A 57,671-nucleotide genomic window follows, 5' to 3' on the forward strand; every position below is an offset into this window, starting at 1 on the left:
CTGGCTTACCTTCGAAGAACCCCATCAGACCGGAGGTCGCCATGCCCCAACCGCGTTTCACTACCGAGCAACTCGAAGAGCTCAATATTCTCTGTCTCTACAACCTGGATACGACCCAGGAGGGGATCAAGGTTCACTCCAGCGCCGCGCCCGAGGCCATTGCCGCTGCAGGGCGCCTCTATGCCAAGGGCTTGGTGACACAGGCCGACGGCGGCTACATGACCCCACTGGGTCGGGAAGCGGCCCAGCATGCCCAGGACCTTCTAGGTCTGCTCGACCCCGCCGATCTTACTACCTGACAGCTCACAACTTCGCGGCTGCATCATTCTCTGACGCCCTGCACCCGGCCGGGAATAGCCCGGCCGGGTTCGACATGGTTACCAGGTCTGCACTTATTCGCCGACCGCTGCATGGTAAGATCACGCCGCATTATCTTTTCAAGACCCAGTCAGGCATGAGAATGACACCCATGAGTGCTTCCTTCGCTACCTGGCGCGACCGCTTCGAACAGCTGCGCGCCAACAAGATTTTTGAACTCACGGTGATCACCATCATCGTGCTCTCGGCACTGCTGATCGGCGCCCGAACCTACGAGGAAGTCTCCCGTTTCCAGCAGGCGCTGCGAGTGATGGACGTGGCCGTCACGGTATTTTTCCTGATGGAGATACTGATTCGCATGGCAGCCGAGAAGCGTCTGCGCGACTTCTTCAAAAGCGGCTGGAACGTCTTCGATTTTCTGATCGTCACCGCCAGTCTGATCCCCATGGATGACTCGGAAATGGTGCTGCTGGCCCGTCTGTTGCGCATCTTCCGGGTGATGCGCCTGGTCTCCATGATCCCCGAACTGCGCATGCTGATGGCGGCGCTGTTCAAGTCGATTCCGCGCATGGGATACGTGGTGCTGTTGATGTTCATCATCTTCTACATCTACGGGGCCATCGGCAGCTTCCTGTTTCATGACGTGGACGAGCGGCTCTGGGGTAATATCTCGCTGGCCATGCTGACCCTCTTCCAGGTAGCCACCTTCGAGAGCTGGGCAACGGCGGTGCTCTACCCGACCATGGAGCACTACCCCTATGCTTGGATATTCTTCCTTACCTTTATCTTTCTCAACGCCTTCATCTTTCTCAACATGATGATCGGCATCGTGCTGGACGTGATGCAGAAGGAGAGCGTGGCCATCGAGCTGGAGAGTGGAACGGGCGAGGCAGCCGAGTTGCACGGCCTGCGCAACGACGTGCGCCAGCTTCGCGATCAGCTGTCACGGATGGAGGCGATGCTGGAGCGCGGGGCCGAAATCGCGCCACTGCAGAAGAAGACGGACGGCCAGGCTTGACAAGCAGGCGCCAGACTGATTTTCTAGGGGTATGAAACTGTCATTTCGCCACCTCAGCCTGGACCTACGACTACTAACCGGCCTTTGAACGCGCCGGGCGATGCCGAGCATCGCGATTTCTTGTCCAGGTCAGTTGAGGTACCGAAATGTCATTCTTTCCCGTTTTTACCCTTAGCCGCCGTTGTTCCGACGCGATCGTATCCGGTCGCGCCCATCGACGCGCTAGTGATTCCAGCGCCCCGGTATGCCTAGTGCAGCCGGGGCGCTTCCGTTTCTGCGCATTATCGCGCAGCCGGACTCCCCGTACTCCTGACACAACCATGATGCCGAACCGTATCCTGAACACCAGAGCGCCTACCCAGGGAGAATACCGCCATGATGCTCGATAACCCCGCCGCCAAGTACCGCCCCTTCGTCGCCGTCGATCTGCCCGATCGCCAGTGGCCGAGCAAACGTATCGAGACACCGCCACTGTGGTGCAGTGTCGACCTGCGTGACGGCAACCAGGCGCTGATCGATCCCATGGATCATGAGCGTAAGCAGCGTTTCTTCGACCTGCTGGTCAAGATCGGCTTCAAGGAGATCGAGGTCGGCTTTCCTTCGGCATCCCAGACCGATTTCGACTTCGTCCGTGCCCTGGTGGAGCAGGACAAGGTGCCCGACGACGTGACCATCCAGGTGCTGACCCAGGCGCGGCCGCATCTGATCGACCGTACCTTCGAGTCCCTGAAGGGCGCCAAGAACGCCATCGTCCACGTCTACAACGCGACCGACCCGGTATTTCGCCGCGTCGTGTTCGATGTCAGCAAGGAGGAGTGCATCGGCATCGCCGTGGATGCCACCACGCAGATCCGCCAGCGCATGAGCGAAGCCCCCGAGACCAACTGGACCTTCCAGTACTCGCCGGAGCTGTTCACCACCACCGAGATGGACTTCGCCAAGGAGGTGGTCGAGGCGGTGATGAAGGCCTACGGCGCGTCTCCCGAGAAGCCGATGATCGTCAACTTGCCGGCCACCGTTGAGGCCGCCACGCCCAACAACTACGCCGACCAGGTGGAGTGGTTCTGTCGCAACGTGAAGGACCGCGACAGCTTGATTGTCAGCGTTCACCCGCATAACGACCGCGGTACCGGCGTGGCGGCTGCCGAGCTGACCGTGATGGCCGGTGCCGACCGCGTCGAGGGCACACTGTTCGGCAACGGCGAGCGTACCGGCAACGTCGACATCGTGACGCTGGCCATGAACCTCTACACCCAGGGTGTGAATCCTGGCCTCGACTTCTCCAACATCACGCCGATAATGCGTGAAGTGGAGTACTGCAATCAGCTGCCGGTGCATCCGCGCCACCCCTATGTGGGCGACCTGGTCTTCACCGCCTTCTCTGGCTCCCACCAGGATGCGATCAAGAAAGGGATGGCGGTGCGTCGTGCCGATCCCGATGCGGTCTGGGCAGTGCCCTATCTGCCCATCGATCCTCTCGACGTGGGGCGCAGCTACGAGGCGGTAATCCGTGTCAACAGTCAGTCGGGGAAGGGTGGCATCTCCTATTTGCTGGAGCAGGAGCATGGCATCGAACTGCCGCGCCGGCTCTCCATCGAATTCAGTCACGTGGTTCAGGAGGTCGCCGACCGTACGGCCAAGGAGATCACTTCCCAGATGATCTACCAGGCCTTCGCCGACGAGTACCTCGAGAAGCGTGAGCCCATGGTCCTGGTCAACCATCGGCTCTCCTCGGAACAGGACAGCCCAAGAGTTCATCTGGAAGCTCAGGTAGAGCGGCAGGGCGAGCGGCTGACCATACACGGCGAAGGCAATGGCCCGCTGGCGGCCTTCGTTCGTGCGCTGGCGGCGGAGGGCAATGACGTGGAGATCATCGATTACCACGAGCACTCCCGCGGCCAGGGCGCCGACGCGGAGGCGATCGCCTATGTGGAGGTGCGTATCGAGGGCGAGGCGGTGTTCGGTGTCGGTATCGACGAGAGCATCACGACCGCGTCCATGAAGGCGGTGATCAGCGCCATCAACCGGCACCTCTCGAGCCAGGCGCCGGCGCCCAATGTCACCGCGGCGTCGCTGGCCTGAGGCCTACCCCTGCTGGCGGGCCAGCCAGGCCCGCCAGCCACCGTACTCGGTCACATCCCTTGCCTCATCGGGTTCGTGAACAAACCCTGCCGCACAGATGAAACCGGTCTTCCATTCGCCGCTGGCCAGCTCCACCTGCCCGAGACCCAGCGGTGTGGGAATGCCTGCCAGGAAACTGCCGAGGCTGGTGATCGGCAACCGCCATACTTCGACCTCGATGGCTTCGCCACGCACCTCGTCGCGAACCAGGGCCGGGCGCGCCGGCGGTCCGCCGGAGAGGGTGTAGAGGCGATACCGGCGGGCACTACGGGTCGTTTCGATCAGGCGGCCATCGCGCTCGAGGAGCTGATGGTTGAGCGGCAGACCCACGAGGTGTGCCCCACACACCACCAGGTCCAGGGTGCCGTCGGCCATGGGCGGCAGCATCTCGAGCGTCGCTCGTTCGCGTCCGGTGGCCCCCAGCGGTAGCATCCACTGCTCTTCCAGGGCACGGCCCAGGGCGAGCAGCCGGAGATCCTCGAAGGCGGACCCGAACAGCGTCACCCCGACGGGCAACCCGGCATCGGTGAAGCCGGCGGGGACGGCGAGGGCGCTGTAGTCGAGCAGGTTCATGAAGTTGGTCCAGGTCCCGAGCCGAGAATTCACACCGATCGGATCGGCGGCGACCTCGGCCTTGGTCGGGTGGGTCACGGTGGTGGGGCAGAGCATGACATCCACCCTGGCCAGCAGGGCGTCGGCCTGGCGCTTGTACTCGGCGAGCTGGTAGCGGGCCTCGAAGGCGTCCACTGCCAGCGGGGTCGCGCCGCCCTCGGTAATCCGGCGAGTCACCGGGTGCACCGCGTCGGGATCTCGCTTCAGCAACTCGCGAATGGCGTGATAGCGCTCGGCGACCCAGGGGCCCTCGTAGAGCAGCCGGGCGGCGGCGAGAAGCGGGCTGCAGTCGAGCTCGACCTTCTCGCCACCCAGCGCCTCCAGCTGGGCGATTGCGGCGCGCATGCCGGCGCTGTAGGCCGCGTCGGTATGCCACTGTGACTGCGGCGGGACGCCGAAGCGGAAGCGGCTGGGCGCCTGACCATAGCGCTGGCCGTGAATCGCGAAGTCATGGCGACGCGACCAGGCGCACTCGGCATCGTAGGCGCAGGCCACCTGAAAGACGGCATGGGCATCGTCGGCGCCGAGGGCAAAGAGGCTGATGGTGTCGAGCGTGGCGCAGGCCGGCACCACGCCCCGGGTGCTTAGCAGCCCCAGGCTCGGCTTGAGCCCGAACAGATTGTTGAAGCAGGCCGGCACGCGGCCCGAGCCGGCGGTATCGGTGCCCAGGGCGAAGCTCACCTGACCGGTGGCGGTCACCACCGCCGAGCCGCTGCTCGAGCCGCCGGGAATGTAGTCGGCATCGAAGGCGTTGCCCGGGGCACCGTACACTTCCAGGGCACGCTCACCGACCAGTCCGGTGGCAAACTGATCGAGGTTGGTCTTGCCCAGGGGAATGGCGCCGGCATCGATGAGCCGCTGCACCACGAAGGCACTCTTGCTGGGCGTGTAGGCGAAGGAGGGACACCCCGCCGTGGTCGGCACACCGGCCAGGTCGATGTTGTCCTTGAGGGCGAAGGGCACCCCATAGAGCGGCAGGCTGTCCGGGGAGTGTCCCTCCAGGCGCTCCAGGTAGGGCGTGAGCTGCTCGCGGCCGAGGCGAGTGATCCACGCCGGGTCGCCTCCGTGCTCCGTCGCCTCGGCGAGCAGGCGGTCGATCAGGGCGGAGGGCGTCAACTCGCCACTCCGGTAGGCGGTATGCAGGGAGTCGATATCGAGTCGTGGTGTCGTCATGGCGTCGGGCCTCTATGGGCAGCAAAATGATCGGTGAAGGTAACGTCGGCAGTCGTGCGGCTCATCGGCTCTCCTCTTCATCGGCGAGAATCACCAGCGGCTGGCCCGACTGGACGGCGGCGCCTTCCTGGAGGGGAAGCCGCGTCACCCGGCCCGCGCGGAAGGCGGTGATCTCGACCTCCATCTTCATCGACTCCACCAGGGCCAGGGTCTGACCGGCTTCGACGCTGTCGCCTTCGCGAACCAGCAGCTTCCAGAGGCTACCGGTCACCGGGCTGTCGATGCCGATTTCGTCATCGCCGAGTTCCGTGGTGTCGATGGCCGCCGGGGCCTGGTCCTCGAAGGTGAACTGGCCGTTGTCGCGCCACTCGGCCATTTCCTTCTGGAAGGCGGCTTCGCGGCGCTCGCGGAACTCGGCGATCTGCTCCGCTCGTGCCGCGATGTCGGCCTGGTAGTCGGCGAGCTTGAAGCGCGTGGTCTCGATCTGAAGCGGATAGCGCCCATGGGGAAAGTCGCGGCGGATCCGTGCCAGTTCCTCGTGGCCGACCTCGAAGAAACGCAGCTGATCGAAGAATCGCAGCAGCCAGGGATTCTCGAAGTACTCGGTCTGGCGATAGCGGTTCCACATCTGCAGGGTGCGGCCGACGAACTGATAGCCCCCCGGGCCTTCCATGCCGTAGACACACAGATAGGCGCCGCCGATACCCACCGAGTTCTCGGCGGTCCAGGTGCGAGCGGGGTTGTACTTGGTGGTGACCAGGCGCTGGGTGGGGTCGAGGGGCGTGGCGACAGGCGCGCCGAGATAGACGTCCCCCAGCCCCATCACCAAGTAGCTGGCATTGAAGACGATATCGCGCACCTGCTCGGTGCTCTCGAGCCCATTGATGCGACGAATGAAGTCCAGATTGCTGGGGCACCAGGGGGCGTTCGGGCGCACGCTGCGCTGGTATTTTTCGATGGCCTCGTGGCAGGCGGGATCGTCCCATGAGAGCGGTAGATGCACGATCCGGGACTCCACTTCCAGTGTTTCGACGTCGCAGAGCTCGCGCTCGGCCCTCTCCAGATGGGTGAGCAGGGCGTCCAGCGATAGCTCGTCGGGTTCGTAGTGGAGCTGCAGCGAGCGGATGCCGGGCGTCAGCTCGCGCAGGCCGGGCAGACGATTGTCCCCGAGCCACAGCATCCAGGCATGGACCCGGAAGCGCAGGGCAATATCCAGCTCCATGGCGCCGAACTCGATGAGCAGGAAGTCGTCGCCGGCGCGGCGATAGACGATGCGTTCACCGGCAACGTCGGCAGGCACGTCGCGCAGCACCGGGCTGCCGCGGCGCTCCTCCACCTGGAGGGCGGAGCGGTCGCTCAGCGTCGCGAGCCGAGTCTGCTGGTGTCTCTCCAGTCGGCGTGCGGTATCGAGGTCCACCGGTACGAAGCGGATACGGTCACCGGCGGTGAGCTGGCCGAGCTTCCAGCGCTCGGCGCGCACCACCGTGGCGGGACACACGAAGCCGCCCAACGAGGGGCCGTCGGGACCCAGGATGACCGGCATGTCGCCGGTGAAGTCGATGGTCCCGAAGGCGTAGGCGTTGTCGTGGAGGTTAGACGGGTGCAGGCCCGCCTCGCCACCGTCGGCGCGTGCCCACTCCGGGCGCGGACCGATCAGGCGCACGCCGGTTCTGCTGGAGTTGTAGTGCACCTCCCATTCGTGGGCGAAGAAGGTGTCGATGTCCTGCTCGGTGAAGAAGTCCGGCGCGCCGTGGGGGCCATAGAGGACGGCGATCTCCCAGGTTCGGCCCGCGCTCGGGCTATCCGGGCGAGGGCGTCCGAACGCAGGCACCAGCGACGGGGGCAGTGTGCGCGGCGTGACGGAGTCGAGGTCGGGCAGCGCGAGCATGTCGCCGGTGCGCAGGGCGCGCCCGCCGTGGCCGCCGAACTGGCCGAGGGTGAAGGTGCTGCGCGAACCGAGGTACGCCGGGCAGTCGATGCCGCCGCGAACCAGCAGGTAGGCGCGTGCCCCGACGGTTGCCTTGCCCAGCGACAGCGTGGCCCCGGCGGGAATGTCCACGACCCGCCAGAACGCCACGCGATGCCCGTCGAGCTCGGCAGGCAGCTCGCTGCCGGCAAGCACGATCTGCGTCGCGCGGTGAAAGCGCAGGGTGGGGCCGGTCAGGGTGATCTCGAGGCCGGCGGCCTGCGGTGCATTGTCCAGCAGGCGATTGCCGAGGCGAAACGACCAGTCGTCGAACGGGCCGGAGGGGGGCACCCCGACGTCCCAGTGACCCTGGCGACCGGGGTAATCCTGCAGGGTGGTCAGGGTCCCGGCGCTGATCACCTCGATGGCCGGGGGTGACCAGGCGAGATCGTCCAGCCAGCGGGTGTGAAATTCTGCTCGGCCAAAGCGCGCATCGCGCAGCACATGGGAGAGCCAGGTGCGATTGGTCTCGAAGCCGTATACGCGGGAGCGCTCGAGGACCTCGGCGAGCCGCTCCATGGCGCTGTCCCGGTCGTCGGCATGCACGATCACCTTGGCCAGCATGGGGTCGAACAGCGCCGACACCTCCAGCCCCGCCTCGATGGCGTGATCGATACGTAGTCCTTTGCCCAAGTCAGAATCGACCTCGGGAAATGCCACCTCGCTGAGCAGCCCGGCGCTGGGGCGGAAGTCCTGGCTGGGGTCCTCGGCGTACAGGCGTGCCTGGATGGCATGGCCCCGGGGGGCGAGGTCGCGGACCAGTTCGGGCAGGGGAGGCAGTGTGCCGGCCCCCAGGCGCACCATCCACTCGACGATATCCACGCCCCACACCATTTCCGTCACGCCGTGCTCCACCTGCAGGCGGGTGTTGACCTCCAGGAAATAGAACGTCTCGCGCTCGGCGTCATAGATGAACTCGACGGTGCCGGCACTGCGGTAGGCCACCGATTCGCCCAGGCGCACGGCGGTGGCATGCAGGTCGCGCCTTACGTGTTCGGGCAGGGCGGGGGCGGGGCTTTCTTCCAGCACCTTCTGATGGCGGCGCTGGGTCGTGCAGTCTCGCTCGCCCAGGGCCACGACATTGCCCTGGCCATCGCCGAACAGCTGTACCTCGAGGTGGCGGGCGCGGCCGATGTAGGCCTCGACGAACACGCCGCCGTCACCGAAGTTGCGCTCGCCCAGGCCACTGACCGAATCGAAGGCGCGCCTGAGCGTGGCTTCGTCCGCACAGACCTGCATGCCGATCCCGCCGCCGCCGGCGGTGGACTTGAGCATGACCGGGTAGCCGATACGCTGAGCCCGTGCCGCGGCGTCCTCGACGTCATCGAGCAGGCCGGACCCAGGCACCAGCGGCACGCCGGCCCGCTCGGCCAGGTCGCGCGCCGTGTGCTTGAGGCCGAAGTCACGCACCTGGGCGGCGGTGGGCCCCAGGAAGACCAGCCCGGCGGCTTCACAGGCCTCGATGAAGCGGGTGTTCTCGGAGAGAAAGCCGTAGCCGGGGTGAATGGCCTCGGCGCCGCTTTTCCTGGCGATATCGATCAGGCGGTCGATGGCCAGGTAGGTGTCGGCGGCGCCTCCCTCTCCCAGGGAATAGGCTTCGTCGGCGTCGAAGGCATGGGGGGCATCCCGGTCGGCCTCGGCATAGACCACCACCGAGCCGATACCGAGTCGCTTGAGGGTGCGCAGGATGCGTGCGGCGATAGCGCCGCGGTTGGCGATCAGGACCTTGGTGAACATCGTCGTTGTCCGTTGACGGTGCGGGTCGTCCCGCGTCCGTGTCAGCCGCATCCGGGGTCGTCCCCGGTAGGCCTTCATTATTCCCAGATCAGAAGCTCGATGGGCGTCGGGTTGTAGCCGTTGCAGGGGTTGTTGAGCTGTGGGCAGTTGGAAACCAGCACCACGACATCCATGGCGGCGACCATCTCCACGTACTTGCCCGGGGCCGAGATGCCGTCCTCGAAGGTCAACCCGCCCTCCGCAGTGACCGGCACATTCATGAAGAAGTTGATGTTGTGGGTGATGTCGCGCTTGGTGATGCCGTATTCCGGGTAGTCGGCGATGGCCTGCATCCAGTTGTCTCGGCACGAGTGCATGTGGCGCTTCTCGAGGTCGTAGCGCACGGTGTTGCTCTCGCTGGCGCAGGCGCCGCCCAGGGTGTCGTGGCGTCCGCAGGTGTCGGCGGTGATGGTCAGCATCAGGTTGCCCTCGCTGGAGAGCAGCCGCGAGCCGGCAGTCAGGTAGAGCGCGCCCTGTTCGCGCACGGTATCCATGGCGCTGTAGCGTTCGGCGGTATCCCGGGCGGAGTAGAACAGGGTATCGGCGGCCTGGTTGCCCTCCAGGTCGAGGATGCGCAGGGTCTGGCCGGCTTTCAGGGTGCCGATGTAGTGATCGCCGGCGTCCACGGTGGTGCGGTTCACGGCGTTTTCGGGGCGCAGGGTGCTTTCGATGATCATGCGGTGCATCCTCCCTCAGAGGCCCAGGTGGTAGAGGCGATTATTCTCGAAGCCGCGCGCGTTTTCGGGTCGCGAGCGGAAGCAGGCGTCGTTCTCGTCCGGGGGCGGGGCGACCCCCAGGCGGACATCCACCCCGCGGCGGGGGTAGTCGGGGCTGGGGTCCATGGGATGCGGGCAGGTATGCAGTACCACCAGCGTATCCATCTCGAAGCGCAGGGTGACGCTGTCGCCAGGCTCGCCGTGGTCGGTTATATAGCGCAGGCGCCCGGTGTCGTCGCTCTCTACGCGAGAGAAGAGATTGAGGTTGGCGGCGAGATCCCGGCGGCCCAGCCCGTATTTGGCCAGCTCTACCAGAAAGGCGTCATGGCCGGTGAGGGTCCAGTCGTTATGGGCCTGCTGGTAGCTCATCGGCTGCCAGCCCTTGCCGACCAGGTGGTGACGCATCAGGTTGCCGCCGACGCTGTCGTGCCAGCCGAGGTCGTCCTGGGTGATCGAGGCGAAGATGCGTCCCATGTCGGAGTAGAGACAGTGGTTCCGGGTCAGTTTGAAGGTGTGCTGGCACTTCAGGGTGTCGGGCAGGTTCAGGCGCTCGAGCAGGTTTTCCGGGTTGTAGCAGAGCAGACCCGCGTTGGTGCCGGCCTGCTGGACGCTCAGCTTGAGCGTCGTGCCCCGGCGCAGGCGGAGCGACCAGTGGTGGCCGCCGGGCAAGTGGGTGGTATAGAGCGCTTCGCTGTGGTCAGCGGTGTTGGCGGGCGTGCTCATAGCAGCGTCTCCTGGGTCAGGGTCTTGAGGCCGCGCTCGGCCAGGCTTGCCTTCAAGTCCTGCGGCGGCTGGCGCTGGGCGATCGGCAGATCGTAGGTGATGGTGGCGCCATAGGCTTCAGGGGCCTGGGGGTCGTGGCGCAGCTTGTCGAAAACCCATAGCCGCGTGCCCAGCGCGAAGGCCTCCTTCAGGTCGTGGGTGATCATGAAGATGGTCAGCTGCTGGTCTTGCCACAGTCGCAGGATCAGCTCGTGCATGTCCTGACGGATGCCGGGGTCCAGGGCGCCGAAGGGCTCGTCGAGCAGCAGGATGCGCGGGCGCATCATCAGTGCCTGGGCGATGGCCAGGCGCTGCTGCATGCCGCCGGAAAGCTCGTGGGGATATTTCCCCAGGGCGTCCGAGAGGCCGACTTCCCGGATGCGCGCCATGGCCTTGTCACGAGCATGACGCCGTGCGGCGCCGAAGCTCTTGCCCAGCCAGCGTGACTGGCGGAGTTCCTCGGCGATCATCACGTTGCCGAGCACGGTCAGGTGGGGAAACACCGAATACTTCTGGAACACAACGCCGCGATCCGGCCCTGGCTCATCGGGAATCGGCCGCCCGTCGAGGGTGAGCGACCCGCGTGAGATGCGCTCAGTGCCCAGCAGCATCTTGAGGAAGGTGGTCTTGCCACAGCCCGAAGCCCCTACCAGGGTCACGAATTCGCCGGCGTCGACCCGGAAGTCGAGGCGCTCGAGCACGACATACTCCCCGTAGTGCTTCTCCAGGCGCTTGGCTTCCAGCAGGCTCATGGGTTGTCTCCCTCTTCCGCGTGATACCAGGGAAAGGCCCATCTTGAAACCCGGGCCAGTGCCTGATCGAGAAGGAAGGCGAGGAAGGTGATCCAGGCCACATAGGGCAGAATCACATCCATCGACAGGTAGCGCCGCACCAGGAAGATGCGGTAGCCAAGCCCTTCCTGGGCGGCAATGGCCTCGGCGGCGATCAGGAACAGCCAGGCGGTACCCAGCGCCAGCCGGGTGGCGTTGAGCAGCCTGGGGGTGAGCTGCGGCAACAGCACCCGGATCAGCACCTGCCAGGAGTTGCCGCCGAGGGTCTGTGCCTTGATCAGCTGTTCGTCCGGCAGACGCAGGGCGTGGCCCTGGAGGTCACGGATCAGGAAGGGCGTCACGCCGATGACGATGAGTGCGATCTTGGCGGCCTCACCGGTGCCGAAGGCGATGAACAGGATCGGCAGGATCGCCATCGGGGGAATCAGGGAGATCACCGTTACCAGCGGCGAGAACTTGGCGCGTACCAGCGGCAGCCCGCCGTTGGCGAGCCCTACGAACAGGCCGATCAGGGCACTGATCGCCACCCCCAGCAACAGGCGTTCCAGGCTGGCGAACGTGTCCGCCCAGAGGACGACCTGGCCGGTGCGCTGATTCTCTTCGGTGGCCATGGTGAAAAAGGTATTGGCCATGGTGGCCGGGGCCGGAAGCAGCCGATCATTGGGGTTCTCGGCGAGGCGGGCATTGGAGAGCGAGAGGTAGACCAGGGCGATGATCAGGAACGGCAGCAGGCCCAGCATCCAGCGCCCGCCCCGAGAGGGAGCGAGATTGATCAGACGTTTCATGGCGGCTCCACGTCAGGATTATGGGACAGGATCGCTCGCCGCCCAGGGGCGGCGAGCGATCTCCTGACGGCTGGCTTATTGGTGTGCGTCGATATAGGCCCGAGTGAAGCTCGGGTCGAAGCGCAGCCTGATGTTGCCCTCGTCGCCGAACACACCCTGTGAGGTCTCGATACCCACCACACCGGGGTTGGGCGCTATGTCGCCGAGCAGTCCGTGTTCGAAGCTGAATTCCGCAACCAGCTGCATGGTCTCGAGGAGCTCCTCGCTCTGGAACAGCTCGAGGGCCTCGGCCGGATCGGTATAGAGATAGGTGGCGTCGAGCTGGGCGCGATAGCCCTCCAGGTCCGTACCGGCGGCCTCGGCCATCTGCGAGAGTGCCTCTTCATCGCCATCGGCCATCAGCGCCATGGTCTCGTACCAGGCGCCAACCAGCGCATGGCCGAAATCGGGGTAGTCGGTCAGGGTCTGGGTGTTGACCACCATCAGGTCGAGGATCTCACCGGGAATCTCACTCGAATCGAAGGCCAGGAAACTGCCCTCGAGGCCCGTCACGGTAGAGAGCTGAGGATTCCAGGTGACCACGGCGTCGATGCTGTCGCGGCTGGCGAACAACCCGGCGATATCGGCGTCTCCGGTGTTGACGGTGGACACATCCCGCTCGCTCAGGCCGACGCTGTCGAGCGCACGGGCAAGCAGGTAGTGGGAGACGCTGAATTGCACCAGGTTGATATCGCGGCCGGCAATGTCTTCGAGACCGTCGGCGTTCTTCAGCACCACGCCGTCGTTGCCGTCCGAGTAGTCACCGACGATCAGGGCGGTGGAGTCGACACCGCTGGCGGCGGGGATGGTCAGGGCGTCCATGTTGGTCATGGCGCAGCCGTCGACGTTGCCAGAAGTGAACTGGTTGATCGACTCGACGTAGTCGTTGACCTGGATGACATCGATCTCGATTCCGTACTTCTCGGCCCAGCGGTCGACGATACCGGCCTCTTCGGCATAGCCCCAGGGCATCCAGCCGGCATAGATCGACCAGCAGACGCTGAACTGGTCGCGATCCTGGGCATTGACAGGAGCACCAACCAGCGCAGAGGCAATCAGGGTGGCGGTGAGCGAAGTGGGCAGAGCGAAACGCTTGGGGAAGGTAGGACGGGTCATGGCGGCCTCCGGGCGGCTGGGAAAAATCGGGGGGGCGTCGGCGCAGCGGCTGCACCTGTCCTCCCGGGCTTTTGTCCCGCCGTGTAACCTTGCATCGGCAAGAGTCGTCCTGGACGAACCCTCTTCCTGCTGATGCCGGGTCGACGGCTCTCGGACCTGGCGTCACATCTGGGGGATTGAGCGATGTGACCGGAACCCTAGCCGTCCATTGGAAACCGAATTGTCTGGCAGCCTGGGCCACCGATACCCCATTTCATCTAATCTCAAGCAAACACATTGCCACCTTCTGTAAAAACAACCATAAAACAGTGCTATGCAGCCTGATATCGAGCTCCTGGCCAGGATGTTTGTCACACGCTGGCACCAACATGGTGAGGATGCACGTCTACTTGCACCCGAATGGAGCGTTCACAGCGGCGCCTTGCTGGCTCCACCGGGAATCTCCCGCACCAGCTTAGGCACCAGAAACCCGGGCAGCACGTCCCGAAGACCTGCGACCAGCCCGCGGGCCTCTTCGTCTGGCACGTCAAAGTGGGCCGCGCCGGCCACCGGATCGAGTACGTGGAGGTAGTAGGGCAGCACGCCGGCCTCGAAGAGTCGTTCGGAGAGCGCGGCCAGGGCGTCCACGCCGTCATTGACCCCGCGCAGCAGCACGCTCTGGTTGAGCAGGGTGACGCCGGCGGCCTTGAGCCGTTCGCAGGCTTCTACCACGGCATCATCGATCTCGTTGGCGTGGTTGATATGCAGCACCACCACCTTCTGCAGGCGGGTAGCGCCGAGCCACTCGAGCAGGGCGTCATCGACGCGATCCGGGATCACCACCGGCAGGCGGGTGTGGATGCGCAGCCGCTTCAGGTGGGGGATGGCATCGAGTCTTTCCACCAGCCAGGCCAGCTGGCGGTCGCTGGCGGCGAGCGGGTCGCCGCCGGAGAGAATCGCTTCGCTGATCGAAGTATCGCCACTCAGGTGCTCGAGAGAGGTTTCCCACTGGCTGCGGGAGGGCGTGTTCTCTTCATAAGGAAATTGACGCCGAAAGCAATAGCGGCAGTTAACCGCACAGGCGGGGCTGGTGATCAATAGCACGCGACCGGTGTATTTGTGGATCAGCCCCCGTGCCGGGGTGTGGTCGGCTTCCGACAGGGGGTCGGCGACGTAGCCCGGTACCACCTCGCTTTCGGCCGCCAGCGGTAGTACCTGTCGCAGCAGCGGATCATCGGGGTCGCCGTGGCGCATACGCGCCAGGAAGGCCTCCGGAACGCGCACCTCGAAGAGTGCATGGCCGTGCTCTGCCCCCGGCAGCCAGCTGTCGTCGAGGCCCAGGCGGCGGCACAGTTCCCGCGGGTCGCGAATGGCGCCCGAGAGCTGTGCCTGCCAGGCTGAGGGCAGAATTACGGGCATCTCATCAGTTTGCGATGATTCCTGTCTCTGCAAAAGGACAGGGCTTCGGGTTATCATGCGGCACACCAGTCACATAGGCGAGGGCTTGGTTCCTCGTCGATTTCATATCCGCGCGTCCAGGCCATGCTGTGACGCGCTCGATCATTTGAGAGGCAATATGGCGAACTATTCTACCAACGAATTCAAAGGCGGGCTGAAGGTGATGCTGGACGGTGATCCTTGCGCGATCGTCGAGAACGAATTCGTCAAGCCGGGCAAGGGCCAGGCTTTCAATCGGGTCAAGCTGCGTAACCTGATCACGGGCCGCGTCTGGGAGCGTACCTTCAAGTCTGGCGAATCCCTTGAGGGGGCCGACGTGATGGATCTGCAAATGGAGTTTCTCTACTCCGACGGGGACATGTGGTATTTCATGAAGACCGACGGCTCTTTCGAGCAGTACGCGGTCGAGAAGAAGGCACTGGGCGACACGACCAAGTGGCTCAAGGAGCAGGTGGCGTACACCGTGACGCTGTGGGACGACAACGCCATCAGTGTGACGCCGCCCAACTTCATTGAACTGGAAGTGATCGAGACCGATCCGGGCCTCAAGGGCGACACCGCCCAGGGCGGTTCCAAGCCAGCCGCGCTCTCCTCCGGTGCCGTGGTACGGGTGCCGCTGTTCATCAACCAGGGCGAAGTGCTGAAGATCGATACGCGCTCCGGCGAATACGTATCACGAGCATAAGCGATAGCTCGACAAGCGGCGCCGGGGACAGGTCGGAGCGGAGGTCATTTGTCATGGATGACAAATGTAGCGCCCAGGGATGGGTTCACAGCGCCTCCGCGAAGTGCCTGTCGCCGGATCAGCCGCACTTTGCCAGGCTCCCACGAAGGCCATGCTTAGCCAGCATGGCCTTCCTCGTTCTAGAGGTAACCCAATGACAACTGACTGGCGGCCCACAGCAAGCATCGAGACGCTGCGCGAGCGGGCGCGGCTGCTGGCCGAAGTGCGGACGTTCTTCGCGGAGCGCGACGTGCTGGAGGTGGAGACGCCGGTGCTGGGCCACGGCGGCAGCACCGATGTGCACCTGGCGTCGCTGTCGCTTCTGGCAACCACGCCAGCGGGGCGCGCAAGGCTGTGGCTGCAGACGTCGCCCGAATTCCATATGAAGCGGCTGCTGGTCGCTGGCTCAGGGCCGATCTTCCAGCTGGCGCGCAGCTTCCGCGACGGCGAGGTGGGTAGCCGCCACAACATCGAGTTCACCATGCTGGAGTGGTATCGCCCCGGCTTCTCACTCGACGAATTGATCGGTGAGACGACGGCGCTGATCCACGCGGTGCTGGGGCGCGACTCGGGGCCGCTGCGCCGACGTCGCTACCGTGAGCTGTTCCGTGAGGCGTTGCAGCTCGACCCCTTTGCTGTCGAGCTCGATGTGTTGCGTAGCACTGCCAGCGAGCGTGGCGGACTCGATATGAACGATGCCGGGCGCGACGGCTGCCTCGACCTGCTGATGAGCCTGGTCATCGAACCCCACCTGGGGCGCGAGGGACCCGACGTGGTAGTGGACTACCCGGCGAGCCAGGCGGCGCTGGCACGGTGTCATCGAGACGAGGAGGATGGCGAGTGGGTGGCCTCACGCTTCGAGGTCTATCTCGACGGACTGGAGCTTGCCAACGGTTATGACGAGCTGACGGACGTCGATGAGCAGCTAGCTCGCTTTACTGAGGACAACGCCGCCCGGCGTCAACTCGGCATGTCCGGAGTCGATATCGACCGGCGGCTGTTGGCGGCGCTTGCGCACGGCATGCCGGCAGGCAGCGGCGTGGCGCTGGGCATGGACCGGCTGATCCAGCTCGCCTTGGGCAAGGCGAGCGTGGCGGAAGTGATGGCTTTTTCTACTCTGAACTGCTGACGGGAAAACCGCCAAGCGACTGGCCCATAAAGACCTTGGTCTTGGGCGCCAGCACCTTGTCGAAATCGACCTGGCCGGCGAAGGCCATCACCACCGTGGAGCCGAGCTTGAAGCGGCCCATCTCTGCACCGCGTTCGAGATGGATCGGCTGGTCGAAGCGTATACGCTGGACTTGGCCTGAGAGTGGCGTCACCTGGCCGGCCCATACCGTCTCGATGGCAGCAACGATCATGGCGCCGACCAGCACCACCACCATGGGCCCGTATTCCGTATCGAAGTGGCACACCAGGCGCTCGTTGCGGGCGAACAGGTTGGGCACGTGTTCCGTCGTGGCCGCGTTGACCGAGAACAGCCGCCCCGGCACGTAGACCATCTCGGTCAGGGTGCCGGCCAGTGGCATGTGCACACGATGATAGTCCTTGGGTGAGAGATACACGGTGGCGTAGCTTCCGCCGCTGTAACGGAGCGCGGCATCGGCGTCGCCGCCGAGCAGGTCGACCACCGAGAAGCGGTGCCCCTTGGCCTGCAGCAGGCGGTCCGCCTCGATGGGGCCGAACTGGGACAGGTTGCCGTCGGCGGGGGAGAGCAGTCCCTGGCCCAGGGGGCGGGCATCGGGCTTCAGTTCCCGGGTGAAGAAGTCGTTGAAGGTGGCGTAGGCCGTGGGGTCGGGCTCGGCGGCCTCGCCCATGTCGACCTTGAAGACCCTGATGAAGGCGCGGATCAGCGCATTCTTCAGCCAGGCGATACGGCATTCGGCAAGACAACCCACCAGCCGCGAGAGCAGGTGGTGGGGAATCGGGTACTGGATCAGGGCAAAAAACTTGGCGAGAGACAAGGTAAAGATTCCGGTTGGCTGGCTGGGGAGATGACCGGGTGGGGCAGCGAAGCGACATTAGCGAGGGCGCTGGCTTGAGTGGGCCGGGTAGCGCAAATCGACAGGGATGTCGATTTAGGGCTGGCAAGAGGGACCTTGTTCCAGCCCGGCGCGTCACCCGGCGCACGAAAGTCAGGGTTTCGTCCTCGATTGTCGCGAGTCGCCCCGCGCGGGCACTTTGGTTGCAGGCTTCTTATTTCTCTATCGGCGTATCGTCGCGGTTGCCCCACTCCTTCCAGGAGCCGGCGTAGCCGCGGATCTTCTCGAAGCCCAGCGCCTTGCCCACCAGCCAGGTGAAGCTGCTGCGGTGATGACTCTGGCAATGGGTAACCACTTCCATGTCCGGGGTGAGCCCCAGCGCCTCGAGTTCAGTAATCAGCTCGGCGTAATCGCGAATGCGCAGCGCGCGCTCCTTGTCCATGGCCTCGGTCCACTCCATGTTGACCGCGCCGGGAATATGGCCGAGCTGGCGGTTTTCGCCCTTCTCGCCGCGGTATTCCGCTGGCGAGCGGGCGTCCCAGATGGCGAAGCCCTTCTCGCCCAGCCGCTCCTGCAATTCGGCCCGGTCGATGGCGACTTCCGGGTGAAGGATTGCGGCCTCGTACTCGCTGGGAGTGGGTGTGTGGCGCTCGGAAGACGCGGATTGGCCGGCCTGACGCCAGGCGTGAATGCCGCCGTTGAGGTAGGAGTAGCGGGTGTGCCCCATTAGCTCCAGTGTCCACAGTAGCCGCCCGGCCCAGCCGCCGCCCTCGTCGTCGTAGGCCACTACATGGGTGTCGCGGGTCAGGCCCAGCTCCGAGAAGAGCCGAGATAGTGCGTCGGCGCTGGGTACCCCGTTGGGTACCTCGCCTTCGCCATGCATGAGTTTGCGAAAGTCGAGGAAGACCGCGCCAGGCACGTGCCCTTGGTCGTAGTTCTCGGCCTTTAGCGGTACGTCGATGATCAGCAGCCGCGGGTCGGCCAGATGCTCGGCAAGCTGTTCGGGCTCAATGATCAGCGGCAACAGATTTTCTTCGGAACTCATGGTGCTCTCCTCCAGTTCGGCCTTTGTACCAGCCGGCGTCGTGTCATCAATCTACTTTAACCATGCTGAAAGCTCAGGTCTCGTTGAGACTCTCGACGATGCGGCGATAACTGGCAAAGCGTTCCGGGTGGACATTCCCGCACTCCACGGCCTCGAGCAGGGCGCACCCCGGCTCCTGACGGTGGCGGCAGTCGCGAAAGCGACAGCGCCCCAGCAGGTCGCGGAACTCGATGAAGCCCTCGGCGACCTGCTGTTCGTCCAGGTGGACGAGCCCGAATTCCCGAATGCCGGGGGAGTCGATCAATTCGGCCTTCTCGGCGCTGGGCAGGTCATAGAGGCGTGCCGTGGTGGTGGTGTGGGTGCCCTTGCGTGAATCCTTCGACAGCGCTCCGATGCGGAGTTCCTCATCCGGGAGCAGGCGGCCGATGAGCGATGACTTGCCCACGCCGCTCTGGCCGACAAAGACCGAGGTGCGTTTGGCGAGGCAAGCATGCAGCGCCTCCAGGCCATCTTCGCGGGCCGTGGTAGAGGTCACTACGGAATAACCCAGGGTCTCGTAGCGGCGGAGTAGCGCCGACAGCTCGCCACCACCCTCTGGTAGAAGGTCGATCTTGTTGAGCACCAAGACCGGCGCGATGCCGGTCGCCTCGGCGGCCACCAGGTAGCGGTCGATCAGGTTGGGGTGGGGCGCAGGCTCCACGGCGAAGACGATCAGGATCTGGTCGATATTGGCGGCCACCGGCTTGAGTTGGCCACGGGCATCGGGCCGTTCCAATACGTTCGCTCGTTCGGAGCGGGCGACCACGACGCCGTCCACGACATTGCCGCTGCTGTCCTCGGCGGCGCGCCAGACAACCCTGTCGCCAGTCACCAGGCCTTCCAGGTTGGCGCGCAGGTGGCAGCGCACCGGGTCGCCATCGCCGTGAACGTCCAGGGTGCGCCCGAAATGGGCAGTCACGCGGCCGGGCTGTTCGGGGCCGTATTCGCCTGCGGCCAGCTTTTGGGAATCCTGGATATCGCGCTGCTCGGAGCGGCGAGCACGTTCGGCCTGGACCTTTTCGATACGCCAGCGCTGCTGGCGGCTCAATTTGCGTTTGCTCATGGGCACCCGAAGATCGTTACAATGATGGCATTGTAACCAGCGTGGCCCAGCGTGTCCTGCTGTGCCCGCTTTATCTGGAGCTTCCGATGACCCAATCTCCTGAACAGCGGCAGGACCTGCTGATATGGATTGATCTTGAAATGACCGGGCTTGATCCGGAGCGCGAGCGGATTATCGAAGTGGCCACCCTGATCACCGATGGTGACTTGAACCTGATCGCAGAAGGCCCTGTGCTTGCCGTCCATCAGCCCGAGGCCTTGCTGGCGGCGATGGACGAATGGAACCAGAAGACCCACGGCGAGTCGGGGCTGGTGGCAAGGGTGAAGGAAAGCACCATCGATACCGCCGAGGCCCAGCGACAGACCCTGGATTTTCTCAAGGCCCATGTTGCCCCGGGTTCGTCGCCGATGTGCGGTAACAGCGTGCACCAGGACCGGCGCTTCCTGGAGCGGGAGATGCCGGAGCTGCTGGACTTCTTCCACTACCGCAACCTGGATGTCTCGACGCTGAAGGAGCTGGCCAAGCGCTGGAACCCCGGTGCCCTGGCCGGCTTTCACAAGCGCAATACGCATCAGGCGCTGGACGACATTCGCGAGTCGCTGGCCGAGCTGGCGCACTATCGCAATACGTTTCTACGGCTGGCGGGAAGTGAAAGGGATGCGGAGGAGTCGTAAGTCCGGTTTCGTGACCAGTGGCCATGAGTCGGAGCGGCTAATGCGAGCGATTTAGCCGGGACGCCGACGGGAGCGAGCCGAGTCGCGCAAATCGACAGGGATGTCGATTTAGGGCTAGCAAGAGGGACCTTGTTCTAGCCCGGCGCGTTACTCGGCTCGCGAAGCGTCGGGGTTTCGTCACGGCGCAAGCGAGCATGGATGCTACGACGTACTCTAGATCTGTCTTGAAATTAACTGCCGGCGCTTCTCTATCTGGCGCATCAGCGCCCAGCGCACATGCTCGCGCACCAGATCGGAAGGGTAGGCGAGGCGGGCGCGCAGGGCGGCCTCCACCGTTTCGCTCCAGGGGGCGTTGCCCAGGCCCACCGCCAGGTTGCGCAGCCAGCGCTCGTAGCCGATGCGCCGGATCGGGCTGCCGGCGGTCTTCTCCAGGAACTCCCCCTCGCCCCAGGCGAACAGCGATACCAGGCTGGCCCGGTCCAGGTCGTGGCGTGGGGCGAAGTCCGCCTCGTGGGTCGCGCGGGTGAAACGGGTGAAGGGGCAGACCAGCTGGCAGTCATCGCAGCCGAAGACGCGGTTGCCCATGGCCTCGCGGTAGCGCTCGGGGATGGCGCCGAACAGCTCGATGGTGAGGTAGGAGATGCAGGCCCTGGCATCTACTACACGGTCCTCGACGATGGCTCCGGTGGGGCAGGCGGTGCGACAGGCGCTGCAGCTGCCGCAGTGTTCGCTCTCGAAGGGGGGATCCACCGGCAGCGGCAGGTCGACGTAAAGCTCGCCGAGAAAGAACAGCGAGCCTGCCCTGGGATTGAGCAGCATGGCATTCTTGCCTACCCAGCCGAGGCCCGCCTTGCGCGCCAATGCCCGCTCCATCACCGGGGCCGAGTCGACAAAGGCACGGTAGCCATAAGGCCCCGTCTTCTCTTCGATCCATTTGGCCAGGGTCGCCAGGCGCTTGCGCATCAGCTTGTGATAGTCGCGGCCCACGGCATAGCGCGAGACGTAGGCGGTTTCGGGCTGGCCCAGCACCTTGGCGCTCTCCACCTCGGCGGGCAGGTAGTCGAGCCGGACGCTGACGACCCGAATGGTGCCGGGAATGAGCTCCTCTGGGCGAGTGCGCTTGGTGCCATGCTTGGCCATGAAGCCCATTTCGCCATGATGACCGACGTTCAGCCAGCGCTGCAGATGGCGCTCGTCGTCAGCCAGGTCGACATCCGTGATACCCACCTGCTGGAAGCCCAGCTCGCGCCCCCAAGTCCTGATGGTATCGGCCAGGGTGGCGAGGTCGCTGTCGTCCAGGGTTGCCGGAAGCGTCATGATCGAGAAAAACCGGGTAAATGCGTGCGGGGGGATTGGCGAAAGCGCCATTGAGCTTACACTCCCATGATAAAGCAACAATTGCAGGGGAGACACCGAATGTCCGTGAGCCATAGTGACAAGACACCGTCAATCACGCTGAGGCCGCTTTATCGGGCCGCCCAGGTCGAGGAGCTAGACCGCCGCACCATTGAGGCAGGTATCGAGGGTTTCGCGCTGATGCAGCGGGCGGCGACTGCGGCCTGGCAGAGCCTCAAGGCACGCTGGCCGGGAGTGCGACGTTTAACGGTGCTTTGCGGTGGCGGCAACAACGGTGGCGATGGCCACGTGCTTGCGGCTCTTGCCGGGGTGGCGGGCCTAGACGTCCAGCGCATCGTACTCAAGTCGGCAGAGTCCCTAGAGGGCGATGCGGCACGGGCAGCGGAAATGGCGACGGCTGCCGGGGTCGGGATAGTGCCATGGCGGCCGGGCCTGGACTTCACTGGAGAGGTGGTGGTGGACGCTCTGCTGGGCACCGGCCTTGGTGGTGAGGTGCGCGGCGACATCCGTGATGCCATTGAGGCCATCAACGCCAGCGGCCTCCCGGTGCTGGCCATCGACACGCCCTCGGGTCTGGCAGCCGATACCGGGGCCGAGCTTGGCGTGGCGGTACGAGCCACTCGGACGGTCACCTTCATCGGCGACAAGATCGGTCTGCATACCGGCCGTGCCCCCGATCTCGCTGGCGAAGTGCATTTTCGGGCACTCGGCGTCGATGCCGGCGGCCATCAAGACATAGCGCCGGCAGCCTGGCTGCTCAACGGTGAACTGCTTCCTGCTCTGCTACCGCCCCGCGAGCGGGATGCGCACAAGGGAGCAATGGGCCATGTGCTGGTGGTGGGAGGCGCACCCGGTTTCGGCGGTGCGGGGCTGCTAGCCAGCGAAGCCGCAGCCAGGCTGGGCGCCGGCAAGATCAGCCTGGCCACTGCGCCGGAGCATGTTGCGGCCTGTCTGACGTATCGTCCCGAGGTCATGGTTCACGGCGTGCGCGGGATGGCGGACCTCGGCGACCTTACGGAGCGTGCCGATATTCTGGTGGTGGGGCCAGGGCTCGGGCAGGGTGCCTGGGGGCAAGGCATGCTCCAGGTATCGCTGATGGCGGGGCTGCCTATGGTAGTGGATGCCGATGGCCTCAACCTGCTGGCCAGCCGCTGGGCCGAGGAGCGGCGTGACGACTGGATACTCACACCACATCCCGGCGAGGCTGCTCGGCTGCTCGGCATCAGTGCTGCCGAGGTTGAGACCGACCGACCGGCAGCGGTGGCCGAATTGCAGCGTCGGCGCGGTGGGGTGATCATTCTCAAGGGCGCCGGCACTCTGGTAGCCGGGCCGATGGGGTTAACGGTCTGCCCCTATGGCAACCCCGGTATGGCATCGGGGGGGATGGGCGATGTCCTGTCGGGAATGCTCGGAGCGTTGCTGGCCCAGGGAGTGCCGCTGGAGAGTGCCGCTAGTCTGGGCGTGGTCGTGCATGCCATGGCTGCCGATCTGGCCGCCCGGGATGGCGGTGAGCGTGGTCTGCTGGCTGCCGATCTGGCATCCTATGCCCGAAGGCTGATCAACCCCGAGGCTAACGTTGGCATCTATCCCCAGGCAGGTAGCGACAATGCGCGTGCGACTCGATGACGAAGACCGACAGGTCGACTTCGGCAGGTGCCTGGGACGCGCTCTGCGCGGTCAGGGGCGTGTCTATCTGGAGGGCGAGCTGGGGGCCGGAAAGACTACGCTCACGCGTGGCATTCTGCGCGCCTATGGTCACGAGGGGGCCGTGAAAAGCCCGACCTATACCCTGGTGGAGCCCTACGTCACGGGTGGCAAATACCTCTACCATTTCGATCTTTATCGGCTGGGAGACCCGGAGGAGCTGGAGTTCATCGGTGGTCGCGACCTGTTTGCCGACGACGCCCTGTGCATCGTCGAGTGGCCTAGCCGAGGTGCAGGGTGGTTGCCAGAGCCGGACTTGCGCATCACCCTGACACTTGGCGAGCCGGGCCGTATCGCCAGCCTGGAGGCCTTCTCCGATCTGGGGCGTTCGGTCCTTGTGACACTGTCGCAGGAGATGGCCTTTGACGACATGATTATCGAGCAGGAACGCGAACAACAGTGATTATGACCCGATGCCTGCCCCTATTTCGTTTGAGAGAAGCGTTTTCTACAGTGCTGATGAGGCACTGCGTGCTCTTCGCGGTACTATTTCCGCTGTTGTTGCTTGCCCCATTTGCGCAGTCGGCGCAGGTCGACAATGTCCGCCTCTGGGCCGCTCCCGACCATGCCCGCCTGGTCTTCGACCTGTCTGGTCATGCCGAGGCCGATATCTTCCTTCTCGACAACCCACGACGGCTGGTGATCGACCTCGACGATAGCGGTCTCAACACCGAGCTTTCTTCGCTGAAACTGGATGGCAGCGCCATTACTGCCGTGCGCAGCGGAGTGCGCGACGGCAACGGCCTGCGGGTGGTGCTGGAGCTTTCCCGTGAGGTGGAGCCACGCCATTTCACGCTTCCGCCCAATGACCAGTATGGTCACCGCTTGGTGGTTGACATGGAGTACCCGGGCGAAAGTGCGGTGCAGAATCCTATCGATCCCATCGAGGCGATGATCCGTGAGCAGGAAATCGTCGCCAGTCGTGGCAGTGCCGAAGGAGGCGAGAGCACACCGCGTGCGCAGGCCGATACCGCCATCGCGAGCCAGCCTGCAGCCCCCCATCCTCGCCGTGATATCATTATCGCCATCGACCCCGGTCATGGGGGGGAGGACCCAGGGGCGATCGGGCCTGGCGGCACGCGCGAGAAGGATGTGGTCATGGAGATCAGTCGCCGGCTGCAGCGGCTGGTGGATGACGCCGAGGGCTTCCGTGCAGTGATGATTCGCGATGGGGACTATTATATCGGCCTGCGTCAGCGAACCCGTATCGCTCGTGAGCAGAAGGCCGACTTCTTCATCTCCATTCATGCCGATGCGTTCAACAGTCCCCGTCCCAACGGCAGTTCCGTGTATGCCCTCTCCCAACGCGGCGCCACCTCCGAGACGGCCCAGTGGCTTGCAGCCAGCGAGAACCAGGCCGACCTGATCGGCGGCGTGGACGGCAACCTGTCGCTGAATGACAAGGACGAAGTGCTGCGAGGCGTGCTGCTCGATCTCACCATGACCGCAACACTCAATGATTCGCTGGCGATCGGTGGTCAGGTGCTGGAGAGGTTGGGGCGCGTCAATCGGTTGCATAAGTCGCGTGTCGAGCAGGCCGGTTTCATGGTTCTTAAGTCGCCGGATATCCCGTCGCTGCTGATCGAAACAGGATTCATTTCCAATCCCGACGAGGAGCGCCGACTGCGTGACTCCAGTCATCAACAGCGCTTGGCAGAATCGATTTTCACCGGGTTACGCTCGCATTTTCAGAGCAACCCCCCGCCGGCCAGCCTGCTGGCCTGGCAGAGGGACAACCATCGCAATCCCTCGGGCAACGAGTATCGTATCCAGCCGGGAGACACCCTGTCACAGATTGCGGCACGCCATGGCGTGCCGGTGGGGCAGCTAAAGCAGGCCAACGAGCTCAACGGAGACGTAATTCGCGTTGGACAGGTGCTGAGGATCCCTCGCTCATGACAGTGACTGACGAAATGGCTGACGAAACGCTCGAGGGGCGCCGCATACGGGTGCTCGATCCACGCCTGGCCAACCAGATCGCCGCTGGCGAAGTGGTAGAGCGTCCGGCGTCGGTGGTCAAGGAGCTGGTCGAGAATGCCATCGATGCCGGCAGTCGACGGATCGAGGTGGAGCTCGAGGCGGGCGGTACCCGGCTGATTCGAGTGCGTGACGATGGCTGCGGTATCGGCGAGGAGGATCTGCCGCTGGCCCTGTCGCGTCATGCCACCAGCAAGATCGCGTCACTGGAAGATCTCGAGGGGGTAGCCAGCCTGGGCTTTCGCGGCGAGGCGCTGGCCTCGATCAGCTCGGTATCGCGCCTGGAATTGATGGCCAACGTCGACGACGACCCCCGCAACGGCTGGCGCGTGGTCGCCGAGGGCCGCCAGATGGAGCCGCGTGTCACGCCGGCACCGCATCCTCGAGGCACCTCCCTGACGGTTCGCGACCTGTTCTTCAATACGCCCGCGCGGCGCAAGTTCCTGCGTACCGAGAAGACCGAGTACGGCCACGTGGAGGAGGCGTTTCGTCGCCTGGCGCTGTCGCGTTTCGATATTGCCTGGGTCCTCAGGCATAACCAGAAGACCGTGCATCAGTTGCCTGCCAGCCCGGATGCGGCGGCTCGCGAGCGGCGTATCAGTGCATTGCTCGGCAAGGGCTTTCTCGACAACGCTCTGCACCTGGATCTCGAGGCCGGCAGCCTCAGGCTATGGGGATGGGTCGGCTTGCCTACCCATTCCCGGGCCCAGGCCGATCAGCAGTATTTCTTCGTCAACGGCCGGGTGGTGCGCGACCGCCTGGTGGCCCACGCCATACGCCAGGCCTATCGGGACGTACTGTTTCATGGCCGCCATCCCGTGTTCGTGCTCTATCTCGAGGTCGACCCCACGGTGGTGGACGTCAATGTTCATCCCACCAAGCATGAAGTGCGTTTCCGCGACGGCCGCATGGTGCATGATTTCCTCTTCTCGAGCCTGCATCGGGCCCTGGCCGAGGCGCGCCCCGGCGAGCAGGGCGATCGTGCCGCCGACGTGGCCGAGGGCATGTCGGCAAGCGACGAGGTTGGCCAGAGTGGACATGAAATCCGTGAAATCGGCGGGCGCTGGCAACAGCAGCCCATGGCCCTGCACGCTCAGCCCGGTGGCGGTGGCGAGCGGGTGACGCCGGATCGCGTGCGGGCCTTCATGAACGGCTATCGGGCGCTGCATCCGGAACATGAGACGAGCCTGCTCACCCCTCAGCCTGCCGCGCCGGGTGCCGGTGGCAGCGCGGCCTTGGCCGAGCGCCAGCCTGAGGTTGGCCAAACCGGGGCCCAGCCAGTGCGCTCCACGATGCCCGGGGAGGATGCCACCCGTGCGCCACCGCTGGGCTACGCCATTGCCCAGCTGCATGGTGTCTATATCCTCTCCGAGACGGAGCGTGGTCTGATGATCGTGGATATGCATGCCGCCCATGAGCGCATCGTCTATGAGCGCATGAAGCTTCAGGTGCATGGTGATGCAGAGGGTGAAGGGCGCTTGCAGGCTCAGCCGCTGCTGGTGCCGGTGTCGCTGGCGGCCAGTGCCGCGGAAGTCGCCACCGCCGAGGCCGAGCGCGACGCCTTCGCCCGATTGGGCGTTGAGCTCGACGTGGCCGGTCCCGAGACCCTGCTGATACGTCAGCTACCGGCGCTGCTGGTGGATGCCGATGTTGAGCCGCTGATCCGCGACATGCTTGGCGACCTGGAGCGCTACGGCCGTTCAGATCGGCTGGAGGCGCACGTCAACGAGTTGTTGGCCACCATGGCCTGCCATGGCAGCGTGCGAGCCAACCGGCGGCTGACGATCGCAGAAATGAACGCCTTGCTGCGCGACATGGAGCGCACTGAACGCAGTGGCCAGTGCAACCACGGCCGTCCCACCTGGACCGAGATGTCCCTCAAGGAACTGGACCGGCTCTTTATGAGAGGACAGTAGCAAACGTTAGGTTCATCGCATTTTGGCGAGAAGCGCCGGCTCAGCTTCTCTGCTCCAAGCCCGAGACATTTGATGCCAGATACCCGCCCCCCCGCCATCCTTCTGATGGGTCCCACCGCCGCCGGCAAGACCGATCTGGCCATGGCACTTCATGAGCGGCTCGAGTGTGACCTGGTCAGCATGGATTCGGCCATGGTCTACCGCGGCATGGATATCGGCAGCGCCAAGCCCTCGCCCCAGGAGCTTGCCCGGGCGCCGCACCGCCTGATCGACATTCGTGACCCGGTCGAGCCCTATTCGGCGGCGGATTTCCGCGATGACGCTTTGCGCGAGATGCGACATACCACCACAGCAGGCCGGGTGCCGCTGCTGGTGGGCGGCACCATGATGTATGCCAAGCGCCTGCTCGAGGGCGTCGCCAACCTGCCGCCGGCCGATCCGGTGATACGCGCTGAACTGCAGCGTGAGGTCGAGCGGCACGGGCTTGCCGCCATGCACGCGGCACTGGCACGTATTGACCCGGTGTCCGCGCAGCGCATTCATCCCAACGATCCACAGCGTCTGATGCGGGCCATGGAAGTCTATCGTGCCACCAGCCTGACACTTACCGAACTCTGGCAGCGGCAACGTTCTGAAACCTTCCCGTGGAACGTGTTGTCGATAGGAATCACGCCGCTTGACCGTCGTATCTTGCACGAGCGTATTGCCGTACGTTTCGATGCCATGCTTGAGGCCGGCTTGATCGAGGAAGTGATGGCGCTTCGCGCCCGTGGCGATCTTCACCCCGAGCTGCCCTCCATGAAGAGTGTGGGTTATCGTCAGGTATGGGACTATCTCGATGGTAAGCTCGATGGCGAGGGGGATATCGAGCAGCTGCGCCATCGCACCGTCGTTGCGACTCGGCAGCTGGCAAAGCGTCAATTGACCTGGTTACGCGGCTGGCCGGGACTACACTGGGTCGATGCCCAGGGTAACGATGCATTGGGTGAGGTCCTGAAACTCGTGCGCGAAATCGGCTCTTAGCGTAAGATGTTGGCTTCGAGTGGCCGGGTGACCAGCCGAGCAAGAACACAACTTCCACCCCTCATGAGAACGTTTTAGGGAGAGGTAGCATGTCCAAAGGGCAATCCCTTCAAGACCCGTACCTGAATATCCTGCGCAAGGAGCGCATTCCGGTGTCGATTTTCCTGGTCAACGGCATCAAGCTGCAGGGGCAGATCGAGTCTTTCGATCAGTTCGTCATTCTGCTGCGCAATACCGTCAGCCAGATGGTGTACAAGCATGCCATTTCCACGGTGGTGCCATCGCGCAATGTGCGCCTGCCGCCGCAGGATCCTGCGGCTCCGCCGGAAAGCAACGTGTGAGGATATTGTTTGTTTTTTGAACGTCCCGATGCCGGCGAAACGGCAGTACTGGTTCATGTGGACTTTCAGGATGAGCGCGAACGCGAGGATCCGGGTGAGTTTCTGGAACTTGTGCGTTCCGCGGGGGCCGAGCCGGCCACTCTGCTGAGTGGTAGCCGGCATCGGCCCGATTCGCGTACCTTCATTGGTAGCGGTAAGGTTGAGGAGCTGCGTGAAACGCTGAGTATGCACGGCGCGGAACTGGTGATCTTCAACCATGCCCTGAGTCCTTCGCAGGAGCGCAACCTCGAGCAGGTGCTCAAGTGCCGTGTGCTTGACCGTACGGGGCTCATCCTCGATATCTTCGCCCAACGGGCGCGTACCCATGAGGGCAAGTTGCAGGTCGAGCTGGCTCAACTAGAGTACATGTCCACGCGTTTGATTCGAGGCTGGACTCACCTGGAGCGACAGAAGGGCGGTATCGGCCTGCGTGGCCCCGGTGAGACCCAGCTGGAGACCGACCGGCGCCTGTTGAGGGCGCGCATCAAGGCGATTCACAAGCGACTCGACAAGGTGCGCAGTCAGCGCGCCCAGAATCGACGTGCCCGAGCCCGGGCCGAGATACCCAGCGTTTCTCTGGTCGGCTACACCAACGCCGGCAAGTCGACGCTGTTCAATGCGTTGACCGAATCCAAGGTCTATACGGCCGATCAGCTGTTCGCTACCCTCGACCCGACGCTGAGACGCCTGGAAATCGGCGATGTGGGTCCCGTGGTATTGGCCGATACCGTCGGTTTCATCCGTCACCTGCCGCACAAGTTGGTGGAGGCGTTTCAGGCCACCCTTCAAGAGGCCGCCGAAGCCGCATTGCTTGTGCATGTCATCGATGCCGCGGACCCTGATCGCGAGCGCAATATCGCCGAGGTCGAGGGAGTGCTGAATGAAATTGGTGCCTTGGATGTGCCGATACTCAAGGTGATGAACAAGATCGATCTGCTCGACAGCGCGCCACGAATCGAGCGTGACGGCCAGGGCCGGCCTGAGGTGGTCTGGCTTTCGGCAAAGGAGAACCGGGGGCTCGAGTTGTTGGAGGAGGCGCTTTCTGAGTGTCTCGCCGATGACGTAATCGATTTTTCCCTGACCCTTTCGCCGGAACAGGGCCGGTTGCGGGCGGGCTTGCACGAGCTGGGCGCCGTCAGGGAAGAGCATTTCGAGGAACCAGAAGGCAAAGTGGGGCTCAAAGTGCGGCTTCCTAGGCGCGACTTTCTGCAGTTGATGGCACGGCTGGATGAACGGGCCGAGGATTACTTGCCTTCCGAGCTGTGTGAACGTCCGGTATGGGAGGGTAGATAGCCTCAGGCTGTCTGGCCGAAAGGGTCGGCTTCCCTATAACAGAATAGCCAGGCGCCGTTGGCGCCAACGACAGGATGGCAACCGACTCTCCCACCGACCAATCAATGGTGGCGGGGAGGCAACGCAGAGTGGAGACGACATATGGCTTGGAATGAGCCTGGTGGCGGTGGCAACCAGAATGACCCCTGGAGCGGAGGGGGCCGACGCGGCGGTGGTAATGGCGGCGGTAACCGTGGCGGTAATCAGGGGCCACCCGACCTCGATGAAGCCCTGAAGAAATTTCAGGACAAGCTCAACAACATGCTGGGTGGCCGCGGGGGCAAGGGTGGCGGTGGCCGTGGTGGCAAGGGAGGCGGCGGCAAGCCACGCAATACGCTTGCTTTGCCCGGCCTGTTGCTGGTCATTGCCCTGGCGATCTGGGGGGCCTCGGGCTTCTACCTGGTCGACCAGGCAGAGCGTGGTGTCGTGCTGCGCTTCGGCAAGTTCCAGGACGTGGTCACGCCCGGCCTTCACTGGAACCCGCCTCTGATCGATGATGTGCGCATGGTCAACGTGACCCGGGTTCGCTCGCTGACTCAGTCTCAGGCGATGCTGACCCGAGACGAGAATATTGTCGAGGTCGAGATCTCGGCCCAGTACCAGGTCAATAACCCGCGCGATTTCGTGCTCAACGTGCGCAACCCCCAGCTTTCTATCGAGAATGCGCTGGATTCCGCACTGCGTCACGTGGTCGGTGGCACCGACATGATCGAGATCCTCACTTCCGGGCGTGAAATTCTCGGTAGCTCCGTCGCCAGCCGCCTGCAGAGCTATCTGGACAGCTACGGCACCGGTATTCGTCTGCAGACCATCAACATCGAGTCCACCTCGGCGCCGGGCCCGGTCATCGACGCCTTCGATGACGTCATCAGGGCGCGCGAGGATCGTCAGCGGACCATCAACGAGGGCATGGCTTACGCCAATGCCATCATTCCTGCCGCTCAGGGTCAGGCGCAGCGCCTGGTTGAGCAGGGTCAGGGTTATCGAGAGTCGGTGGTAGCCGAGGCCCAGGGTCAGGCAAACCGCTTCAATGCACTGCTGGTACAGTACCGCAATGCACCGGACATCATGCGTGAGCGCCTCTACCTGGATGCCATCGCCGAGGTCTTCGGCGAGACGCCGAAGGTGCTGATCGACGTCAGCGACGAGACACCATTGATGTATCTGCCCCTCGACCAGCGACCCGGCGGCACCCGCAGCGGCGAGGGTGATGGCGACCGTGCTCGTGGCGAGAGCGGCGAACTGGATCCGCGTGTCCTCGAGCGGCTCCGTACCACCTCCTCCTCGCAGGGCGGTGGCAGCAACAGTGGTATCCGCAGGGAGGGCCGCTAAATGATCAATAATCGTTCACTGATTATCGTGGGAACCCTGGCTGCCGCTGCCTGGCTTGCCAGCAACAGCCTCTATGTGGTCGACGAGACCGAGCGTGCCGTCAAGCTGCGCTTCGGTGAGGTAATCGAGGAGAACATCCAGCCGGGCCTGCACTTCAAAGTGCCGATCACCCAGACTGTCCGCAAGTTCGATACGCGGGTGCTGACCCTGGATACCGATACCAGCCGCTACCTGACCCTCGAGCAGAAGGCGGTGATCGTCGACTCCTTCGTCAAGTGGCAGGTGGTCAACCCGACGCGTTACTACGAGGCGACAGCCGGCGACGAGCTGATGGCGATCCGCCTGATCCAGCCACGGGTCGACGAGAGCCTGCGTAACGAGTTCGGCCGTCTGGACCTTCAGCAGATCATTGCAGAGCGTCGCGATGATTTGATGATCCGGCCGACCGAGGACCTCGATACGTTGATGCGCGATGAACTCGGGGTCTCGATTCTCGATATCCGCGTCAAGCGAATCGACCTGCCGGAAGACGTCTCGGCGGCGGTCTATGACCGCATGCGCTCCGAGCGTGAGCGGGAGGCCCGCGAATGGCGTGCCCAAGGCCAGGAAGAGGCTGAGCGTATCCGTGCCAACGCTGACCGTCGTCGGCAGGTGCTTCTGGCGCAGGCCACCGAGCGTGCCGAAACGCTGCGTGGTGAAGGCGATGCCGAAGCGGCGGGGATCTTCTCCGAGGCCTACGGCCAGGATCAGGAGTTCTTCTCCTTCTGGCGCAGCCTCAACGCCTATCGGGATAGCTTCGACGGAGAAAAGGATATGCTGGTGCTGGATCCCTCCAGCGACTTCTTCCGCTATCTCAAGTCGCCGTTTCCTGACCCGCAGGGCTGATGCAAAAGCGGCGAGAAGCAGCCTGTATGCTGCCTCCCGCCGCTTCCATGTGCCTCATGCAAGGCTTCCGGCGGGGTTCAACACACCGTCAAACGTGGTAGAATCCTTGAACCGGGCGTGGCCCGGTTTTTTTGTGGGCATTCATTGCTAACGGAACTCCTTTCGCCCCGCTCCCAATCGTCTGCAGGATTGACAACATGACCATTGCTGACCGCTGGCTGCTGCCCGACGGCATGGACGAAGTGCTGCCGCCCCAGGCGAGCCGCATGGAAGAGCTGCGCCGGGCGCTGCTCGATCTCTATCACTGCTGGGGTTACGATCAGGTAATGCCGCCACCGGTGGAGTTTCTCGACTCCCTGCTGACCGGCACGGGCACCGACCTCGATCTGCAGACCTTCAAGCTGACCGATCAACTGACCGGCCGAATGATGGGGGTCAGTGCCGACGTGACCCCCCAGGTGGCACGGATGGACGCTCACTCGATGCGACACCAGGGGCCAGCCAGGCTCTGTTACTGCACCAACGTGCTGCGCGCCAAGGCCGACCAGCATCAGGGTGGACGCAGCCCGGTGCAGGTCGGCGTCGAGCTGTTCGGTCATGCTGGCCTGGAGGCTGACCTGGAGATTCTGCTGCTGGCGTTGACCAGTCTCAGGGTGGCGGGCGCCGACGAGATCCATTTGGCCCTCGGACATATCGGCATCTACCGCAGCCTGGTCGAGGCGGCCGAACTTGATCGCGATCAGGAGAGGGCGCTGTTTGAAGCACTCGAACTGAAGTCTCCCGGTGCCCTGTCGGAGCAGGTCGATTCCAGCGTGTCTGACCCGGCATTGGCGGCAATGCTCATGGCGCTGGGTGAGCTGCACGGCGGCCCGGAGGTGCTGGATGAGGCCGGCGATCGCTTTGCCGGCGCTCCGGTTGCCGTATCGGAGGCATTGGCTCAGTTGCGCGCGCTGCACCAAGGTGTGCTGGATGCCCACCCTCAGGTCGACCTCTATTTCGATCTTGCCGAGCTACGGGGCTACCGTTACCACACTGGCATGATGTTTGCGGCTTTCGTGCCCGGCTATGGCCAGGCGCTGGCCAAGGGCGGGCGCTATGATGACACCGGAAGGGCCTTTGGCCGTGCGCGACCGGCGACCGGCTTTTCCATGGATCTAAAGCTGCTGGCCAGCCTGGTACAAAGCGAACCTGCCGGTGATGGCATCTGGGCACCGGCACGAGGAGAGGGTGCTGGCGAAGCCATCGCGGCGCTGCGCGAGCGAGGCGAGCGAGTGGTACAGGCCTTGCCGGGCCAGGTTACCGCTCCCGCTGCACATCGCTGCAGTCGACGGTTGGTATACAGCGATGGCCAATGGCAGATAGTGGCACTCTAACTTGACCAAGCCGGCAAAGCGGGCCGGTCACCGAACGCGGCCCGCGGGCCGGATCATGGACGCGCCCCGATGAGGGCGCCGACACGAGAGACGAGATCACAATGGGCAAGAACGTAGTCGTACTGGGCACGCAGTGGGGAGATGAGGGCAAGGGCAAGGTCGTTGACCTGTTGACTGAATCTGCCTCTGCCGTGGTGCGTTTTCAGGGCGGGCATAATGCGGGCCATACCCTGGTCATCGACGGTGAAAAGACCGTTCTCCACCTGATTCCATCCGGTATCCTGCGCAAGGATAAGACCTGTGTCATCGGTAACGGGGTGGTGCTGTCGCCGGAAGCCTTGATCAAGGAGATCCGCGAGCTCGAGGCGAAGGGGGTTCCGGTACGCGAACGGCTGCGCCTGTCGCCCGCCTGTCCGCTGATTCTGCCTTACCATGTCCGTCTCGACCTGGCCCGGGAGAAGGCGCGCGGCGTCGCCAAGATCGGCACCACAGGCCGCGGTATTGGCCCCGCCTACGAGGACAAGGTTGCCCGCCGGGGCCTGCGGCTGGGCGACATGCTCCATCGGGAGCGCTTTGCCTCCAAGCTTGGCGAAGTCCTGGACTACCATAACTTCGTGCTGGTGAACTATCACGGCGAGCAGGCGGTGGACTTTCAGCAGGTACTCGATGAGGCCATGGTCATGGTCGAGGAGCTGCGCCCCATGGTCTGCGATACTGTAGGCCTGGTGCATGAGCTTCGCCGAGCGGGTGAAAACATCCTTTTCGAGGGCGCCCAGGGCTCACTGCTCGATATCGACCACGGCACCTACCCCTTCGTCACCAGCTCCAATACCACCGCAGGTGGCACCGCGACCGGTTCCGGCGTGGGGCCGCTCTACCTCGATTACGTACTGGGCATCACCAAGGCCTATACCACCCGTGTCGGTTCTGGCCCCTTTCCCACGGAGCTCTTTGACGAGCATGGCCGTCACCTGGCCGAGCGCGGTCACGAGTTCGGTGCCACCACTGGGCGCCCGCGTCGCTGTGGCTGGTTTGATGCCGTTGCCCTGCGCCACGCTGTGCAGATCAATTCGGTCTCCGGTATCTGCCTGACCAAACTGGATGTGCTGGATGGTCTGGAAACTATCCGGGTCTGTGTCGGCTATCGCGGCAAGGAAGGAGAGGTGCTCGACACGCCGGTGGATTCTGAAGGTTACGAAGCCCTCGAGCCGGTCTATGAGGACCTGCCGGGCTGGAGTGAATCGACCCTTGGTATCAGGCGAGTGGAAGAGCTGCCGGATAATGCTCGCTCCTATATCAGCTTCCTGGAGGAGAGGGTGGGCACCTCCATCGACATCATTTCCACCGGGCCGGATCGCAACGAGACCATTGTGCTGCGCAACCCCTTCGACAGCCAGTAGCAGGGCTTCGTCGACACCGCAAGCGAATATAGATAATAGTGACATAGAAGCACAAGCCGGCTTGCGCCGGCTGGTGCTTTTTTAGTGCTCAGTTCATGGCGGGCTGATCACGCCCGCCTGATGTCGGCGTGCTTCCATGCGTGTGAGAAATACGCGCATGATGCGTTCATAAAGTGCTTTACCCAACACGGCATCCTCTATGCCGGCGTCGACATTGGGATTGTCGTTGACTTCGATGACCACGACTCGCTTTCCCGCTTGCTTGAGATCCACACCATACAAGCCGTTGCCGATCAACCGGGTTGCCTTGAGGGCCGCCGCGAGTACCGCGGGCGGTGCGTCATCGGGATCATGGGTTGTAAAGCCGCCACTTTTCACTCTACTACCGGAGTGGTCATAGATCTGCCAATGGCCACGAGCCATGTAGTAACAGCTAGCGAAGAGAACCTGGCCGTCGAGTACGCCGATGCGCCAATCGTAGTCGGTAGGCAACCACTCCTGGAGCAGCAGCAGTGCCGAGGTCTCGAACAGCTTGGCCGCTTCGCGTTCCAACTGGTCAGGGTCCGAGACCTTCACCACGCCCCGGGAAAACGCGCCATCGGGTACTTTCAGCACTAGCGGAAACCCTAGGCCTTGCAACGATTCGGCAAGGCGCCCCCGGTCCCCTCGCTTGAGCAAGCGGCCTTCCGGTGCCGGGACGCCGCGGGCTCGCAGCAGGGCATGTAAATACACCTTGTTGGTGCAACGCAGGATATCCTGGGGGGTATCGATCACAACCAGGCCTTCATGTTCCGCCAGCCGCGCCATGCGATAGGTGTGGTGGTCGAGGGCGGTGGTTTCGCGAATGAACAGACCGTCGAATTCGGCAAGCCGGCCCATGTCGCGCCGGGTGATCAGCGAAACGTCGATGCCCTGGCGACGTCCTGCACGGATAAAGGCGCGAAGCGCGCCGCGATTGCTGGGGGGAAGGGCTTCTTCAGGATCGACGAGGATCGCCAGGTCGAAGCGATATCGACGGCGAGCCTTGGGGGTGCGCCATACCCTCAGCGAGTGGCGATTGAGCGCTGTGGCGAACAGGTCCTGTTCGTCCACGCTCAGGTCCCGCAGGCGCAGTGGCTTGAGTCGTGCCAGGCGCCACAGGTCGTGACGACGCACCAGGCGGGCTTCCAGCAGCGGGCAGGGTAAGCGCTCGAACAGGCGCCGTGCCAGCTTGGACAGCCCAGGCTCGCGACATTCACCGAACAGCAACCGTAGCGTCAACTGGTCTCCGGCAAGCTGGCCTTCGCGCGACATTTCGCTGAGCAGCGGCGCCAGAGTGTCCAGCTGCAAGTCGGTCAGTGACTTGCGCTCCAGAGCATTGAGCGTCTCCACCGTGGGCAGGACCCGCTGCCCCCGGGCCTGGGCGAGGAGCGAGACATAGTAGCCGCTGCCCAGGTAGTCCATATCGCCGCACAGGTTGATGACATGGGTGGCACGGTCCTGATCATCGCGGCTGGTACGATGGCGTCGGTCCAGCGACAGAAAGTCGTCGGCACTGACCAGGTCCTCGGTGGGATAGTAGGGCCGCCAGTCATTCAGGCGGTCAACGACGATACGCAGAGGGCACATGGGGTTCCTGGCGAAATTTGGAGGAATGTTCAGCATGCCGTTGAGTAGGGTTATGGACAAGATGGTGGCAGGCTGAAAAGATTTCATGCAGCGTGGCACTGACAAGAGTGCGACGCCTAGTCACAATCCGTTGCTGCCAGCCTGGAATTAATGACATGACCGTTGTGCTTCGCGAGGCTCAGGCCAAGGATCTCGATGCCCTCGTGCGTCTCGAACAGATTGCCTTCGAGGGCGACCGTTTCACCCGTCGGCAACTTTGGCACCTGCTCAACCGTGCCAATGCCCATATCCTGCTCGCCGGAAACGCCGATGGCCGCCTCCTGGGTCATGGCATACTGCTGTTTCGTCGAAGCAGCCAGCGTGTGCGTCTCTACTCTTTCTGCGTGCACCCCGAAGCGCGCGGATTGGGAATTGGTCGTCAATTGCTCGGGGCTCTGGAGCAGGAGGCCCGGCGGCGTGGCGGTGAGCGGCTGGGTCTTGAGGTGCGGGCCGACAACCGGGCTGCACTGGCGCTGTATCGCCGCATGGGCTTCAGCCTGCTGCGCTGGTTGGAAGACTACTATGAGGATGGGTGCGCCGGCTGGCAGATGGAAAAGTCGCTGACGAAGGCGTGATAGGTGAATATATCCGGCGGCTGCTAGAATGCGCTTTCACCCTCCTTTCTAACCGGCCAGTGGAACTTGATCATGCCATCCTTCGATATCGTTTCCGAATTCGACAAGCACGAAGCCAGCAATGCCGTTGACCAGGCCAACCGCGAGATCCAGAGCCGTTTCGACTTCAAGGGTGTTACGGCGAGCTTCGAACTCAATGGTGACACCGTTCAACTCGAGGCCGAGGTCGATTTCCAGCTGACGCAGATGCTCGACGTTCTGCGCAATCGATTGATTGCCCGGGGTATCGATGCCCGCTGCATGGATCCTCAGGAGCCCGAGCTTTCCGGGGTCCGGGCCCGCCAGCAGATTGCCCTCAAGCAGGGGCTCGAACAGAAGGAGGCCAAGGATATCGTCAAGCGCATCAAGGACAGTAAGCTCAAGGTCCAGGCCCAGATCCAGGGCGATAAGGTCCGCGTGACCGGCAAGAAGCGTGACGACCTGCAGCAGGTCATGGCCCTGCTGCGTGGCGAGGGTGGCCCCGACCTGGCGCTTCAGTTCGACAACTTCCGCGACTAAGCGAGTCATAGGAAGAGGCCAATGGGCGGCCTCCCATGGCGCGTCGCGTTTTGCCCTGTGGATTCGTCAGCACTCACCGTCGCTGAATTGACGGCTACCTTTGAGGTTCGGGAGCGGGCCCCCGTACAATGGTCGTCGATTCCCGTCAGGAGCCTTTACCCGATGTCTGAACCCAAGCCGACCTATCTCAGCGACTATCGGCCGCCTGCCTACCGCGTTACACACACCGAGCTGACCTTTGATCTCAAGCCCGATGGCACCCGGGTCAAGGCCCGCCTGCACCTGGAGCGTCATCCGGAGCAGAAAGCAGGTGCCGCCCTCGAGCTCGATGGCGAACACCTCGCGCTCAAGTCCATTGCTGTGGACGGCCAGTCACTGGAAGAGGATGAGTATGCGCTCACGCCAACCGGTTTGATCGTACACCGGGTTCCGGAGCGCTTCCTGCTGGATACCGAGGTCGAAATCTCCCCACAGGACAATACGGCGCTCGAGGGGCTCTACGTCTCCAATGGCATGTACTGCACCCAGTGCGAGGCAGAGGGATTTCGTCGCATCACCTATTACCCCGACCGGCCCGATGTCATGGCCACCTTTGCCACCACGGTCATTGGCGACGCGAACGAGGAACCCGTGTTGCTTTCCAATGGCAACCCGGTGGAGCGGGGCGAGCTGCCTGATGGACGCCACTACGTGACCTGGGAGGATCCGCATCCCAAGCCCTGCTACCTGTTCGCCCTGGTCGCCGGGGATCTCGAGAAGGTGGAAGACAGTTTTACCACCATGAGCGGGCGCGAGGTGGCGCTGCAGATCTGGGTCGAGGAGGAGAATCTCGACAAGACCGACCATGCCATGGCGTCACTGAAGCGGGCCATGACATGGGATGAGGAGACCTATGGGCGCGAGTACGACCTCGATCTGTTCATGATCGTGGCGGTCAATGATTTCAACATGGGCGCCATGGAGAACAAGGGACTCAATATCTTCAATTCGGCGGCGGTGCTGACCCACCCGCATACCGCCACCGATGCGGCTTTTCAGCGGGTCGAGGGGATCGTCGCCCACGAATATTTCCACAACTGGTCGGGAAACCGGGTGACCTGCCGCGACTGGTTCCAGCTCTCGCTGAAGGAGGGCTTCACCGTCTTCCGCGACCAGTGCTACTCCGCCGACATCAACTCGGCTGCGGTCAAGCGCATCGAAGACGTGTCCTTCTTCCGCACCGCACAGTTCGCTGAGGATGCCGGACCCACAGCGCACCCGATACGCCCCGATCACTATATTGAAATCACCAATTTCTATACGCTGACCATCTACGAGAAGGGCGCAGAGGTGGTGCGCATGCTGCGCAATCTGGTGGGCTGGGAAGCCTTCCGTCGCGGCAGCGATGACTACTTCGAGCGCTTCGATGGCCAGGCGGTGACCATCGAGGACTTCGTCGGCTGCATGGCCGAGGCCTCCGGACTCGACCTTTCCCAGTTCATGCACTGGTACTCCCAGGCAGGGACGCCGGAGATAGATGCCCATGGCGAATACGACTATGCCAATGCCGAATACCACCTGACCCTGCGTCAGCGTACCCCGGCCACACCGGGGCAGCCCAATAAGCAGCCGTTACATGTCCCGGTGAGGATGGGGCTGGTAGGAACCAAGACGGGACGGGATCTAGCCCTGACTCTGGATGGCGCGAGCCTGGGCAGCGATGCGGTGATCCACCTGCGTGAGTCGGAACAGTCCTTCGTCTTCACCGATGTCAGTGAAGCGCCGGTGCCCTCGCTGTTGCGTGGCTTCTCAGCGCCGGTACAGCTGCGTTTCCATTACAGTCGCGAGGACCTGGCCTTCCTGATGGCCAACGATTCCGACGGTTTCAATCGCTGGGATGCCGGTCAACGACTGGCCATGCTGGCACTTGACGACCTGATCGCTGCCCACCGCAACGGCGTCGAAAAGGTTATGGATCCGCGTCTCGTCGAGGCCTTCCGCGCCTTGATCGAGCGAGGAGGCGATGACAAGGCGGTGCTGGCCGAAATGCTGACGCTCCCTTCGGAGGCCTATATTGCCGAGCAGCAGCCGTTGGTAGATGTGGATGCCATCCATGCGGCTCGCACCTTCGTCAAGCAGTCCCTGGCCGTCGCCCTGCGCGACGAGCTTTTGGCACTATTCGAAGCCAATTGCTCGGATGCCCCCTATGCGCCCGAGCCGCAGCAAATCGGCCAACGCAGCCTCAAGAACGTGGCACTCTCCTACCTGCTGGCGATAGAGGACCAGCGGGGTATTGAATCGGCCCAGGCACAGTTTGCTGCCGAACACAACATGACCGACGTGCGTCACGCCCTGACCCTGCTGACCCACAGTAGCCGAAACGACCTGGCCGATCCGGCACTGCGAGCCTTTGGCGAGAAGTGGGCTCACGATCCTCTGGTCATGGACCAGTGGTTCAGCATCCAGGTCACACGCCCCCAGTCGGATGCGCTGGATCGGGTCAAATACCTGATGGCCCATCCGGCCTTCTCATTGAAGAACCCCAATCGGGTGCGGGCCCTGGTGGGCACCTTCGCCAACCAGAATCGGGTCAACTTCCATCGCATGGATGGCGAAGGCTACCGGTTACTTGCCGATGTGGTGATCGATCTCAATCGCTTCAATCCGGAAATCGCTGCCCGGCTGATCACACCACTGACCCGCTGGCAGCGCTTCGACGAGTCGCGCCAGGAGCTGATGAAGCATGAGCTCGAACGAATTCGTGCCGAGGAACTCTCGCCGAATGTGTATGAGGTGGTGGAAAAGGCCCTCGCTTGATGTGAGGGTTATTGGGCGAGAGCGATTTGCGTCGCGAGCGATGATAGGCTGGTCGCCGCCGGAGCGCAGCTCCCGGAATGTAGCCTGCTACATGAGGAGAGCGAGCACCGCCGGCGGCCAGGGTATCGAGCGCAGCAGCAAAGCCTCCGTCCAATCAATTGATCAGCCAGCTTAAAACCGTGACGCCGAGCAGCCCCCAGATCAGGGTCGCCACCAGGCGCCGGCGCAGCAGGGCGCGCAGGGCCAGATACAGTAGCCCCAGGCCGAGCAGCAGTACTGCCAGGCTGATCACGGTGGGCGGAATGTCCAGCGCGGAGGCTAGGCCGTCAAAGAATCCCTGGGCTGAGGCACCCAGGTTATGGAAGAACACGATCAGCAGGTCGACCACGAAGCGAATCATCGCGCCCAGTGTTTCGCCCAGCCAGGAAAAGAAATCTTGCATATGCAGGTCCGGTCGGCTTACTCGATCATGTCGAGAACGGTCCCTACGATATCATCCATTGTGACCAGGCCTACCAACTTGTTGTCATCGAGCACCAGAATCCGCTTGACCACACTGTCGGTCATCAGGCTGGCGACATGACGAACATCCAGTGATTCGCCGACCCCGATGGCCGGCTTGGCACAGACGTCATAGACGTTGATCAGGTCGATATCGCCATTTTCGGCGACGATGGTCTTGAGAATATTGGTGTAGGTGATCAGGCCCCAGGCATCGTGGGGGTCCTGCTGCTCGACGACCAGGCATTTGAGATTGTGGCGCTTCATCAAGCCCAGGGCGTCGCGCAGGGTGGCGAAGGGCGACACCGTCACCACGTCGCGCATCATGATGTCCTTGACCAGCATCTTGTCACTCCGTCTGTTATTGGATCAGTGGTCGTGCCTGAGCCGCTCCTCGAAGCGCTTGACCTGAGACATGTCGATTCCGCCGAGATGCTCCACGGGCAGCGTCATGACCAGCCCCTTGGAGTCGTCGCCGGAAGGGTTGAGCACCTGCCTTATGGCCTTGAGTACCTTGAGCGACAGGCTTTTCTCCAGCGTCATCATCATGATGCTCTGACTGCCTTCGAAGGTCAGACCGAAGAAGGTCTTCTTGCGCTCTCCCCCGATACCCCGGCCCGACATCAGGGTCATCCCCACCGCGCCCGCTTCGGTGGCGGCATCGATGCACTCCTGCTCGAGCTCCTCCGGTGCAATGGCGACCAACAGCGAAAACTTCATGTCGTCTTTCCTCCAGGCTTCACCACCCAATCCATGAGAATGGCATAGCTCATCACAGTCACGATAGGAAAGATCGAGGCGAAGGCGATCAGCCCGAAGCCATCGATCAGCACGTTGCGGCCCTCGATCTGGCTAGCCAGACCAATGCCAAGCGCGGTCACCAGGGGTACTGTCACCTCGGAGGTCGTCACGCCACCCAGGTCGAAAGCCAGGGCCACGATATAGCGAGGCGCCAGGGCGGTCAGCAAGATCACCAGCGTATAGCCACCGATAATATAGTAGTGGATGGAGTCGCCGGTGATGATGCGGTGTACGCCGATGGTGATGCCGATGGCCACGCCGAGTGCCACCAGCAGGCGTATCACGTTGCCCTGGATCTTGCCTGCGGCTGCTTCTTCTGCCTGCTGGCCGATGGCGATCAAGGCCGGCTCGGCCATGGTGGTAGCGAAGCCGATGCAAAAAGCGAAGAGGTAGACCCACAGCCAGGTATCGAAGGCCACCAGTTGATGGGCCATGCTCTGTCCGATGGGAAAAAGGCCGAGCTTGAGGCCCACCACGAAGGCATAGAGACCGATGATCACCAAGGCGAAGCCGATACCGACCCTGAGCGGGTCGGCCAGTGAGCGCTTGAGAACGGCATACTGGAAGAACAGGATCACCAGAATGATCGGTAGCACGTCACGCAACATGCTGAAGAGATCGAGTAGCATCTGCAGCGGGCCGGCGGGAGGAGTGACCTCATCCTGGGCGGTTATGAGTTCGGCTCCGCCCGGGATGCTGCCCGGGTCGGCGTAGACCAGGATGCCGTAGAGCTGCACGCTGATCATCGGCACCATCACGGCGAGAGCCACCAGGCCGAAGCCGTCGATCAGCGAGCTGCGACCGCGGATGGATGCAGCGAGGCCAATGCCCAGGGCGGCGATCAGCGGAACCGTTACGATATTGGTGGTGACGCCGCCTGAATCGTAGGCCAGGCCGACGATCTCGGCGGGAGCGAAGAAGGTCACCATCACGACCAGCACGTAGCCTACTATCATGTACCAATGCAGGGGGTGGCCCAGGATCACCCGAAATACGCCGAGTGCCATCACCAGTCCTACCGAACCGGCAACGATCAGGCGTAGCGTCAAGGCGTCGATTCGCCCTTCACTGATCTGGGCGGCCTGTTCGGCCACGGCGATCAGCGCCGGTTCGGCCACCACGGCAGAGAAGCCGATGGCGAAACCGAACAGCATGAGAATCGGCATCGAGCCTCGTCGGGCGAACTGGTTGGCCAGGCGCTTGCCCACCGGAAAAATGCTCAGCTCGAGCCCCTGCAGAAACAGGGCGACGCCCACGGCCACGATCATCAGGCCGATCGCCATGCTCAGCCCGCCATCGGGCCATTCCCGCAGCAGCAGTGCTTGAAAGGCCACCACCACCACGATGATCGGCAGCAGGTTTCGCATGGCATGGGTCAGCGCATTGAGAAAATCCCTGAGTTGCTCTGCCAAGACCGGCTCCCTGAGGCATGTTCCGTTGACGACAATCGGTCTTGTCGCTGTTATGCGCGGCGTGGACAGGCTAGCCTGTCAGCCTGGATAGTAACATTAGCCTGGTTCGATGAACGTAAGATGACGCTTGGCGACGCATGACGTGCCATAGACAACAGGCCTTGCCGGCATGTCGGGGCTGTCGCCACACTATACCATCGAGATTGGCCTTGATCAGGCGAACGTGATGGGTCGCGAGTTGATCAGGATCAAGGCTTTGCGTATTGCCCCGGTCGGGATTATGCGCATCGCGCCAAATGGACAGGAGGGGCCATGAACGTTTCGCTGATCATAGTACTGGTGGTGCTGGGTCTGGTGCTCATTTATGGAGCCAGCATCTACAACCGACTGGTGGCACTGAACAACCGTTATCAGAATGCCTTCGCCCAGATCGAGGTGCAGCTCAAGCGGCGTTACGACCTGATTCCCAACCTGGTGGAGACGGCCAAGGGTTACATGGCTCACGAGAGGGAGACCCTGCAGGCCGTCACCGAGGCGCGCAACACGGCGCTGGCAGGCCTCAAGCACGCCGCGGCGCAACCCGGCGAGCCGGGTGCCATGGCCGAACTGGCCGGGGCCGAGGGGGCGCTGGGGTCGGCACTCGGACGATTCAACATGGTCATGGAGGCGTACCCGGACCTCAAGGCATCCGAGAACATGCGCCAGCTCTCCGAGACGCTAACCAGCACCGAGAACCGAGTCGCCTTCGCTCGCCAGGCCTTCAACGACGCGGTCATGCAGTACAATACCTACAAGCAGAGCTTCCCCCCGATCCTGCTCGCTGGCCCGTTGGGACATCGTGAGGATGCGGCACTGCTCGAATTCGAAGACAGCGCCGAGATTCAGGCGGCACCCAAGGTCAGTTTCTGACGGGGGGCAACAATGGATTTTTTCGGAGCCCAGGACCAGGCGCGGCGGCTGACGGCCCGGCTGGTTCTCCTGTTGCTAGTGGCGGTGGCCGGTATGGTGGCCGCAGCGGTACTGGTCGTGGCATTGGCCATGGCGCTGCTTGATGGCGGGCAGGCCGGCACCGATCCCCTCGCGCGCGCGCTCGACCCGTTGTTGCTGGGCAGCGTTGCTCTTGGCGTAGTCGCGGTTGTCGGGCTGGGTAGCCTGATGCGTCATCTGCAGTTGCGAGGTGGGGGCTCGGCGGTAGCCGAAGCGCTGGGCGGCCATCCGATCAATGCCAATACCCACGATGCCGACGAGCAGCAGCTTCTGAATGTGGTCGAAGAGATGGCCATCGCCTCGGGCATGCCCGTCCCGGCGGTCTACGTGATGGAAGAGCCGGCGATCAACGCCTTCGCCGCGGGCCATGCTCCCCACGATGCCGCCATAGGGGTAACCCGCGGCGCTATCCAGGCACTCGACCGCGACGAGCTTCAGGGTGTCGTCGCTCATGAATTCAGCCATATTCTGCACGGTGACATGCGCCTCAACATGCGCCTGGTCGCGTTGCTCTACGGCATTCTGGTGATCGGCCTGATCGGCCGCATGCTTCTGCACGGCATGGCTGGCCGTCGTGCGGTTCGCAGCTCACGTCGCGGCAATGGTCAGGCGGTGATGCTGGGCGCCGGTATTGCTCTGATGGTGGTGGGCTATGTGGGCACGCTGTGCGGCAACCTCATCAAGGCCGCCGTCAGCCGGCAGCGCGAGTTCCTGGCCGATGCCAGTGCGGTGCAGTACACCCGCAATCCTGAGGGCCTGGCGCGCGCGTTGAAGCGCCTGGCGGCGCATTCCCACGGTTCCGAACTGCGCGCCACTCAGGCCGCAGAGTTCAGCCACCTCTATTTCGGTCGTGGCCTACGCGGCCTGAGCGGGCTCACCGCCACCCACCCGCCGCTGACCACGCGCATCGAGCGGCTTCAGCCCGGCTGGGATGGCAGCCTGCCGGAGCCGCGGCCGGTTGACGGCGAGCCGGCAGCCGACAAACGCCAACCCGACGATGTGCCGTCGGCTGCCGGGCTTGTCGGTCAGGCCGACATATCCCCCCTGGCGTACCCTTCCTCCACGTTGCAAACCGCGGCCACCAGCATTGGCCTGGGCAGTGCCCATGACCTGTCGCAACGGATCGGGCAGCCTGGCCCGGCGGATATTGCGCGTGCAAGGCAGACGCTGGAGGGTCTCGACGACGGCCTGGTGGAGGCTGCCCATGAGCCCTATGCCGCCCGAGCGCTGGTCTACGGCATTCTGATGGGCGTCGACCCTTCCAGCCGCGAGCGTCAGCGTCAGGCTCTGGTGGACCAGGCGCTGCCCGAGGTGCTGGTGGAACTGGACCGTCTGGCGAGACCACTGGCCGCGATGGCACCTGGGCATCGCCTGGCGCTGATCGAGCTGGCCCTGCCGATGCTGCGTCAGCTCACTACCGCGCAATTTGCCGATTTCCGCGCCTGTCTCGATCAACTCATGGCCGCGGAGGCGCAACCCGGCGCCCTGCAGTGGGCGCTGCACCGGCTCGTGCTCGTCGGGGTCGAAGGGCCACGTCACCGTAGCCATCGTCATCGCCACCTGTCCCAGCTCGAGGCTCCCGCTGCGAGGCTGCTGTCGAGCCTGGCCAGGGCAGGGAGCGTCGAGCAAGCAGAGGCCTGCGATGCCTTCCAGGCGGCCCTGCAGGCATTGCCTATCACGCCCGCTTTCATGAACCGACCGGCGAGTCCGGAGGAGCTGGATCAGGCGGTGGAACAGCTCCAGCAGCTGAAAGACAGGGACAAGCTCTTGCTGGTGGATGCCATGGCGCGCTGTGTCTTTCATGACGACCGTATTGCTCCCGGAGAAGCGGAGATGCTGCGGGCCGTTGCCTGGTCCCTGAACTGTCCGATGCCGGCAACGGCCGCCGATTGAGGTCAGTGTCTTCCCTCGCCCGGGGATAGTTTTGCCGGTGGGCTGTGCAATTCCCTAATACGCCGCATTTGCTGTCGACTTGCAGGTACGTCAGGGCTTTGTTGCAATAGTCTCTACCTGACGGACTCACCATGACTGGAGATACTTTAATGGCGACCCCCCCCTGGAAACTTGCCGCGGTTGGGCTGACCTTTGCGCTTGGCCTGGCTGCCTGTGGTGATACGGAAGACGAAGCCGGGGCGCCGGAGGTCGAGGAAACGGAAGTTCTCGTGGGCGAGTCTCCTGAAGACACCATGACTGACGACCCGGACACGATGCCCGAGGATGAGCCCGAGGCTCCTTCCCCTGCAACAGTGGAGGAAGGCGTCCCTGAAGCCATGGCTGAAGAAGGTGGCTCCATGGAGCCGGGCGACGATATCCAAGCGGATGCCGCGACTCTGGGTGAGTCGCCGGCGGCGACTCTGGATGAAGGTGGCGCCTTGCCGGGTGAACCCACCCGTTCGGATATCGATGCCATCCTGGAGGACACCGAACGGCGCTTCGAGGAGGCGCAGCGGCGTATCGACGAGCAGTTCGAAGAGGTCGGGCGAGACTCTCCAACCTTGGAGCCCATGGACGCCACGACCGAGTTTCGCTCCACGCTCGAACCCATGCAGGGTGAGGTCGGCGATACGCCTTCTGCCATCGACGAAGAAGCGGAGCGTCGTGGCGAGACGACACAGTCTGATATCGACGCCCTTCTTGAGGATACCGAGCGGCGCTTCGAGGAAGCACGGCGTCAACTCGACGAACAATTTGAAGAGGCCGAGCGGCGCGAGCCGCAGAGCGAGGCACCCCAGTTCGATATCGAGGATTGAACGCCCGCGTTATGTCATGGCATGAAAAAGGCCCACTTTAAGGTGGGCCTTTCGTCTGGGGGGCCTGGCTTCAAGGTAAAGCCAGGCCTATACGCCTGCCGAAGCAGTGCCTCAGTCGGCGAGCTTGATGTTGGAGGCCTGAAGGCCCTTCTTTCCCTGGGTGACTTCGAAGGTGACCTTCTGGCCATCCTGTAGGGTCTTGAAGCCGTCAGCCTGAATCTCTGAGAAGTGGGCGAACAGGTCGTCACCACCGTCGTCCGGAGAGATGAAGCCATAGCCCTTGGTATCGTTGAACCACTTGACAGTGCCAGTTGCCATTGTTGATTTCCTTACTTACTGATTGATCGTGCTGGGCACTCGGCAGTGCCGAAGGCCCGAAGTGCGTGGGCAAGGCGAGAAAAGTGCGCTTCGGGTGTATCGACAGTTCGACATACAGCTAACGACTTTCCACTTGCTGTCCAACGCAACGCATAGCGCATGAGTGGCGAACCATCATGCCCGCCCAGACAACTTTAGTTAGAAAAATTTAGAGCGTCCAGCAAATCGCAAGCATGAAATATGCCATACCAAGTGTGGCCTCAAATCGGCTAATGATTTATTCAAGTGCGCTTATCGCTGGTTCGCAAGGGCGCGGTCGGCATGCAGCATTCCGTGTTGCGAAAGGGTGAGGGCCTGCTCACGCTGGCGTAATATCCCCCCTTCGGCCCATGGCGGGCCAATTCATGGCAGGGAGTGCTCGATTCATGTTGTGGGATGCCCAGTTATGGCCCTTTTTGGTGGCCATTACCCTGCTGACGATCAGCCCTGGGGTTGATACGCTGCTGGTGATTCGCAATACGGCTCGCGGTGGCGTGCGCGATGGCGTGCTTACCAGCGTGGCGATCTGCTGTGGCCTGTTCGTGCATGCTACCGTATCGGCATTGGGAATTTCCCTGATCCTGCTGCAGTCGGCATGGGCCTTTGGCCTGCTCAAGCTGATGGGGGCCGGCTACCTGGTCTGGCTGGGAGTCGCCAGCCTTCTGGCAGCACGACGCAGCCAGGGCCTGCCGGTGGCGGCTATGCTGGGTGAGCGCAAGGCGCGGCCGCTCTGGCGCCCGCTGCGGGAAGGGCTGCTTTCCAATGTGCTCAATCCCAAGACCGTTGTCTTCTACATGGCGTTCTTGCCCCAGTTCATTGCTCCGACCGACCCGGCCTTGGTCAAGTCGCTTTGGCTGGCCGGTGTACATTTCATCATCGCCAACCTGTGGCAGATCGGTATCGTCGTGACGGTGGGCAGTGCGGGACGCTGGCTGGGAAGCCGTCTCTTTTCCCGTGTGTTGAATGGCGCAACCGGTGCGGTACTGATTGGATTCGGCATCAAGCTGGCGCTCGAGCGTCACCCCGCCTGAGCCGAGCGGGAAACGCCAGGGCCCCGGCATCGATCCGGGGCCCTGCGTGGTCTTTTCAGTTGCTTGCGGCAGGTGTCGCGCTAGTTGCGGGCCAGTAGCGAGCCGTCGTAGCGTACCGTGGTTTCAGCCGAACTCAGCATAGAGACGTCCTCGCTGCTGCCCCCGTTGGCCAGGCTTTCAAAGATGACTCGGTAGACGAGCACCGCCTGGACATAGTCGCGTGTCTCGCGGAAGGGAATGCTCTCCACGAAGAGGTCGTACTCCTCAGGCGAGTCGCGCAGCCAGCGGTCAACCCGGCCGGGGCCGGCATTGTAGGCTGCCGCCGCCGCCAGGCGATTACCCCGGTAGCGGTTGGTCATGTCGCGAATGTAGGTGCTGCCCATGCGGATGTTGATCTCAGGGTCGAGTACGCCGTAAGGCCCGGGGTCGCTGATGCCGAGCTGGCGGCTGAGCTGGGTGGCGGTGCCGGGCATGATCTGCATCAGCCCGCGTGCCCCAGCGGGAGATAGCGCCGTCGGATTGTAGGCGCTTTCGCGACGCGCAATGCCCATCAGCAAGTAGGGGTCTACGCCGGTATTGCTGCCCCAGCGCAGGAAGTGCTCGCGATAGGCTTGCGGAAAGCGCCAGTCGAGTGCGTCCCACATTCGGCCGGTGATAGTGGTCTGCACCAGGCGGGCATGCCAGCCACGGCGCTCTGCGTAGTCGGCAAGGGCGCGTGCCTCGCGGGGTGTTCCGATTGCCACGGCATTCAGCCACTCGTTGTTGGCCAGACCATCCTCGCCAATGCGTAGCAGCGCCTCCGTGCGCTTTACGGCTGGCCATTGGGCCACTTCCTCGCGAAACGCCTCATCGAAGTGATTGCGTTCCAGGTTCAGGGAATAGGGTCGGTTGAGGCGGTCTGCAGCAGCGAAGGCGAAGAAGTTGCGGCCGTCGGCTGCGCGTGCATAGGCGACTTGCGCCCGCTGCGTATCGCCCAGCTGTTCATGGGCACGTGCCTTCCAGTACTGCCAGCGGCTCTCCTCTCGGGTCTCGTCGGGCATTGCCTCGATCCAGCGCAGCGCACCGGGCCAGTCCCGGCTGGTCAGGGCATGGCGCACACGCAGCTCCAGTACCCGAGGGGTGCTGACTCGCGGCAAGACATCGTCGACCCAGCCCCGGTTGTTGTCGATGTTGCGCACCAGGGAGTAGAAGACCAGATCCTCCTCGATGGCGTGGCGGTGCTCGCCGTCGAAGGTCAGGTGAGGGGCGACCTTTCGCCATGCCTCCATAGCGGCTTCGGTATCGGCCCGGGTGAAGCCGTGCATGGCGGCGGCGAACAGCGCCCCGCTGCCGCGGCACTCGGGTCCGATACAGTTGGGCACCCGCGTGATAGCTGCATAGTCCCCCTGCAGGCGGGCCTTGGCCTCGCGCGCCGCCTGCCAGCGACTGCCGAGTTGGCGGCCCAGATAACTGGCAAGGCCGCTTTCACCCAGTTGCCAGGCCAGCATCTTGCGTTCCCAGATATCGAGTTCGCTGATCTCACCCTGTCTGCGTAGTCGATCGAACAGGGTGTCGCAGGCCGAAGGCTGAGAGCGTCCTACGTGCCAGAGTTTCCGCCCACCTTCCGCAGCAGCCCGTGGGTCGCTGCCCATCAGTGCCGTGTAGTAATGGCACTGACGCTCGGCTCCCGTAGGCTCGCCATCGGCAACGGCGAGGACGGCACCGTAGCGACCGGCGCTGCCATAGCGGCTGATGGCAGCGCCGCGCATCCACTCGGCCAGGGGGGCATCCTGGTAGCGCTCGATGAAAGCCAGCACCTGTCCCGGTTCGGCCTGGGGCAGTTGATCGCGCAGGCGGTGATACTCCACGTAGCCATAGAGCACGTGATCATTGATGGCGCTGCTGTCGATCCGGTTCCACTGCTGGTTGCGTGCCGCCTCCAGCGCCTCGCGCATGACGCTGTCGCTGGGCTGGGCTTGAGCGATGAGCGGTAGGCTGATGGCTGCCGCGGCGAGCCAGGCGGCGGCGCTGTTTAGCAGATGGCGATGGCGCATGGTGGCTGCCTCCGGAAGGCTTGAGTCGGAACCTCTGTATCGTCACTCATTGGAGCATATTTGAGTAGGGGTTGGGCGACGATTTCCAGGGTGCTGGTTGGCTTCGTTCAACGGTGAGACGCTTGTGCAGAGACAGCGCGAGAGCTAGGCTGAGCGGGTTTCTATCAAACGCTTGTTGGACTATTTCCAGGAGTGCGGATGTGAGCCAGGATGAACAATCTGCCGTGCCTGTTGGCCATGGCCCCGAGGCTTGGCGAACTGCTTTGACTCGCTTCGTCACTTTCATCCCGCATACCCGAGAGTTGGGACTCGAAGTGATCAACGTGGTTCCCCCGGAAGTGACGATGCGGCTTCCCTGGCGTGACGAGTTGCTCGGTGATACTACCCGGGGACTGATCCACGGAGGCGTACTGACCATGCTGCTGGATACGGTGTGCGGTTCCGCTGTGCTCTGCGGCTTGCCTTCTCCGGAGGTCTGCCCGACGCTGGATCTGCGCGTCGACCATTACCGGCCGGCGGTGGCCGGTCTTCCCATCATGGCCAGAGCCCGTGTGCTCTGCGTGACCGAGTCGGTGGTTTTTACCGAGGGCACGCTCTGGCAAGATCCCGAGCGGCCGGTCGCCCGTGGGATCGGTAACTTCATGCGCCTTGGGGCGCGCAACACTCCGCCAGGTTTCGGCGAGGCGCTGTTCAGTGGAGCAAATGACCATGCTTGACGATTTTCACGATGCAGCCTGGTTGGAGAAGACCCGGGCCGAGGGCGACGTATCTGCCTGGCTGGCGCGTGTGCCCTATACCCGCTTCATTGGCGTCTCGGCATCGCCCGACGCAGAGGGCGATGGTATGGTCTTTCATCTCGAGCCACACGCACACAACATTGGCAACATCCTGTTGCCGGCCATTCATGGCGGGGTGGTGGCCGCCTTCATGGAGACGGCCGGCACACTCGACCTGATGCTCGCGGCCCGCACACCTCGGCTGCCACGTATCGTCGATTTCTCCATCGACTACCTCCGCGCTGCCCGCGCGATACCCACCCACGCCCGCTGCAGTCTGCTGCGAGAAGGCCGGCGTATGGCCAACGTACAGGTCACGGCCTGGCAGGAGCGCGAGGCTGAGCCCGTGGCCACGGCACGCCTGCACTTCGTCTTGAGCGCCACGGAACAAAGCAGCGCTTGAAATTCCCGCCTCGGACCCCATATCGCTGAACAGTTCTACACGGGCGACGCCATGTTGGCGTCGCTGCTGGTTCAAGCCATGAGGTAACCGATCCATGTCCACTATCGCTCACGAGGAAACGCTCGGCTTCCAGACCGAGGTCAAGCAGCTGCTGCACCTGATGATTCACTCCCTCTATTCCAACCGGGAGATTTTTCTACGCGAGCTGATTTCCAACGCTGCCGACGCCTGCGACAAGCTGCGCTATGCGGCGCTGGATAACGATGCCCTGTACGAGGGCGACAGTGAACTACGCATCGAGATCGAACACGATCAAGAGGCCGGCACGGTAACGCTACGCGACAACGGCATCGGCATGAGCCGTGACGAGGTGATTCAGAACCTGGGCACCATCGCCCGTAGCGGCACCGCCGAGTTCCTCAAGCAGCTCTCTGGTGAGCAGCAGAAGGCTGCCAGGCTGATTGGCCAGTTCGGGGTAGGCTTCTACTCCAGTTTCATCGTCGCCGACGAGGTGACGGTGCGTACGCGCAAGGCTGGTTCGGACATCGGCGAGGGCGTCGAGTGGCGCTCCAGGGGCGAGGGCGAGTTTACCGTTGCCGATATAGAGAGCGAACGCCACGGTACCGAGATCGTGCTGCACCTCAAGCCTGATGCCAAGGAGTTTGCCGACGACTTCCGCCTCAAGAGCCTGGTGCGCAAATATTCCGACCATATCGAGGTGCCGGTGCGCTTGCCCAAGATCGAGAGTGCCCGCGATGACGACGGCAAGGAGATCGAGGGCAGCGAGGTCACCACCTGGGAGACCGTCAACGAAGCCACCGCTCTCTGGTCGCGCCCCAAGGGTGAGATCTCCGATGAGGAATACAAGGCGTTTTACAAGCACGTGGCCCATGACTTCAGCGATCCGCTGGCCTGGAGCCACAACAAGGTCGAGGGCAAACTCGAGTACACCAGTCTGCTCTACGTGCCGGGACGCGCGCCCTTCGATCTCTATGAGCGGGATGGTGCCCGTGGCGTGAAGCTCTACGTGCAGCGCGTCTTCATCATGGACGACGCCGAGCAATTCTTGCCGCTCTACCTGCGTTTCATCAAAGGTGTTCTAGACACCCGCGAGCTCTCTCTCAACGTCTCCCGCGAGCTGCTGCAGCAGGATCCCAAGGTCGAGAAGATCAAGAGTGCGTTGACCAAGCGGGCGTTGGACATGCTCAAGAAGCTTGCCAAGGACAAGGAGGCCTATCAGACCTTCTGGAACACCTTCGGCACGGTGCTCAAGGAGGGGCCGGCAGAGGATTATGCCAACCGCGAGAAGATCGCTGGCCTGGTGCGCTTCTCGTCCACCCATACCGACAGTGCTACCCAGGACCAGTCGCTGACCGACTACGTCGAGCGCATGAAGGAAGGACAGGGCAAGATCTACTACATCGTGGCCGACAGCTTCAATGCGGCCAAGTCGAGCCCTCACCTGGAGATCTTCCGCAAGAAGGGCATCGAAGTACTGCTGCTCTCCGATCGTATCGACGAGTGGCTGATGAGCCATCTCACCGACTTTGACGGTAAGACCCTGGTCGACGTGGCCAAGGGCGATCTCGACCTCGGTGAGATCGAGGGCGAAGAGGAAAAACAGGCCCAGGAGGAGACCGCCAAGGCCAAGGAGGATCTGGTTAAGCGGGTCAAGGAGGCGCTGGGCGATGAAGTCCAGGAGGTCAAGGTGACCCATCGCCTGATCGACTCACCGGCCTGTGTGGTGTTGCCTGAGCACGAGATGGGCTTTCAGATGCGTCGCATCATGGAAGCCGCCGGGCAGAAGGTGCCGGAGGTCAAGCCGATCCTCGAACTCAACCCGGAGCATGCACTGGTCGACCGTCTCGAATCGGCGCAGGGCGAGCGTTTCGCTGACCTGGCGCGCATCCTGCTCGACCAGGCGATCATCGCCGAGGGCGGTCATCTCGACGACCCGGCGGCCTACGTCAAGCGGCTCAATGCGCTACTGACGGCTTGATTTGACCCTGTCGATACTTGTCCAGCAGGCCGCCTACGGGCGGCCTTGCTATTGGACGTTACAAAGCAATAGACTCCTTTTGCGTCAACGTAATTTTTTATTTTTTCCATATTTTCAGCCGGATAGTGCTACATTCGAGTGCTGTCAAAAAGCCGTGTTGCTGTTGTGCATTGCGGTATGGTCAGGTATGAATAGTGAGTTTGGCCTATCTTGATTGCCCTATCAAAAACTCCGACAACCATAAGGGAGATCCAACGTGAAGATTGGTGCACCCAAGGAACTCGCCAAGGGGGAAGCACGCGTCGCGCTGACCCCTGACAGTGCGCAGCTCATCCAGAAGCTTGGACACGAATGCCTGATCGAATCCGGGGCAGGCATCGCTGCCGGCTTCGATGATGATACCTACCGGACCGCTGGCGTCACCGTGGTTGAGAGTGCCGAGGCGCTTTGGCGCGAGGCCGAGGTGGTCATCAAGGTCCGCGAGCCCAGCAACGAAGAGGCCGATCTGCTGCGGGACGGCCAGACGCTGATCGCCTTCTTCTGGCCGGCGCAGAACGAGGCGCTGATGGAGCGCTGCAAGGCCAGGGGCGCCACCGTGGTCGCCATGGACATGGTGCCGCGCATCTCGCGGGCCCAGAAGATGGATGCCTTGTCGTCGATGGCCAATATCGCCGGCTATCGGGCGGTGATCGAGGCGGGCAACAATTTCGGGCGCTTCTTTACCGGCCAGGTGACCGCCGCCGGCAAGGTGCCACCGGCCAAGGTGCTGGTCATCGGTGCCGGGGTGGCGGGTCTCTCCGCCATCGGTACCGCGACGAGTCTGGGTGCCGTGGTGCGCTCCTTCGATGTGCGCCCCGAGGTGGCCGAGCAGATCGAGTCCATGGGCGCAGAGTTCCTGTTCCTGGACTTCGAGGATTCCCAGGATGGTTCGGGCACCGGCGGTTATGCGGCGCCCTCGAGCCCCGAGTTCCGCGAGAAGCAGCTGGCGCTGTTCCGCGAGCAGGCGCCCGACGTCGATATCGTCATCACCACGGCGTTGATCCCCGGCAGGCCGGCTCCCAAGCTGTGGCTGGAGGATATGGTCAAGGCCATGAAGCCGGGTTCGGTCATCGTCGACCTGGCGGCCGAGAAGGGCGGCAACTGCGATCTGACCCGCCCGGACGAGAAGGTGGTCAGCGACAACGGCGTGACCATCGTCGGCTATACCGACTTCCCCTCGCGCATGGCGACCCAGTCATCGCTGCTCTACGCCACCAATATTCGTCACATGCTCACCGACCTGACGCCGGAGAAGGATGGCGTCATCGTGCATGACATGGAAGACGACGTGATCCGTGGCGCGACGGTCACCCATCAGGGTGAGGTCACCTTCCCGCCACCGCCGCCCAAGGTCAAGGCGATTGCCGCCGCCAAGCCCAAGCCCAAGGAGAAGGCGCCGACTCCAGAGGAGAAGAAGGCCGCGGAACTGGCCAGCTTCAAGGCCCAGACCAAGAGTCAGCTGACGCTGCTGGGCGTAGGGGGTGCCCTGATGCTGGTGCTGGCGCAGATCGCTCCGGCCTCCTTCATGCAGCACTTCATCGTCTTCGTGCTGGCCTGCTTCGTGGGCTTCCAGGTGATCTGGAACGTCAGCCACTCGCTGCATACGCCGCTGATGGCGCTGACCAATGCCATCTCTGGGATCATTATTCTCGGCGCCGTGCTGCAGATCGGTTCGGGCAACTGGGTGGTGGTGTTTCTTGCGGCGATCTCGGTACTGATCGCGACCATCAATATCGTGGGCGGCTTTCTGGTGACACGCCGGATGCTGGCCATGTTCCAGAAATCGTGAGCGGCGGAGAGATCACATGCTGAGTCAAGGATTTGTATCAGCCGCAGCGATTGCGGCAAGTGTGCTCTTCATCCTCTCCCTGGGGGGGCTGAGCAATCAGGAGAAGGCCAAGCGGGCGGTGTGGTACGGTATCATCGGCATGGCGTTGGCGGTGTTCTTCACCGCCCTGGGCCCCGGGATCGGTGGCTACTGGTGGATGATCCCGATGATCATCATCGGCGCGGTGATCGGCTGGGTCGTGGCCAGTCGGGTGGCGATGACCGAGATGCCTCAGCTGGTGGCGGCACTGCACTCCTTCGTCGGCCTGGCCGCGGTGTTCGTGGCCTGGAACGCCGACCTCGAGCGGCGTCGCGTGTTGGCCGCCCAGGCCCTGGGCGCGGGACAGCAGGAGTTCTCGGCCTTTGCCGCACTGGTGGCCACCAAGGCCCCCGACGAGCTGATGTTCCTGCAGATCGAAGTGGTGTTCGCCATCTTCATCGGGGCCGTCACCTTTACCGGTTCGGTCATCGCCTTCGGCAAGCTGGCCGGCAAGGTGGACGGCAAGCCCAATCAGCTCCCCGGTGGGCACATGCTCAACGCCGGGGCGGCAGCGCTGAGTCTGGTGCTGGCGATCGCCTATATCAGCGGGGCGGGCTTCTGGACGCTGATCGCTCTGGCGTTGCTGGCCTTCTTCATCGGCTGGCACCTGATCATGGGCATCGGTGGCGCTGACATGCCGGTGGTGGTGTCGATGCTCAACAGCTATTCGGGCTGGGCAGCGGCGGCGATCGGCTTCACGCTCTCCAACGATCTGCTGATCGTGACGGGGGCGCTGGTGGGGTCCTCCGGTGCCATCCTCTCCTACATCATGTGCAAGGCGATGAACCGCAACTTCGTCAGCGTCATCCTGGGTGGCTTCGGTGGCGTGCAGAGCGGCGTCGCGGCCGAGATCGAGGGTGAGCAGGTGGCCATCGATGCCGGCGGTGTGGCCAGCGCGCTGAACAACGCCAACAGTGTGGTCATCGTGCCGGGCTACGGCATGGCGGTTGCCCAGGCCCAGAACGCGGTAAGCGAACTGGTGCGCAAGCTGCGCGCGGCGGGCAAGGAGGTGCGTTTCGCCATCCACCCGGTGGCCGGTCGCCTGCCGGGACACATGAACGTGCTGCTGGCCGAGGCCAGGGTGCCCTACGATATCGTGCTGGAAATGGACGAGATCAACGACGATTTCCCTAAGACCGACGTGACGATCGTCATCGGCTCCAACGATATCGTCAACCCCTCTGCCCAGGACGATCCCAACAGCCCCATCGCTGGCATGCCGGTGCTGGAGGTCTGGAAGTCCTCGGTCGTCTTCGTCAGCAAGCGCGGTCAAGGCACAGGCTACTCGGGTATCGAGAATCCGCTCTTCTACAAGGAGAACACGCGGATGTTCTATGGCGATGCGCGAGAGAGCATCGATTCGCTGCTGTCGTTGATCGACTGAGTCGATGTCGACCGGCCCGGCAGCGCCGGCCCGGTGCTATGCTTGGTGTCAGGCGCCCCCGAAGGGGGCGCTTTTCGTTACACTCTATTCTCAAGCCGACTTTATTCTGGGGCGACCATGTCAGATGATCCCATGCAGGTAGCGGTGTTGGGCGGAGGCAGCTTCGGCACCGCACTGGCCAGCATCGCTGCCGACAACGGGGCCGAAGTGTGCCAGTGGCTACGCGATTCCGAACTGGTGGAACAGATCAATCGCGAACACCGCAACGGCCGCTACCTGCCCGACTTTGCCATCAACCCGGCGGTGAAGGCGTCGAGTGATATACAGGCAGTGCTCGAGCGGGCGGAGCTGGTGCTGGTGGCGATTCCCTCCAAGGCCTTTCGCGACGTCGTCCGACAGGCACGGCCCTGGCTTCGGGCCGACCAGATCCTGGTGAGCACCACCAAGGGGATTCAGGAGGATGGCTTCAAGCTGATGAGCCAGATCCTCCAGGAGGAGACGGGCTTTACCCATATCGGCGTGATCTCGGGCCCCAACCTGGCCAGTGAAATCGCCCAGAAACAGCTCACCGCAACAGTGGTAGCCAGCGACGACCCGCTGACCCGAACCCGGGTGCAGCAGGCGCTGAGCTGTGACTACTTTCGGGTCTATGCCAGCAATGATCGCTACGGCGTGGAGCTGGGTGGGGCGCTCAAGAATATCTATGCCATCGCCGCCGGCATGGCTGCCGCGCTGGGCATGGGCGAGAATACCCGCAGCATGTTGATGACCCGGGCGCTGGCCGAGATGGGACGCTTTGCGGTGGACCAGGGAGCCAACCCCATGACGTTTCTCGGTCTTGCCGGCGTCGGCGACCTGATCGTTACCTGCTCGTCGAATCTGTCGCGCAACTATCGGGTTGGCTATGCGCTAGGCCAGGG

Annotated in this window: 49 protein-coding genes and 1 riboswitch (1 of these 50 only partly in view); of the genes, 30 read left to right on the forward strand and 19 right to left on the reverse strand. The window is 63.3% G+C overall.

Annotated features, from left to right (window positions below; genetic code table 11):
* Window positions 1-41 precede the first annotated feature (41 nt).
* The 3 genes from DU490_RS05430 (at window position 42) to leuA (ending at window position 3,418) form a co-directional block, all read left to right on the forward strand.
* Window positions 42-299, forward strand: coding sequence for a TIGR02647 family protein (locus tag DU490_RS05430; RefSeq protein WP_114573315.1), 258 nt, complete (start codon window positions 42-44; stop codon window positions 297-299).
* Window positions 300-469: 170 nt separating this feature from the next.
* The gene (locus tag DU490_RS05435; RefSeq protein WP_114573316.1) at window positions 470-1,336 is read left to right on the forward strand and encodes an ion transporter; all 867 of its coding nucleotides are present in this window, start codon (window positions 470-472) and stop codon (window positions 1,334-1,336) included.
* Window positions 1,337-1,711: 375 nt separating this feature from the next.
* Entirely contained in the window at window positions 1,712-3,418 is a 1,707-nt protein-coding gene (gene leuA, locus DU490_RS05440) for a 2-isopropylmalate synthase (RefSeq protein WP_114573317.1), read from the forward strand.
* Window positions 3,419-3,421: 3 nt separating this feature from the next.
* Here leuA and atzF read toward each other — a convergent pair whose 3' ends face one another.
* The 8 genes from atzF to epmB all read right to left on the reverse strand — a co-directional run bounded on the left by atzF (window position 3,422) and on the right by epmB (window position 14,591).
* On the reverse strand, window positions 3,422-5,242 hold the full coding sequence (gene atzF, locus DU490_RS05445; RefSeq protein ID WP_114573318.1) for an allophanate hydrolase: 1,821 nt from the start codon (window positions 5,240-5,242) through the stop codon (window positions 3,422-3,424).
* 61 nt (window positions 5,243-5,303) lie between these two features.
* Entirely contained in the window at window positions 5,304-8,945 is a 3,642-nt protein-coding gene (uca, locus tag DU490_RS05450) for an urea carboxylase (protein ID WP_114573319.1), read from the reverse strand.
* Window positions 8,946-9,022: 77 nt separating this feature from the next.
* Window positions 9,023-9,661 carry an urea amidolyase associated protein UAAP2 gene (locus DU490_RS05455; RefSeq protein WP_114573320.1) on the reverse strand — a complete coding sequence of 213 codons (639 nt, stop codon included), beginning with the start codon at window positions 9,659-9,661 and terminating at the stop codon, window positions 9,023-9,025.
* A gap of 15 nt (window positions 9,662-9,676) precedes the next feature.
* Window positions 9,677-10,423, reverse strand: coding sequence for an urea amidolyase associated protein UAAP1 (locus tag DU490_RS05460; protein ID WP_114573321.1), 747 nt, complete (start codon window positions 10,421-10,423; stop codon window positions 9,677-9,679).
* Window positions 10,420-11,214 (reverse strand): ABC transporter ATP-binding protein, encoded by a 795-nt coding sequence (locus tag DU490_RS05465; protein ID WP_114573322.1) that lies wholly within the window; start codon window positions 11,212-11,214, stop codon window positions 10,420-10,422. Before DU490_RS05465 ends, DU490_RS05460 begins: the two co-directional genes overlap by 4 nt.
* The gene (locus tag DU490_RS05470) at window positions 11,211-12,038 is read right to left on the reverse strand and encodes an ABC transporter permease (RefSeq protein WP_114573323.1); all 828 of its coding nucleotides are present in this window, start codon (window positions 12,036-12,038) and stop codon (window positions 11,211-11,213) included. The genes DU490_RS05465 and DU490_RS05470 overlap by 4 nt, the downstream gene beginning before the upstream one ends.
* A gap of 75 nt (window positions 12,039-12,113) precedes the next feature.
* Entirely contained in the window at window positions 12,114-13,193 is a 1,080-nt protein-coding gene (locus tag DU490_RS05475) for a putative urea ABC transporter substrate-binding protein (RefSeq protein WP_114573324.1), read from the reverse strand.
* Window positions 13,194-13,251: 58 nt separating this feature from the next.
* A riboswitch (guanidine-I (ykkC/yxkD leader) is annotated at window positions 13,252-13,405 on the reverse strand.
* 196 nt (window positions 13,406-13,601) lie between these two features.
* The gene (epmB, locus tag DU490_RS05480; protein ID WP_258801335.1) at window positions 13,602-14,591 is read right to left on the reverse strand and encodes an EF-P beta-lysylation protein EpmB; all 990 of its coding nucleotides are present in this window, start codon (window positions 14,589-14,591) and stop codon (window positions 13,602-13,604) included.
* Between the two features lie 157 nt (window positions 14,592-14,748).
* Between epmB and efp the strand changes: the two genes are divergently transcribed.
* Window positions 14,749-15,315, forward strand: a complete 567-nt coding sequence (efp, locus tag DU490_RS05485) for an elongation factor P (RefSeq protein ID WP_114573326.1) — start codon at window positions 14,749-14,751, stop codon at window positions 15,313-15,315.
* A 193-nt stretch (window positions 15,316-15,508) separates the two neighbouring features.
* On the forward strand, window positions 15,509-16,483 hold the full coding sequence (gene epmA, locus DU490_RS05490; protein WP_114573327.1) for an EF-P lysine aminoacylase EpmA: 975 nt from the start codon (window positions 15,509-15,511) through the stop codon (window positions 16,481-16,483).
* On the opposite strand, the gene asd is transcribed toward epmA, so the two are convergent.
* The 3 genes from asd to rsgA all read right to left on the reverse strand — a co-directional run bounded on the left by asd (window position 16,467) and on the right by rsgA (window position 19,483).
* Entirely contained in the window at window positions 16,467-17,318 is an 852-nt protein-coding gene (gene asd / locus DU490_RS05495; protein ID WP_114573328.1) for an archaetidylserine decarboxylase, read from the reverse strand. The two genes, epmA and asd, sit on opposite strands and share 17 nt — an antisense overlap.
* A 232-nt stretch (window positions 17,319-17,550) precedes the next feature.
* Window positions 17,551-18,381 carry a sulfurtransferase gene (locus DU490_RS05500; protein ID WP_114573329.1) on the reverse strand — a complete coding sequence of 277 codons (831 nt, stop codon included), beginning with the start codon at window positions 18,379-18,381 and terminating at the stop codon, window positions 17,551-17,553.
* 73 nt (window positions 18,382-18,454) lie between these two features.
* Window positions 18,455-19,483 carry a small ribosomal subunit biogenesis GTPase RsgA gene (gene rsgA / locus DU490_RS05505; protein WP_114573330.1) on the reverse strand — a complete coding sequence of 343 codons (1,029 nt, stop codon included), beginning with the start codon at window positions 19,481-19,483 and terminating at the stop codon, window positions 18,455-18,457.
* An 86-nt stretch (window positions 19,484-19,569) separates the two neighbouring features.
* Here rsgA and orn point away from each other — a divergent pair, with 86 nt between their 5' ends.
* Window positions 19,570-20,157, forward strand: coding sequence for an oligoribonuclease (gene orn, locus DU490_RS05510; RefSeq protein ID WP_114573331.1), 588 nt, complete (start codon window positions 19,570-19,572; stop codon window positions 20,155-20,157).
* A 213-nt stretch (window positions 20,158-20,370) separates the two neighbouring features.
* Here orn and queG read toward each other — a convergent pair whose 3' ends face one another.
* Window positions 20,371-21,474, reverse strand: a complete 1,104-nt coding sequence (gene queG, locus DU490_RS05515) for a tRNA epoxyqueuosine(34) reductase QueG (RefSeq protein ID WP_114573394.1) — start codon at window positions 21,472-21,474, stop codon at window positions 20,371-20,373.
* 99 nt (window positions 21,475-21,573) lie between these two features.
* On the opposite strand from queG, the gene DU490_RS05520 reads away from it, so the two are divergent.
* The 11 genes from DU490_RS05520 (at window position 21,574) to DU490_RS05570 (ending at window position 34,835) form a co-directional block, all read left to right on the forward strand.
* Window positions 21,574-23,139 carry an NAD(P)H-hydrate dehydratase gene (locus DU490_RS05520; protein ID WP_114573332.1) on the forward strand — a complete coding sequence of 522 codons (1,566 nt, stop codon included), beginning with the start codon at window positions 21,574-21,576 and terminating at the stop codon, window positions 23,137-23,139.
* The gene (gene tsaE, locus DU490_RS05525; protein WP_114573333.1) at window positions 23,120-23,620 is read left to right on the forward strand and encodes a tRNA (adenosine(37)-N6)-threonylcarbamoyltransferase complex ATPase subunit type 1 TsaE; all 501 of its coding nucleotides are present in this window, start codon (window positions 23,120-23,122) and stop codon (window positions 23,618-23,620) included. The genes DU490_RS05520 and tsaE overlap by 20 nt, the downstream gene beginning before the upstream one ends.
* A gap of 56 nt (window positions 23,621-23,676) precedes the next feature.
* On the forward strand, window positions 23,677-25,116 hold the full coding sequence (locus tag DU490_RS05530) for an N-acetylmuramoyl-L-alanine amidase (RefSeq protein WP_114573334.1): 1,440 nt from the start codon (window positions 23,677-23,679) through the stop codon (window positions 25,114-25,116).
* On the forward strand, window positions 25,113-27,110 hold the full coding sequence (gene mutL / locus DU490_RS05535) for a DNA mismatch repair endonuclease MutL (RefSeq protein ID WP_258801342.1): 1,998 nt from the start codon (window positions 25,113-25,115) through the stop codon (window positions 27,108-27,110). The genes DU490_RS05530 and mutL overlap by 4 nt, the downstream gene beginning before the upstream one ends.
* A gap of 72 nt (window positions 27,111-27,182) precedes the next feature.
* Window positions 27,183-28,133, forward strand: a complete 951-nt coding sequence (miaA, locus tag DU490_RS05540) for a tRNA (adenosine(37)-N6)-dimethylallyltransferase MiaA (RefSeq protein WP_114573335.1) — start codon at window positions 27,183-27,185, stop codon at window positions 28,131-28,133.
* A gap of 89 nt (window positions 28,134-28,222) precedes the next feature.
* Window positions 28,223-28,474: an RNA chaperone Hfq gene (hfq, locus tag DU490_RS05545; protein WP_043512125.1), complete on the forward strand. Its 252-nt coding sequence runs from the start codon at window positions 28,223-28,225 to the stop codon at window positions 28,472-28,474.
* Between the two features lie 9 nt (window positions 28,475-28,483).
* Complete coding sequence (hflX, locus tag DU490_RS05550; RefSeq protein ID WP_114573336.1) at window positions 28,484-29,806, forward strand: ribosome rescue GTPase HflX; 1,323 nt, start codon at window positions 28,484-28,486, stop codon at window positions 29,804-29,806.
* Between the two features lie 141 nt (window positions 29,807-29,947).
* Complete coding sequence (gene hflK, locus DU490_RS05555) at window positions 29,948-31,177, forward strand: FtsH protease activity modulator HflK (protein ID WP_114573337.1); 1,230 nt, start codon at window positions 29,948-29,950, stop codon at window positions 31,175-31,177.
* Complete coding sequence (hflC, locus tag DU490_RS05560; RefSeq protein WP_114573338.1) at window positions 31,178-32,062, forward strand: protease modulator HflC; 885 nt, start codon at window positions 31,178-31,180, stop codon at window positions 32,060-32,062. It begins immediately after the preceding gene.
* 197 nt (window positions 32,063-32,259) lie between these two features.
* Window positions 32,260-33,435 carry an ATP phosphoribosyltransferase regulatory subunit gene (locus DU490_RS05565; RefSeq protein ID WP_114573339.1) on the forward strand — a complete coding sequence of 392 codons (1,176 nt, stop codon included), beginning with the start codon at window positions 32,260-32,262 and terminating at the stop codon, window positions 33,433-33,435.
* Window positions 33,436-33,536: 101 nt separating this feature from the next.
* The gene (locus tag DU490_RS05570; protein ID WP_114573340.1) at window positions 33,537-34,835 is read left to right on the forward strand and encodes an adenylosuccinate synthase; all 1,299 of its coding nucleotides are present in this window, start codon (window positions 33,537-33,539) and stop codon (window positions 34,833-34,835) included.
* Window positions 34,836-34,928: 93 nt separating this feature from the next.
* Here DU490_RS05570 and DU490_RS05575 read toward each other — a convergent pair whose 3' ends face one another.
* Window positions 34,929-36,443: a RimK family protein gene (locus DU490_RS05575; RefSeq protein ID WP_114573341.1), complete on the reverse strand. Its 1,515-nt coding sequence runs from the start codon at window positions 36,441-36,443 to the stop codon at window positions 34,929-34,931.
* Between the two features lie 155 nt (window positions 36,444-36,598).
* On the opposite strand from DU490_RS05575, the gene DU490_RS05580 reads away from it, so the two are divergent.
* The 3 genes from DU490_RS05580 (at window position 36,599) to pepN (ending at window position 40,411) form a co-directional block, all read left to right on the forward strand.
* On the forward strand, window positions 36,599-37,057 hold the full coding sequence (locus DU490_RS05580; protein ID WP_114573342.1) for an N-acetyltransferase: 459 nt from the start codon (window positions 36,599-36,601) through the stop codon (window positions 37,055-37,057).
* 72 nt (window positions 37,058-37,129) lie between these two features.
* Window positions 37,130-37,615: a YajQ family cyclic di-GMP-binding protein gene (locus tag DU490_RS05585; RefSeq protein ID WP_114573343.1), complete on the forward strand. Its 486-nt coding sequence runs from the start codon at window positions 37,130-37,132 to the stop codon at window positions 37,613-37,615.
* A gap of 162 nt (window positions 37,616-37,777) precedes the next feature.
* Window positions 37,778-40,411 (forward strand): aminopeptidase N, encoded by a 2,634-nt coding sequence (gene pepN, locus DU490_RS05590; protein WP_114573344.1) that lies wholly within the window; start codon window positions 37,778-37,780, stop codon window positions 40,409-40,411.
* A 154-nt stretch (window positions 40,412-40,565) separates the two neighbouring features.
* Here pepN and DU490_RS05595 read toward each other — a convergent pair whose 3' ends face one another.
* The 4 genes from DU490_RS05595 to DU490_RS17560 are packed head-to-tail and all read right to left on the reverse strand — an operon-like array spanning window position 40,566 to window position 43,125.
* Complete coding sequence (locus tag DU490_RS05595; protein ID WP_114573345.1) at window positions 40,566-40,853, reverse strand: hypothetical protein; 288 nt, start codon at window positions 40,851-40,853, stop codon at window positions 40,566-40,568.
* A gap of 17 nt (window positions 40,854-40,870) precedes the next feature.
* On the reverse strand, window positions 40,871-41,257 hold the full coding sequence (locus DU490_RS05600) for a CBS domain-containing protein (RefSeq protein WP_043516451.1): 387 nt from the start codon (window positions 41,255-41,257) through the stop codon (window positions 40,871-40,873).
* Window positions 41,258-41,281: 24 nt separating this feature from the next.
* Window positions 41,282-41,632, reverse strand: a complete 351-nt coding sequence (locus DU490_RS05605; protein ID WP_114573346.1) for a P-II family nitrogen regulator — start codon at window positions 41,630-41,632, stop codon at window positions 41,282-41,284.
* Window positions 41,629-43,125, reverse strand: coding sequence for a DUF1538 domain-containing protein (locus tag DU490_RS17560; protein ID WP_309485729.1), 1,497 nt, complete (start codon window positions 43,123-43,125; stop codon window positions 41,629-41,631). Before DU490_RS17560 ends, DU490_RS05605 begins: the two co-directional genes overlap by 4 nt.
* A 312-nt stretch (window positions 43,126-43,437) precedes the next feature.
* Here DU490_RS17560 and DU490_RS05615 point away from each other — a divergent pair, with 312 nt between their 5' ends.
* The 3 genes from DU490_RS05615 to DU490_RS05625 all read left to right on the forward strand — a co-directional run bounded on the left by DU490_RS05615 (window position 43,438) and on the right by DU490_RS05625 (window position 46,862).
* Entirely contained in the window at window positions 43,438-44,034 is a 597-nt protein-coding gene (locus DU490_RS05615; protein WP_114573347.1) for a LemA family protein, read from the forward strand.
* A gap of 12 nt (window positions 44,035-44,046) precedes the next feature.
* On the forward strand, window positions 44,047-46,005 hold the full coding sequence (locus DU490_RS05620) for a M48 family metallopeptidase (protein ID WP_114573348.1): 1,959 nt from the start codon (window positions 44,047-44,049) through the stop codon (window positions 46,003-46,005).
* 149 nt (window positions 46,006-46,154) lie between these two features.
* Window positions 46,155-46,862, forward strand: a complete 708-nt coding sequence (locus tag DU490_RS05625) for a hypothetical protein (protein ID WP_114573349.1) — start codon at window positions 46,155-46,157, stop codon at window positions 46,860-46,862.
* 111 nt (window positions 46,863-46,973) lie between these two features.
* On the opposite strand, the gene DU490_RS05630 is transcribed toward DU490_RS05625, so the two are convergent.
* Window positions 46,974-47,180 (reverse strand): cold-shock protein, encoded by a 207-nt coding sequence (locus DU490_RS05630; protein WP_043515357.1) that lies wholly within the window; start codon window positions 47,178-47,180, stop codon window positions 46,974-46,976.
* A 425-nt stretch (window positions 47,181-47,605) separates the two neighbouring features.
* Between DU490_RS05630 and DU490_RS05635 the strand changes: the two genes are divergently transcribed.
* Window positions 47,606-48,250 (forward strand): LysE family translocator, encoded by a 645-nt coding sequence (locus DU490_RS05635; protein ID WP_114573350.1) that lies wholly within the window; start codon window positions 47,606-47,608, stop codon window positions 48,248-48,250.
* 80 nt (window positions 48,251-48,330) lie between these two features.
* Here the strand turns inward: DU490_RS05635 and DU490_RS05640 are convergent, their stop codons facing one another.
* Window positions 48,331-50,283 (reverse strand): transglycosylase SLT domain-containing protein, encoded by a 1,953-nt coding sequence (locus tag DU490_RS05640; protein WP_114573351.1) that lies wholly within the window; start codon window positions 50,281-50,283, stop codon window positions 48,331-48,333.
* Window positions 50,284-50,483: 200 nt separating this feature from the next.
* Here DU490_RS05640 and DU490_RS05645 point away from each other — a divergent pair, with 200 nt between their 5' ends.
* The 6 genes from DU490_RS05645 to DU490_RS05670 form a co-directional block, all read left to right on the forward strand.
* A complete protein-coding gene (locus tag DU490_RS05645; RefSeq protein ID WP_114573352.1) occupies window positions 50,484-50,999 on the forward strand; it encodes a PaaI family thioesterase in 516 nt (171 codons plus the stop codon).
* A complete protein-coding gene (locus DU490_RS05650) occupies window positions 50,992-51,462 on the forward strand; it encodes a PaaI family thioesterase (RefSeq protein WP_114573353.1) in 471 nt (156 codons plus the stop codon). The genes DU490_RS05645 and DU490_RS05650 overlap by 8 nt, the downstream gene beginning before the upstream one ends.
* A 94-nt stretch (window positions 51,463-51,556) precedes the next feature.
* Window positions 51,557-53,461, forward strand: a complete 1,905-nt coding sequence (htpG, locus tag DU490_RS05655) for a molecular chaperone HtpG (RefSeq protein WP_114573354.1) — start codon at window positions 51,557-51,559, stop codon at window positions 53,459-53,461.
* A 256-nt stretch (window positions 53,462-53,717) separates the two neighbouring features.
* Window positions 53,718-55,289 (forward strand): Re/Si-specific NAD(P)(+) transhydrogenase subunit alpha, encoded by a 1,572-nt coding sequence (locus DU490_RS05660; protein ID WP_114573355.1) that lies wholly within the window; start codon window positions 53,718-53,720, stop codon window positions 55,287-55,289.
* 16 nt (window positions 55,290-55,305) lie between these two features.
* Window positions 55,306-56,751: an NAD(P)(+) transhydrogenase (Re/Si-specific) subunit beta gene (locus DU490_RS05665; RefSeq protein WP_114573356.1), complete on the forward strand. Its 1,446-nt coding sequence runs from the start codon at window positions 55,306-55,308 to the stop codon at window positions 56,749-56,751.
* Between the two features lie 117 nt (window positions 56,752-56,868).
* On the forward strand, window positions 56,869-57,671 hold the 5' portion of the coding sequence (locus DU490_RS05670; protein WP_114573357.1) for an NAD(P)H-dependent glycerol-3-phosphate dehydrogenase. 301 nt of this gene lie beyond the right edge of the window; 803 of the gene's 1,104 nt are visible here — the first part of the coding sequence; its start codon is at window positions 56,869-56,871; the stop codon falls past the right edge of the window.

Source organism: Halomonas sp. DQ26W (assembly GCF_003339685.1).
Classification (GTDB): domain Bacteria; phylum Pseudomonadota; class Gammaproteobacteria; order Pseudomonadales; family Halomonadaceae; genus Halomonas.

Bases quoted from the DNA above. Each gene is read 5' to 3' on its own strand.
- DU490_RS05625 (WP_114573349.1), top strand. From the start codon at position 46,155: ATGGCGACCCCCCCCTGGAAACTTGCCGCGGTTGGGCTGACCTTTGCG.
- hflC (WP_114573338.1), top strand. From the start codon at position 31,178: ATGATCAATAATCGTTCACTGATTATCGTGGGAACCCTGGCTGCCGCT.
- queG (WP_114573394.1), bottom strand. From the start codon at position 21,474: ATGACGCTTCCGGCAACCCTGGACGACAGCGACCTCGCCACCCTGGCC.
- DU490_RS05595 (WP_114573345.1), bottom strand. From the start codon at position 40,853: ATGCAAGATTTCTTTTCCTGGCTGGGCGAAACACTGGGCGCGATGATT.
- DU490_RS05575 (WP_114573341.1), bottom strand. From the start codon at position 36,443: ATGTGCCCTCTGCGTATCGTCGTTGACCGCCTGAATGACTGGCGGCCC.
- DU490_RS05630 (WP_043515357.1), bottom strand. From the start codon at position 47,180: ATGGCAACTGGCACTGTCAAGTGGTTCAACGATACCAAGGGCTATGGC.
- DU490_RS05435 (WP_114573316.1), top strand. From the start codon at position 470: ATGAGTGCTTCCTTCGCTACCTGGCGCGACCGCTTCGAACAGCTGCGC.
- atzF (WP_114573318.1), bottom strand. From the start codon at position 5,242: ATGACGACACCACGACTCGATATCGACTCCCTGCATACCGCCTACCGG.
- DU490_RS05565 (WP_114573339.1), top strand. From the start codon at position 32,260: ATGACCATTGCTGACCGCTGGCTGCTGCCCGACGGCATGGACGAAGTG.
- miaA (WP_114573335.1), top strand. From the start codon at position 27,183: ATGCCAGATACCCGCCCCCCCGCCATCCTTCTGATGGGTCCCACCGCC.
- rsgA (WP_114573330.1), bottom strand. From the start codon at position 19,483: ATGAGCAAACGCAAATTGAGCCGCCAGCAGCGCTGGCGTATCGAAAAG.
- DU490_RS05455 (WP_114573320.1), bottom strand. From the start codon at position 9,661: ATGATCATCGAAAGCACCCTGCGCCCCGAAAACGCCGTGAACCGCACC.
- DU490_RS05580 (WP_114573342.1), top strand. From the start codon at position 36,599: ATGACCGTTGTGCTTCGCGAGGCTCAGGCCAAGGATCTCGATGCCCTC.
- DU490_RS05605 (WP_114573346.1), bottom strand. From the start codon at position 41,632: ATGAAGTTTTCGCTGTTGGTCGCCATTGCACCGGAGGAGCTCGAGCAG.
- mutL (WP_258801342.1), top strand. From the start codon at position 25,113: ATGACAGTGACTGACGAAATGGCTGACGAAACGCTCGAGGGGCGCCGC.
- DU490_RS05635 (WP_114573350.1), top strand. From the start codon at position 47,606: ATGTTGTGGGATGCCCAGTTATGGCCCTTTTTGGTGGCCATTACCCTG.
- DU490_RS05620 (WP_114573348.1), top strand. From the start codon at position 44,047: ATGGATTTTTTCGGAGCCCAGGACCAGGCGCGGCGGCTGACGGCCCGG.
- DU490_RS05615 (WP_114573347.1), top strand. From the start codon at position 43,438: ATGAACGTTTCGCTGATCATAGTACTGGTGGTGCTGGGTCTGGTGCTC.
- leuA (WP_114573317.1), top strand. From the start codon at position 1,712: ATGATGCTCGATAACCCCGCCGCCAAGTACCGCCCCTTCGTCGCCGTC.
- DU490_RS05500 (WP_114573329.1), bottom strand. From the start codon at position 18,381: ATGAGTTCCGAAGAAAATCTGTTGCCGCTGATCATTGAGCCCGAACAG.
- DU490_RS05530 (WP_114573334.1), top strand. From the start codon at position 23,677: ATGAGGCACTGCGTGCTCTTCGCGGTACTATTTCCGCTGTTGTTGCTT.
- DU490_RS05600 (WP_043516451.1), bottom strand. From the start codon at position 41,257: ATGCTGGTCAAGGACATCATGATGCGCGACGTGGTGACGGTGTCGCCC.
- DU490_RS05650 (WP_114573353.1), top strand. From the start codon at position 50,992: ATGCTTGACGATTTTCACGATGCAGCCTGGTTGGAGAAGACCCGGGCC.
- pepN (WP_114573344.1), top strand. From the start codon at position 37,778: ATGTCTGAACCCAAGCCGACCTATCTCAGCGACTATCGGCCGCCTGCC.
- DU490_RS05665 (WP_114573356.1), top strand. From the start codon at position 55,306: ATGCTGAGTCAAGGATTTGTATCAGCCGCAGCGATTGCGGCAAGTGTG.
- DU490_RS05475 (WP_114573324.1), bottom strand. From the start codon at position 13,193: ATGACCCGTCCTACCTTCCCCAAGCGTTTCGCTCTGCCCACTTCGCTC.
- hflK (WP_114573337.1), top strand. From the start codon at position 29,948: ATGGCTTGGAATGAGCCTGGTGGCGGTGGCAACCAGAATGACCCCTGG.
- DU490_RS05585 (WP_114573343.1), top strand. From the start codon at position 37,130: ATGCCATCCTTCGATATCGTTTCCGAATTCGACAAGCACGAAGCCAGC.
- DU490_RS05465 (WP_114573322.1), bottom strand. From the start codon at position 11,214: ATGAGCCTGCTGGAAGCCAAGCGCCTGGAGAAGCACTACGGGGAGTAT.
- uca (WP_114573319.1), bottom strand. From the start codon at position 8,945: ATGTTCACCAAGGTCCTGATCGCCAACCGCGGCGCTATCGCCGCACGC.
- DU490_RS05570 (WP_114573340.1), top strand. From the start codon at position 33,537: ATGGGCAAGAACGTAGTCGTACTGGGCACGCAGTGGGGAGATGAGGGC.
- tsaE (WP_114573333.1), top strand. From the start codon at position 23,120: ATGCGCGTGCGACTCGATGACGAAGACCGACAGGTCGACTTCGGCAGG.
- DU490_RS05640 (WP_114573351.1), bottom strand. From the start codon at position 50,283: ATGCGCCATCGCCATCTGCTAAACAGCGCCGCCGCCTGGCTCGCCGCG.
- DU490_RS05430 (WP_114573315.1), top strand. From the start codon at position 42: ATGCCCCAACCGCGTTTCACTACCGAGCAACTCGAAGAGCTCAATATT.
- epmA (WP_114573327.1), top strand. From the start codon at position 15,509: ATGACAACTGACTGGCGGCCCACAGCAAGCATCGAGACGCTGCGCGAG.
- htpG (WP_114573354.1), top strand. From the start codon at position 51,557: ATGTCCACTATCGCTCACGAGGAAACGCTCGGCTTCCAGACCGAGGTC.
- DU490_RS05470 (WP_114573323.1), bottom strand. From the start codon at position 12,038: ATGAAACGTCTGATCAATCTCGCTCCCTCTCGGGGCGGGCGCTGGATG.
- DU490_RS05460 (WP_114573321.1), bottom strand. From the start codon at position 10,423: ATGAGCACGCCCGCCAACACCGCTGACCACAGCGAAGCGCTCTATACC.
- DU490_RS05520 (WP_114573332.1), top strand. From the start codon at position 21,574: ATGTCCGTGAGCCATAGTGACAAGACACCGTCAATCACGCTGAGGCCG.
- orn (WP_114573331.1), top strand. From the start codon at position 19,570: ATGACCCAATCTCCTGAACAGCGGCAGGACCTGCTGATATGGATTGAT.
- efp (WP_114573326.1), top strand. From the start codon at position 14,749: ATGGCGAACTATTCTACCAACGAATTCAAAGGCGGGCTGAAGGTGATG.
- hfq (WP_043512125.1), top strand. From the start codon at position 28,223: ATGTCCAAAGGGCAATCCCTTCAAGACCCGTACCTGAATATCCTGCGC.
- epmB (WP_258801335.1), bottom strand. From the start codon at position 14,591: ATGCCCGTAATTCTGCCCTCAGCCTGGCAGGCACAGCTCTCGGGCGCC.